Below are 54,040 nucleotides of genomic sequence, written 5' to 3'. Positions count from 1 at the left end.
ATGGGCTGATGCCCGACGAACCCTATATCGCCGCCCAGCGACTGGCATGGCAACGCCGCCTGTGCGACTGGCAGGACGTGGAGGCCCTGGCTGCGCAGGTGCGCGGCGCGGTCGCGACCGGGCAGGGCGCGGTCGAGCCCTTTGCCTTCCTCAGCGAAGACGCCAGCGCCGCCGAGCAGCTGGCCTGCGCCCGCACGCGCGCCGCAGCGGTGGCCGCATCGGTGCGGCCGATGCCCGCTGTGAAGGTACGGACACAGGGAGCCCTGCGGATCGGCTTCCTCTCCAACGGCTTCGGCGCACATCCGACCGGGTTGTTGACCGTTGCCCTGTTCGAGCAGCTGGGCCGCCACCCGGAACTGCAGTTGCATCTGTTCGCACTGAACCGGGACGATGGCAGCCGCATCCGCCAGCGGCTGCAGGCGGCAACCCGGCTGCACGATCTGGCGGGGCGCCGCCATGCCGACATCGCTGCCGCCATCCGTGCACAGGGCATCGACCTGCTGTTCGACCTGCGTGGCTGGGGCGGTGGCGGCGCGCCGGAAGTGCTGGCGCTGCGCCCTGCCCCGCTGCAACTCAACTGGCTGGCCTATCCCGGCACATCCGGCGCACCGTGGCTGGATGCGGTGATCGCCGATGCGTTCGTCCTGCCAGCGGCGTTGGCGCCCCACCACAGCGAGCGCGTGGTGTACCTGCCGCGCGCGTTCCAGCCCTCGGACAACACCCGCGCGCTCGGGCCGGCACCGGATCGCGCCGCGTGCGGCCTGCCCGGACACGGCGTGGTGTTCTGCTGCTTCAACAACAGCTACAAGCTCAACCCGCGCAGCATGGGGCGGGCGTTCGCCGTCCTGGCGGCGGTGCCTGGCAGCGTTCTATGGCTGTTGTCCGGCCCCGGCCAGGCCGATGCGCGCCTGCGGGCAGCGGCGCAGGCAGCGGGTCTGGACCCGGCGCGGCTGGTGTTCATGCCCAAGCTGCCGCATCCGCAGTATCTGGCCCGCTATCAACTGGCCGATCTGTTCCTGGATACACACCCGTACAACGCGCACACCACGGCCTCCGACGCACTGTGGGCGGGCTGCCCGGTACTCACCTGCCCGGGCGAGACCTTCGCCGCGCGCGTGGCCGGCAGCCTCAACCATCACCTGGGCCTGGCACGGATGAACGTTGCCGACGATGCGGCGTTCATCGCCACCGCCCGTGCGCTCGGCAACGATCCGGCAGCGCTGGCCGCACTGCGCGCCGAACTGGCACAGGCCCGCGCGCGTAGCGGCGTGTTCGACATGGCCGGTTTCGCCCACGACCTTTCGGCACTGCTGCAACAGCTGGCGCACGAGCAGGGCTGGCAGGGCGTCGACGGCGCCTGAGCAACCGCTGCGCTAGGCTGGGCCCTCCTTTCCGCGCGGCATGACGATGGGCAAGCTCAAACGCAAGGACTACGACGAACTGCTGCTGCCGTTGCAGCTGGAACTGACCGCGATGGCCCGCTGGGTACAGCACAGCGGGCAGCGGCTGCTGGTGCTGTTCGAAGGCCGCGACACCGCCGGCAAGGGCGGCGCGATCCAGGCCATCAGCCAGCACCTCAATCCGCGCCAATGCCGGGTGGTGGCGCTGCCCAAGCCGACCGACCGCGAGGCGACACAGTGGTACTTCCAGCGCTACGTCGGGCACCTTCCGGCGGCGGGTGAGATCGTGCTGATGGATCGAAGCTGGTACAACCGCGCAGGTGTCGAGCGGGTCATGGGCTACTGCAGCGAGAGCGAGTACCAGCAGTTCCTGCGCCAGGCCCCGGTGTTCGAGCAGCTGCTGGTGGATGACGGCATCCTGTTGTTCAAGTACTGGCTGTGCGTGGACCAGGAGCAGCAGGAGAAGCGCTTCGCCGAGCGCCATATCGATCCCCTCAAGGGCTGGAAGCTGTCACCGGTCGACCTGAAATCGCGCAGCAAGTACAGCGCCTATACCGAAGCACGGGAGGCCATGCTGCGTGCCACCCATCGCGAAGGCGCGCCGTGGACCCTGGTGGACTTCAACGACCAGCGGCTGGGCAGGCTGACCCTGGTACGCAACCTGCTGGACCGGTTGCCCGACACCCGCGTGGACGCGCCTCTGCCGGAGCTGCCGAAGCTGAAGGGCAAGCTGCATCGCGAGCACTACGATGTGCTGAAGCCGATCGAGGACTTCCCGGTCGAGGAGTAGGGGTTGTCTGCAGGGCCTGCGGCCCTGCACCCGCTACGAGCAACGGCAGAAGCAGAAGCAGGTTTCCTGAGGGATGGCGGGGTGGGCCCGGTTGCGGGGGACGCCGTAAACCCATCCATGGGGGCTTGGCCGCGGCATCCATGCCGCGGACACCCCCGCAACCGGACCCACCCCGCCTTCGACAGTTTCCTGCGAGCTTCAGTAGATCCACGCATGGCGTCGATCTATCAGATTGCAGATATCTGTCAGAGGTGGGGCGGTGTCGGAGTGCGGGGTGTCAGCCGCATGGATGCGGCTGCCAAGCCTACAGGGACGTACTTGCGGCGTCCCCGCACTCCGACACCGCCCCGCCACCCCACGGTATGTCTGCTGTTGCTGTTGCTGTTGCGCGTAGCGGGTGCAGGGCCGCAGGCCCTGCCGGCACACCCACTACTTCGCAGCCGCGATCTGCTTCTCGATGTCGGCCGCCGTAACCGGGCCTAGGAAGCTGTGCGCCACCCGGCCCTGCGGATCGATCAGATGCGTCAGCGGCAGCCCCCGCGGCGTAGCGAAGTCCGCCGGCGGATCGAACGGATCGACGATCACGATCGGATAGGTCACCGGATGCTTGGTCAGGAACGACTGCATCTCCGGCACCTCGATGTCCTCATAGGCCAGGCCGACCACTTCGATGTTGCTGCGCATGGCGTGCAGCGCGGACAACTCCGGCATCTCCTTGCGGCATGGTGCGCACCACGTGGCCCAGAAATTCACCACCACCCACTTGCCCCGATGGGCCGCCAGGTCGTAATCGCTGCCATCGACGGCCTTCATCTTCAACGTGGGGAACTCGGCCGTGACACGCTCGGCCGGCGTGTCCTCGGCCGCAGGCGGTGCCGCCGGTGCGGGAGCCTGGGCCGGTGGCTGGCTGCTGGCCGGGGTCGCGTCCTGCGCAGGCTTGCAGGCCGCCAGGGCAAGCGCCACGGCCAATGGAACTGCCAGCAGCAGCGGAGTCGTGCGGGTCATGGGGTGTCTCCGGAATCGGGATAGATATCGCTGACGCGACGCTTGAGGCGCTCACGCAGAGGCAGGCGCAGTTCATCCAGCGCCGCCAGCGCGGCCTGGCCCAGGCTGTCTTCGCGGTAGGGCAGATGCTGCTCCGCCACCGGGATGCGCAGTTGGGTGCATTCGTACAGATCGGCCAGACTGACCTGGTCCAGGTCGCGCGCGAGCAGCCATTCACCCCGCTCGTCGCGGCGCAGCAGGCCGATGGCCTCCAGTTTGCAGGCCAGGTCCTGCAGCAGCGAGTCGGTCAGCATCGGCTCCAGCCGCAGGATCTCGTCATCGGCCAGCCCCCTGCCCCGGGCACGCGCCTGGTGGAAGCGGCCGAGCAGGCGCAGCAGCCCATAGAATTCATAGCCCTGCGGCAGGCGCAGCTCGACCGGCTGGTAGCGGAACGCCGCCATCGACGATGCCAGCGATGCGCCAAGCAGCACCGCCACCCAGCACAGATAGATCCACAGCAGCAGGATCGGCACGAACGCGACCGTGCCATAGAGCTTCTGGTAGGACTGGAAACTGCCCAGGTAGGCACCGATGCCCCACTTCACCAGCTCCAGGATCACCGCCGCCAGGATCGCGCCGGGGACGGCGTGCCGCCATTTCACCGTATGGTGCGGCACGACCCGGAACATCAGGCTGATGCAGACGAATTCGATCAGCACCGGTGCCAGCCGCAGCGACAGGTCGGCCAGCCAGCGCCCCTCCTGGGTCCCGAACAGCGGCATTGCCAGTACCCGTGCCGACACTGCCAGCGAGGCGGCGGCAAGCATCGCGCCCAGGGTCAGCACGGTCCAGTAGACCAGGAAGCGGGTCAGCTTGGGCCGGGTCGATCCGACCCGCCAGATCTTGTTGAACGTCTCTTCCACGCTGTTGAGGGTGATCAGCAGCGAGACGACCAGGGCGATGAAGCCGGCCGCGGTGAGCTGGCCAGCGCTGGCCGAGAACTGCCGCAGGTAGCCTTCGGCGGCGCGTGCGGCATTGGGCACGAAGTTGGAGAAGACATAGTCGCTGAGCTGATCGCTCCAGCGGTCGAAGACCGGGAAGGCCGAAAGCACGCCGAACACCACGATCGCCAGCGGAACCAGGGCGAATACCGTGGTGTAGGCCAGTGCGGCGGCCGCCTGGAACAGGCGGTCATCGAGAAAGCGGTGCCACAGGAAGCGGCCGAAGCTGGCGGCACGCGCACGATCGCGCGCGCGTTCCATCCATAGGTTGAGCGTATCCAGAGGTTCCATCGGCGCAAGGGTACCCGATGCGGAATGCACGCAGGATAGCCATACTGGCGTCCACACGATGAGGAGACCTGGGCACGATGGGCGAGATCCTGGTGCTTTACTACAGCCGCGGTGGCTCGGTGGCACGGCTGGCGCGCCAGATCGCGCGGGGAATCGGCGAGGTGCCGGGAATGGTGGCGCGGCTGCGCACGGTGCCGCCGGTGGCGGCCGTGACCCAGACCGCACAGCCGCCGGTGCCCGACGATGGCGCCCCCTACGTGAGCGTGCAGGATCTGGCCGACTGCCAGGGGCTGCTGCTGGGCAGTCCGACGCGGTTCGGCAACATGGCCGCGCCGGTCAAGCACTTCCTCGATGGACTCGGTGCTGAATGGGTCAATGGCACGCTTGCGGGCAAGCCCGCCGGCGTGTTCACCTCGACCGCATCAATGCACGGCGGGCAGGAATCGACCCTGCTGACCATGCAGGTGCCGTTGCTGCATCACGGCTGCCTGATCGTCGGCATTCCGTTCACCGAACCGGGTTTGAGCCACACCACCAGCGGCGGCACGCCCTACGGCGCCAGCCATGTGGCGGGAGCGGCCGATGACCCGCAGCCGACCGATGATGAGGCGGTGCTGGCGCGGGCGCTGGGCCGTCGCGTCGCCGATATCGCGCAGCGGCTGGCCCGATGAACGCCGCGCCGCGTACGGTTCTGCTGCTGGCCCTGATGGGTCTGGCCGCGCTGTTTGCAGGCTGGTTCATCAACGACAAGCACTGGCTGGCCACCCAGCTGGTGTTCACCGCCCCACCGCTTGCACTGGCCATCGCCCTGCGCCTGGGCTGGCGCAAGGCAGGGTTCTGGGCCTCCGTGCTGGCGCTGGGCTGGTTCAGCCATGGCGTGATGAGCGCCTGGAGCCACCCGGAAACGCGCTGGCTGGCCTTGCTCGAGATTGCCCTGGCACTGACCGTGATCTTCGCCGCCAGCCTGCCGGGCCTGCGTGCGCGCTTCGGCAGGCGACGCTGACGCTGCGCCTCCCGGGCCGTATCATCTGCGTTCCCGGCCCCGCGCCGCTGCACCTGTCCTGGTTTCGCGCATGCACATGATGGAAGAGCTCCTGGTCGTCACCACCGGTGGCACGATCGACAAGATCTACTTCGACGACAAGTCGGACTACCAGATCGGCGATCCGCAGATCGGCATGATCCTGCGCGAGCTGGGGGTGACGTTCCGCTTCAACGTGATTCCGATCCTGCGCAAGGACTCGCTGCACATCAACGATGAGGACCGCGAGCTGATCCGGGCCACCATCGCGGCGCAGCCGACCCGGCATGTGCTGGTGACCCATGGCACCGATTCGATGGTGCAGACCGGCAAGGTGCTGGCGACGATCGCGGACAAGACCATCGTGATGACCGGCGCGCTCAGTCCGGCACGTTTCCGCGGTTCGGACGCGGAGTTCAACATCGGCTGCGCGATCGGCGCGGTACAGTCGCTGCCGGCCGGCGTCTACATCGCGATGAACGGGCGGATTTTCGACCCGCAGCACGTGCGCAAGAACGTTGCCGCAAACCGCTTCGAATCGGTTTGAGGAACGGAGTGCCGACCAAGGTCGGCACGCACCACGACGCGGCGGCACGCACCACCGCGCGGCCCCATGCGAAAACGCCCCGGCCGAAGCCAGGGCGTGCCCTAGGAGAGGGTCTTGGGCTCAGTACTGGGCGTTGAGGGTCACGCCCGAGAAGGTGCTGTAGGCCTTCACCCGTACGTACCAGGTACCGGCAGCGGGGCTGTTGACCGTGCAGGTTTCGCTGTTGCCGCTCAGGTACGGACGGCACGTGTAGGCGGTATCGGTCGGCGCGCTGCCCTGCCGCAGGTACAGGTCGGCATCACCGCTGCCGCCGCTGATCGTCACCCGCAGCTGGCTGCTGCCGGACGGGACATTGACGGTGTAGTTCAGCGAAGCGCCCGATGCGGCACCCAGTCCGCTCACCGGTACGTTGTTCTGCAGCACGGTGCCGCCCGGGTTCGGGTTGCCACCGCCATTGATCGCTGCCGCCACTGCAGCATCGGCGTCGATGATGCCGGCGCCACAGCCACCCGAACAGGCACCCGGCAGCGGCCGAGCGGTGCTCTTGATGATGCTTTCCACCTGGGCCGGGCTCAGCGGGCTCGGTGCGACCGACTGCATCAGCGCGACCACGCCGGCCACGTGCGGTGCTGCCATCGAGGTGCCGTTGTACGAGGCATAGCTGGCGCTGCCCGGCGTGGTGGTGCCGGTGTTGAGAGTGGACAGGATCCCTTGGCCCGGCGCGGAGATGTCGATGCCCGTGCCGTAGTTGGAGAAGCTGGCACGTGCGCCCGCCGACGTGGTGGCCGCCACCGCGATCACGTTCGGGCAGTTGGCCGGTACCGATGAAGACACGTTGGTGTTGCTGTTGCCTGCGGCCACCACCACCGTGGTGCCACGGCCGACGGCGCCGTTGATCGCGTTCTGGTAGGTGGTCGAGCAGCTGCCGCCACCACCCAGCGAGAGGTTGATGACCTCGGCCGGATTGGCATTGGCCGGCACGCCGCTGACACTGCCGCCGGAGGCCCACACGATGGCGTCGGCGATGTCGGAGGTGTAGCCACCGCACTTGCCGAGCACGCGCACCGGCACGACCTTGGCATTGAAGGCAGTACCCGCCACGCCGGTGCTGTTGTTGGTCACCGCTGCCACGGTGCCGGCAACGTGGGTGCCGTGCCAGCTGGAGTTGGAGGCCGGGTAGCCTGCGCCACATTCGTTGGCGGCGTACCAGTCACCCTCGTCGTTGGGATTGCTGTCGCGGCCACCGCCGTCGCGTGCCATTGCCGCGTCGCTGATGAAGTCATAGCCGGGCAGGATGTTGGCGTTCAGATCGGGGTGGTTGGTGATGCCGGTGTCGATCACCGCGACGACCACGCCGGTGCCGGTGGCCTTGTCCCAGGCCGGGCGCACGTTGATCGAGGCGTTGGACGTACCGAACCCCCACTGTTCGCTGAAGCGGGTGTCGTTCGGCGTCAGCGTCGCGCGCATGATCTGGTCGACTTCCACGTACTCGACGTTGGGGTCGGCGGCGAGCTTGCGCATCAGCAGTTCGGATTCGGCCTGGTCCAGCGGACGATCGGTCCTGACCAGGGTCGGGCCGACGGCCAGCTTGCGGACCTGCTGCAGGCCCAGCGCGCGGCCCTGGCTGCTGGCAAGGCCCGCAGCCGCTGTCTTCAGCGACGATGCCAGGGCGGTGGTGTTGGCCACCGGCGCACTGCCGTCGCGATACTTGACGATGAAACGCTGGTGCGTCGGCGCGGACTGCAGCCCGCTGAGCTGGACATCACCGGCCAGCGCAGGCGTGGCCAGCAGCAGCGATGAAAGAACGGAAGCACCAAGGACCACCCACACTCGACGCACACGCGGTTGCGTTACCTGGGACATCGTATTTCCCTTTCTAGTGGTGTGAATGCCGGAATCGGCAGAAACACCGGCCCGAACCATGGGCTGGCTTGCGTTGGCGAGGTCCGGAGTCCGGCGAGCCAGCGGATCCCCCTTACGATCCGCCGTGCCGATGACGCTAATGGCCTAAACCGGACACCACAATATTTTCAGTGTCTTTTCAGGAACATGAAATGTTCGATCTGAGACTTTCCGGGTCGAGGGTTTGTGAAGATGAAGGAACTTTCGCGCCACGCGCACGAACCTGACTGGGCAGATGTCCTGTCCACCGATGACTTTGCCGACATCGGCGGCCGGCCTCCCCCGTAAACGACGAAGGCCCGTCGCGGGGACGGGCCTTCGGGGAACAGCGCAGCCGGGCATGGGCCCGGCGCTACCGACTGGCGGGAGGATCAGCCCAGCCTGACCAGCCAGTTGTGGCGGTCCGGCAGGCGGCCGTACTGGATATCAGTCAGTTCCTTGCGCAGCGACATGGTCACTTCGCCGGCCGGCGCGTTGAGGTCGCCCACCGAGAAACCTTCGCCCTTGAGCTGGCCGATCGGGGTCACCACCGCAGCGGTGCCGCAGGCGAACACCTCGCTGATCGCACCGGATGCAACGCCGTCCTTCCACTCGTCGATGCTGACCTTGCGCTCCTCGACCTTCATGCCGCGGTCGCGGGCCAGCTGCAGGATGCTCTCGCGGGTGATGCCTTCCAGGATGCTGCCCGACAGCTGCGGCGTGACCAGGGTGCCGTCCTTGTAGACCAGGAAGACGTTCATGCCGCCCAGTTCCTCCAGGTACTTGCCCTCGACCGGGTCGAGGAACAGCACCTGCGAGCAGCCCTGCGCCTGGGCCTTCTGCTGCGGCAGCAGCGAGGCGGCGTAATTGCCACCGCACTTGGCCGCGCCGGTGCCGCCCTTGGCCGCACGCGCATATTCGGTGGACAGCCAGATCGACACCGGTGCCACGCCCTTGGCGAAGTACGGACCGGCCGGGCTGGCGATGACGTAATAGCCGGCCTTGTGCGCGCCACGCACGCCGAGGAAGGCCTCGTCGCCAATCATGAACGGGCGGAAGTACAGGCTGGACTCATCCGCCGACGGCACCCAGGCGCTGTCCACGGCGATCAGCTGTTTCAGCGACTCGACGAAGATCTCCACCGGCAGTTCCGGCAGCGCCAGGCGCTGTGCAGAGCGCTGCAGGCGACGGCCGTTGGCATCCGGACGGAAGGTCCAGATCGAGCCGTCGGCGTGGCGGTAGGCCTTGATGCCCTCGAAGATCTCCTGGCCGTAATGCAGCACGGCCGCTGCCGGGTCCAGCTGCAACGGGCCATAGGCACGCACGTTGGCGTTGTGCCAGCCGGTGTCCTTGTCCCACCGCACTTCCACCATGTGGTCGGTGAAGTGCAGGCCGAAACCCGGCTTCTCCAGGATCGTGGCGCGCTCTTCAGCGCTGCGCGGGTGGTCCGAACGGGTGACGGCGAAGCTGGGGATGGACTGGGACACCGGAGGATTCCTGTTCTGGTTGCGGGTAGTGCCGGGCCCGCGTCACTGCGGGCCCTGGGTCAAAGCATGCCGGTCTCGAGACGGGCCGCCTCGGACATCATGTGCTGGTTCCATGGCGGATCGAACACCAGCTCGACGTCGGCCTCGGCCACCGTCGGGATCATTTCCAGCTTGCTGCGCACGTCGTCGACCAGGATGTCACCCATCCCGCATGCGGGCGCGGTCAGGGTCATCTTCACGTCGATCTCGCGCTGGCCCTCGTCCAGATGCTTGATCTCGACCTCGTAGACGAGGCCCAGTTCGACGATGTTCACCGGAATTTCCGGATCGAAGCAGGTGCGAAGCTGCTGCCATACCAGTTGCTCCACCTGTTCGTCGGTGGCGTCGGCCGGCAGTTCCAGCGGCGCGGGTGCTTCCTTGCCGATGGCGTCGCCATCCTTGCCGGCGATGCGGAACAGGTTGCCTTCGACGAATACCGAATAGCTGCCGCCCAGCGCCTGGGTGATGTACCCATAGCTGCCGGCGGGCAGGGTCACGGTGTCGCCCTGCGGGACCATCACGGCCTCGCAATCGCGTTCGAAGTGGACAGGTTCGCTGCTACGGGAATACATGGGGACCGATATGGGGCCGTGGCCATGGCCACGCAAGACGGCATTCTAGCCCAGCCGTCCTGCGCCCGCCGGTGCACCGCGGCAAACCACAGTATCCTGTGGGTGACTTTCAGGAAGCTTCGATGTCCTCCAATGCCGCGCGTGCCAGGACCGTGACCTGGCTCTGGCCCTTCATGCTGCTGCTGGGCCTGGTTGTTGCTCCCCTCGCCTGGATGCTGCTGGCCCTGATGACCGGCCGCCAGGTCGGCTGGATGGCAGTGCTGACCGCCATGGAACTGGTGTTCATGCTGCGTCTGGGCACACTCGGTCCCGGCCGTCTTCGCGTGGCCCTGGTGGTGGCCGGCACGCTGCTGGTGGCGGCGGTGGCGAACTGGGCGATCGCCAGCGCCTGGATGGGCGGCTCGATGGGGCTCAACCCCTGGGACGCCTCGCTGCGCATGGGCCCGCATCTGGCCTGGACGCTGATCAACCTGGCCAATGGCGCGATGGAATGGCTGTGGCTGGCGATCGGCGTGGCCGTCGGCGCCTGGCTGGCGCGCTGATCGCACCTGATTCGGGTAGCGCCGGGCCATGCCCGGCGAGCGCAGCGGCCCTCGCAGCAGGCGCCGGGCCATGCCCGGCGCTGCCGCTACGGCTCAATGCCCGCCGTCGAGCGCCTTCAGCTCGCTGACCAGCGACGCTGCCGCCTCAGCGCCGTCGCCGTACAGCATGCGCGTGTTGTCGGCGTAGAACAGCGCATTCTCGATCCCGGCAAAGCCGGTCCCGCGACCGCGCTTGATCACCACCACGTTGCGTGCGTTGATCACGTCCAGCACCGGCATGCCGTAGATCGGACTGGCCGGATCGGTACGTGCGACCGGATTGACCACGTCGTTGGCGCCGATCACCAGCACCACATCGGTACTGGCGAACTCGGGATTGATGTCGTCCATGTCGGCGATCAGGTCGTACGGCACACCGGCCTCGGCCAGCAGCACGTTCATGTGCCCGGGCATGCGCCCGGCGACCGGATGGATGGCGAACTTCACCTTGACCCCGCGCTGCCCCAACCGCTGTGCCAGTTCCCAGATCTTGTGCTGGGCCTGGGCCACGGCCATGCCGTAACCGGGCACGATCACCACGCGCTCGGCGAAAGCCATCATTGCCGCCACATCGGCCGCCTCGATCGGCTTCTGCGCGCCGGTGATCGCCTGTGCCTCTCCGCCTGCACCACCCCCGAAATTGGAGAACAGCACGTTGCGGATCGGCCGGTTCATCGCCTTGGCCATCAGGCGGGTCAGCAGGATGCCCGCCGCGCCGACCATCATGCCGGCGATGATCAAGGCCTCGTTGCCCAGCACGTAGCCCTCGAAGGACACCGCCAGACCGGTGAATGCGTTGTACAGCGAGATCACCACCGGCATGTCGGCGCCACCGATCGGCAGCGTCATCAGCACGCCCAGCGCCAGTGCCAGCACGAAGAAGGCGATGATCGCCCAGGTGCTGAGCGTGCTGGCCGCGACGATGGCCAGCACCACCACCGCCAGCGCCACCAGCAGGTTCAACGCCTGCTGCCCTGGCCAGGTGACCCGCTTGTCGAGGCGGCCATCCAGCTTGGCCCAGGCGATCACGGAGCCGGACAGCGACACCGCGCCGATCGCGGCGCCGACCACCGCCAGCAGCAGCACGGTGGTGGAAGGCTGGCGCGCGGCAAGGTCGGCCAGCGCCTGTTCGCTCCAATGGGTGGTATCGCGATGGGCCAGGAAGGCGTAGCGCAGCAGTTCGACCGCACCGATCGCCGCCGCCGAACCACCGCCCATGCCGTTGTACAGCGCCACCATCTGCGGCATGTCGGTGACCGCGACCTTGCCGGCCGACCACCAGGCCAGGCCGGCACCCAGCAGCAGCGCGACCAGGATAAGCGGCACGTTGTGCAGCTCGGGCAGGAAGAAGGTGGCCGCGGTGGCCAGCAGCATGCCCAGCCCGGCCCAGCGGATGCCGCTGCGCGCGGTCAGCGGCGAGGCCATCCGCTGCAGGCCGAGCAGGAAGAGCGTGGCGGCCACCAGGTAGCTGGCCTTGACCAGCCAATCGAGCAGTTCGACGGTGCTGATGTTCAAGCCTGCGGCTCCTTCGGTTCGTCCTTGCCTGCCCGCGGCGCGCTCGGCCTGAACATCTCCAGCATGCGCGCGGTGACCACGTAGCCGCCGGCGGCGTTACCGGCACCGAGCACCACGGCGATGAAGCCCAAGGCCTTTTCCAGCGGCGTCTGTGCGTGGCCGAGCACCACCATCGCCCCGATCAGCACGATGCCGTGGATGAAATTGGAACCCGACATCAGCGGGGTGTGCAGGATCACCGGCACCCGCGAAATGATCACGTGGCCGGCGATGGCGGCCAGCATGAAGATGTACAGCGCCACGAACCCGTCACTCATCGGCAACGCTCCCGCTCTGTCTTCGTCGGCCCATCATAACCATGGGCTGAACCCGGCGCGCATCCTCGTCAACCGGGGCCGCGCTCACGCGTTGTCGATGGTGACCCCGAGCAAGGAACCGTACCCTGTGCTGGTGAGCAGCCCCGTCCCCCCGACCGCCGACACCGATGCCCTGCCGGCGTCGCTGGAAGCGTTCCTGGCGAGCATCGGCCCGCGCGCGTTCCGCTTCGCCGAGGCCGGCCTGCGCCAGCGCGAGGATGCCCTGGACGCCGTGCAGGATGCCCTGCTGCGCATGCTGGACTATGCCGACAAGCCCGCCAGCGAATGGGCGCCCCTGTTCTGGAGCATCCTGCGCCGGCGGGTGATCGACCTGCAGCGCCGACGCCGCTTCCGCCTGCCCTTCTGGCGCGACAACCAGGATGCCGACGGTGCCGACATCGACTGGGCCGACCCCGGCCCTACCCCGGCGCAGGCGCACGAGCAGCACCAGCAGTACCAGCAGCTGGTGCAGGCGCTGCGTACGCTGCCCGCCCGCCAGCGCGAAGCGTTCACCCTGCGCGTGCTGCAGGATCTGGACGGCGCCACCACCGCCCGCGCCATGGGCTGCAGCGAAGGCGCGGTAAAGACCCATCTCGCACGCGCCCGGCAGGCGCTGCAGGATTATCTGGAGAACCCCCCGTGAACCGCTCCCTGCCCTCCGATGACGCCTTGCGGCGCCTGCATGCGCATTCTCTGCGGGCGCTGTCGCCGGCAACGCTGTCGCGCCTGCGCCAGGCCCGCCAGGGCGCCCATGCAGCCCATCGTGGGCGCTGGCGCTGGTGGCTGGCCAGCGCCTGCTCGCTGGTGGTGGCGCTGGGGATCGGCGTGCAGTTCACCGGTCCGGACGTGCCGACGCGGCCAGCGCCGGTACCGACCGTTGCCGCAGTGGAAGACAACAGCGCGCTGTACGACGAGAATCCCGATCTGTACCTGTGGCTGGGCGACACCGACCTGGCGATGGAGTGAATCATGCTGCGACATCTCTCCCTGCCCCTGCTGATCGCCCTGGCGCTGCTGCCTGCAGCACCGGTGCTGGCGCAGACCCATGCGCCCGCGCCGCCCGCTCCCGGTGCTCCACTGCCTGCCTGGGATCAGCTCAGCCCCGCCCAGCGCGAGGCGGTGCTGGCCCCGCTGCGCGACCGCTGGAACGGCGCCGATGCCGGTCAGCGCCAGCGCATGCTGGCCCATGGCCAGCGCTGGCAGTCCATGAGCCCGGAAGAGCGCGACAAGGCCCGCCGTGGCCTGCGCCGGTTCGAGCACATGAGCCCGGAACAGCGTGAACAGGCACGCGCACTGTTCGGGCAGATGCGCCAGCTGCCCCCTGCCCAGCGCGACGCCCTGCGCGATCGCTGGTCCCGGATGACGCCGGAGGAGCGTCGCGACTGGGTGCGGGACAACCCGCCACCGGCAAAGCCGCGGTAGGCCTTCGGGATGCAGGGTCAGATCCCTTTGCCAGAGGCAAAGGGATCTGACCCCATGTCATTCACGCCTGCCAGCGCGTCTTTGCCAGCAGTTCGTCTTCCCAGTCGAAGCTCAGCTGACCTTCGCGTACGAACAGGGCAACGAAGTTGAGCAGGTTGCGCGCATACATCTCGCTGGCCTGGGTCGCACCCCGGCTGGCCAGGCCCAGCGGTCCATCGATGGTCACGCCCTGGTGTTCGATGCACTGCCCCGGCTGGGTCAGCGCGCAGTTGCCGCCGCTCTCGGCCGCCAGATCGACGATCACACTGCCCGCCGCCATGCCTTCCACCATCGCCGCAGTGACGATGGTCGGTGCCGGACGGCCCGGCACGGCTGCGGTACAGATCACTACATCGACGCTGCGCAGATGGTCGGCCAGCCGCCGCTGCTGCTCGGCCCGTTCTTCCTCGGTCAGCGCCCGCGCGTAGCCGCCCTCGCCGGCCGCGCTGATGCCCAGGTCGAGGAAGCGTGCGCCCAGCGACTGGATCTGCTCGCGCGTTTCCGGCCGCACATCGAATCCTTCCACTTGGGCGCCGAGGCGGCGCGCAGTAGCGATCGCCTGCAATCCTGCAACGCCGGCGCCGATCACCAGCACCTTGGCCGGACGCACGGTACCGGCCGCGGTGGTCAGCATCGGGAAGAAGCGCGGTGCACGCTCGGCTGCGATGAGCGCAGCCTTGTAGCCCGCCATGCCGGCCTGCGAACTGAGCACATCCATCGCCTGCGCACGGGTGGTGCGCGGCAACAGCTGCAGCGGGAACAGCAGCAGGCGGTCCTCGCTGGCCAGCGCCGCCAGTGTCGGATCGCTGGCCGGCGTCAGCAGGCCGACCACGGCTGCGCCCGGCTTGAGCCGGGCCAGCACCTGCGCCGGCGGCGCCTGCACGCACAGAAGGATGTCGATCTCGCCCCAGCGACCGTCATCGAATGCACGTGCGCCCGCGTCCTGATAGGCGGCATCGGGAAAACCGGCGGCCTCGCCCGCACCGGTTTCGTACCAGACGGTGACGCCCAGTGCGGCGAGCTTGCGCGCGGTCTCCGGCGTCAACGCTACGCGCCGTTCGCCCGGCGCGGTCTCCTTGATCCCCAGCAACGCCACGGCCATGCAGGTCCCCGCTGATCGGTGAGTTTTCCCGATCCTAGCAGGCGGCTCCCGCTCAGTGCAGGGTGGCGTTGCCCGGGTCGAGGCGGTCGATCACGCCCTGCATGGCGCTGTCAAAGGCGCCATCGTCGACATGCGCACGCAGGCGGCCCAGCCGCACCATCACCGCCAGTTCCTCCGGCGAAGCCACGCAGAAGCGCACGCCACGCCGGTTGACGAACAGCAGCCGGGAAGAAATCGGGCTCACCCAGGACAGCTTGCCGGCCTGCACCTTGCCGTCCTTGTCGACGAAGTCGAGCCAACTGCCGATCTCCATCCGGCGGAAGCGATCGGCATCGGCATTGTCGAAATCGTCGGTATCCACCTGGCTGCCCAGTTCGACCGTCGGCGAGTCCGCAACCGGCGGCATGGGCAGGACAACCTGCGGCAGCTCCGGCAGCGCACGTTCCAGCTCCGGCCGTGACTCGGCGATGCCCTGCAGGGTGTCATGCAGTGCATCGATGGCCGAGGTTGCCGCATCGCCGTGTACGCCGACACTGGCGAACACCTTGGCCAGCACCGGCTGCCAGGCTTGCAGCCAGGGCTTGCCGATGATCTGCCGGCGCGCTTCGGCCACTTCCTCCAGCAGGCCATCGCCCAGGGCCAGGGCTTCGGCGACCGATGCACCGTCTTCGCCCTCGCGCAGCAGCGCCAGGGTCAGGTGGTGCTGCCACGGCTGGCGCAGGAACTCGGCGATGGCCGGTGGCAGGGTGGCATCGCCGATGCGGCGATCCAGCTCGGTGGCCGCGCGCGTGCGGGCCATTTCCAGCTTTTCCTGGCCGCGCTGCGTTTCCGCTGCGCGCCGCTCGGCAATCTCGACGCGGCGACGGTGCTGTACCAGGAAGTCGCGGAACTCCTCTTCCAGGGTGAGGAAGATGGCCAGGTTCTCGTTGAACTCGGCGACCAGGCGCTCGATGATCTCCTCCACCTTGGCCATCAGCATGCGCTCGGCCTGGCTCTCGCCGGTGTTGCCTTCGCAGGCCTCGGCCAACGAATTGAGCAGCTTGCGCGCCGGATGGGTCTTCTGCACAAACATGCGGCGGTCGAGCATGGCGACCTTGACGAAGGGCACCACCAGGCGGCCGATCAGTTCGCGCGAGCGACCCTCCAGTTCGCGTTCATCCAGCATGACGTCGAACAGCATGCCGACCAGGTCGATCGCGTCCTCGTCCTGCGGATCCAGGCGGGTCTGGCCCGGGTCGACGCCCAGCCGGGTGGCGCTGGACAACACCTCGCTCTTCAGGCGCTGCGCGAGCGACTCACCATCCTCACCGATCGCCGCACGCAGCGTGGCGCTGGGGGTCGCCTGCAGCAGCGACAGCACCGACATCATCTCGCGCTGGCTCAACGGGCGCTGCTGGCCCACGGCCACCTGCGCGGCCGATGTTGCGTCCTCACGCACGTGGCGCGTCTGCTGCAGCAGTTCCTGCAGCGCTTCCAGCAACATCCCCTGCTGGCCATAGGCCTCGCTGCCGGCGGCGCCGGGACCGTCCCCACCGGCCTGCTGAAGGTGGCCTCGGCGCTCGGACCAGCGCGCGGCGAAGCGCTGCGCCCACGCCGGTGCGGCCTGCTCGTCATCGCTGAAATCGCTGTCGAACCCCGGCACCGGGCGCTGTTCGACCAGATCGTCCAGCCCCTGCGGTGAACGCGGGCCCGGGGCCGCCGGGGTGCGGCGCACCGCGCCCATCTGCGACATCACGCCGGCCGCCGCGAGCTGCTCGTCCAGCTTGTCGTAGATGCGGCCGACCGGCGCGCGCAGGTCGCGCTCGCACAGCTTGATCAGCACCAGGTGGACTTCCGGCGCCAGTTCGCAGCCGGCGAAGGCCTCGTGGATGGCCACGCCCAGATGTTCCGGGCTGATCGGGTTCAGGTCGGCATCCAGCGGCACATCGCCGGCCAGCCAGCCCAGGCGGCGGTCCAGCCGCGCCAGAACCGGCTTGAAATCACGCAGCAGCACCGTGGCGAAGTTGCGCACCGCCAGTCGCGATTCGAGCACGTGCTCGGCCAGCAGGCTCAGGCCATCCTCGGCCGGGCCGGACAGGGTCGCATCCGCCGACAGTGGCTCTCCGGCAACCAGAGCCGCCCAGGCGCGTTGCAGATGGCCGGCAAAGGCCGCCGCTATCTCCTCGCGCCGCCGGCGCAGCTCGCGCATCGCATCAAGGAACAGCAGCTGCGAGGCGCCGGCATTGCCGGCACGGTCGAACAGGGCGTCGTCGAAGCGCGCCAGTGCCGCCCCGAAGGCCTGGCACAGCGCGGGCAGGACGGCGTCACGGGCAAGCTGGAACTGGGCCGGGTCACGACCCGACGTTCCCAACGGTGTGGGCGCGCTCATCATTCGGGAAGGCTCCCCACCTTCTCTGGTGCGACAGACAACATGGACATCGCGACGACCGGCACACCCCATGTACCGATACGTCGATGGTAGGCCGGCCCGCCCCTCACGGACAGTGAAACAGTCCTCACTTCAAACCTCGTGACCCACGGCCCGGCAAGAGGGATATCGTAAGCCGTGCAAGGCCCGCGAGGCGAGAGGAAGCCGGCGTCCGATTGCCGCCAGTGGCATGATGTTCATCACAGTTTGATAGTGAGGGGACAGACGCCGCAGCCACGGCGTCATCGACCACCGCGACTATAATCAAATGCCCGTGATGACCGGTTCAGACGCCATGCCCGACCCCGCCGCCCTGCTTGCCCTCGATGCCCGCCGCTCGGTGCCCTCGCGGCAGCTGGGCGAGCCCGGGCCGGACCCGCAGACCCTGCTGCGTATGCTCACCTCGGCGGTGCGGGTGCCCGACCACGGCAAGCGGGTGCCGTTCCGGTTCCTGAAGATTGCCGGCGATGCGCGTCACACTCTGGGCGCGTTCCTGGCCGAGCGCAGCCGCCAGCGCGATCCCACTGCCGGCGAGGCCGTGTTCGAGAAGGATCGCCAGCGTTTCAGCCATGCGCCGCTGGTGATCGTGGTGGTGGCCAGCCCCCGCCCCGACCCGAAGGTGCCCGAGCAGGAGCAGCTGATGACCGCTGGATGCGTCTGCTTTGCCCTGCTGCAGGCCGCACAGGCGCTGGGCTTCGGCGCCCAGTGGCTGACGGCGTGGATGGCGTTCGACCCGGCCGTACACGCCCATCTGGGGCTGGCCGACGGCGAACGCATCGCCGGTTTCATCCATATCGGCACCGCCCGCGCCGACGTGCCCGAGCGCGAGCGTCCGGATCCAGCCGCCCTGCTGCGCGACTGGACGCCACCGGCATGACCTTGCCGGCACCGGCGCCGGCGCTGTACCTGGTCGACGCCAGCATCTACGTGTTCCGTGCCTGGCACTCGCTGCCCGACCAGTTCCAGGATGCGCAGGGCTGGCCGACCAATGCCGTGCACGGCTTCGCGCGCTTCCTGCTGGACCTGCTCGAACGCGAGCGTCCGCAGCACATCGCCATCGCCTTTGACGAGGCGCTGGACAGCGGCTTCCGCCATCGCCTGTATCCGGCGTACAAAGCCAACCGCGATCCGGCTCCGGAGGCGCTGAAGCGCCAGTTCGTGCATTGCAAGGCACTGTGCGCGGCGCTCGGTCTGGCCGTGCTTGCCCATCACGACTACGAGGCCGACGACCTGATCGGCAGCGCCCTGCATGTGCACCGCGGCAGCCACCGCGGTGTCATCATTTCCGCCGACAAGGACCTGTCGCAGCTGCTGCTGGACCACGACGAGCAGTGGGACTATGCGCGCAACCAGCGCTGGAGCGTGGCCGGGGTGAAAGCGCGGCATGGCGTGCATGCGCACCAGATCGCCGACTACCTGGCACTGTGCGGCGATGCAGTGGACAACATCCCCGGCATCAGCGGCGTCGGCAGCAAGTCCGCGGCGGTCCTGCTGGCCCACTTCGGCAGCCTGGATGTGCTGTACGAGCGCCTGGACGAAGTGCCCTTCCTGCGCCTGCGCGGCGCAGCGCAGATGGCAGTGCGCCTGCGCGAGCAGCGCGAGCATGCCCTGCTCTGGCGACAGCTGACCACCATCGCGCTGGACGCGCCGCTGGAAGGCTGCCAGCCTGGCCTGCTGCGGCAGACGGCCGACCCGGAGCTGCTCGGCGGCCTGTGCCAGACCCTGCGCTTCGGCCCGATGACCCGCCGCCGGCTGTTCAACGCCGCCGGCATGGCCGACCCGCTTCCCACTCCCTCCTTTTCCAATTCCGGCGAGCCCGCATGAGCCAGCGCAATACCGAAGCCCCGCGTGTCGTCTATGAAGGCAAGTACCAGCGCATGCTGGTACGCGGCACCTGGGAATACAGCGAACGCACCCACGCCGGTGGCCTGGCGGCGATCATCATCGCCGTCACCCCCGAGGACAAGGTGCTGTTCGTCGAGCAGTTCCGCGTGCCCCTGCAGGCATCGACCATCGAGATGCCGGCCGGGCTGGTCGGTGACATCCATGCCGGCGAGTCGATCGAAGTCTCGGCGGTACGCGAACTGGAAGAAGAGACCGGCTGGACCGCCGAGCACGCCGAAGTGCTGATGATCGGCCCGACCTCCTCAGGCGCCAGCAGCGAGAAGATCGCCTTCGTGCGCGCCACCGGCCTGCGCCGGATCGGCGAAGGCGGCGGCGATGACAGCGAGGACATCACGGTGCACGAGGTCCCGCTCAAGCAGGCTGCCGCGTGGCTGGTGCAGAAGATGGGCGAAGGCTACGAGCTCGATGCCAAGCTCTGGGCCGGGCTGTGGATGATCGAACATCACCTGGACGGGCGTCCGCGTGGCTGACGCCGACCTGCACACCTTGCCGGCATTGCTGGGCGCTGACGACCCGGCGATCTACACCATCCACCGGCCGCAGGGCGCTTCGCCGTACCTGCTGCTGGCCGATCACGCCGGGCAGCAGGTACCGCGCGCACTGGCCGGCCTCGGCCTGCCGCAGCGCGAACTTGACCGCCATATCGGCTGGGACATCGGCATTGCCGGCACCACGCGTGCATTGGCCGAACGGCTGGATGCCTGGGCCATCGAGCAGACCTATTCGCGCCTGCTGATCGACTGCAACCGTCCGCTGGCATCGCCGACCCTGATTCCGGAAGCAAGCGATCACACCGTGGTACCGGGCAACGCCGGCCTGTCGGCCGCACAACGTCAGCAGCGCATCGACGCGATCCACGCGCCCTATCACGCCCGCATCGAAGCGGAACTGGATGCGCGCCGCGAAGCCGACCGCCCGACCCTGCTGGTGATGATGCACAGCTTCACTCCCTCCATGAACGGCACGCTGCGGCCATGGCATGCCGGCGTGCTCTACCACCAGGACACGCGCTTTGCCCACGCCCTGCTGCAGGCACTGCGCGACGAAGGCGATCTGGTGGTCGGTGACAACGAACCGTATTCGGTAAGCAGTACCAGCGACTACGCGGTACCGGTGCACGGCGAAGGGCGCGGCCTGGTGCACGTGGAACTGGAGATCCGTCAGGACCTGATCGCCGACGCGGCCGGGCAGCAGGCGTGGGCCGAGCGGCTGGCGCGGATCTTCAGCGCGTTGCAGCCACGGCTGCTGGCATCGGTGTAACGCCATCCGGGCCCGGTAGCGCCGGGCCATGCCCGGCGGCACTGGAGGATTCACCGTCGCGTTGCGCCTCGCCGGGGATGGCCCGGCGCTACCGGGTCATCCTGCAGGTCGATCATGCGTCGTTGGCCAGGCAGGCGGGGACCGCCGGGGCGACCGGCGCCGGGCGCAGGGCCAGCGCGATGACCACGCCGAGCAGTGCAAACACTGCGGCGCCGCACTCCGCACGCACCAGGCCGGCCAGCGCATCCGGAGAGCCGGCAGCTGCCACGTCGGCGTTGGCCACCATCACCAGTACCGCCAGGCCCAGCGCACCGCCGATCTGCTGTGCGGTGGCCGCCATGCCCGACGCCACGCCCTGCTGCGCCGCCGGCACGCCCTGACCCGCCACGATCCACATCGCGGTCCAGGTCATGCCCTGGCCGATGCTCAACACCACCACGCCCGGCAGCAATGGCCAGAAATTCGAGGCATGCGGCAGTGCCGCCGCCACCCAGGCGATGCCGACGGCACCGGCCAGGTTGCCGATCACAAGCACTCTGCGCGCGCTCCAGCGCTGCAGCGTCCACTCGGCAAGCTGGATGCCCACGGTGCACACCGCCGTGGCCGGCAGGAATGCCAGGCCGGCCTGCAGCGGACTCCAGCCGTAGCCGTCCTGGAAGTACAGCGCCATGAAGTAGTACTGCACACCGTAGCTGCTCATGAAAGCGAAGGTCAGGCCGAGGGCGGCACGAAGGCCCGGCAGGCGCAGCAGCGCGAACTGCATCAGTGGATCGCGGCTGCGCAGCTCGATCTGCACGAACGCGAACAGGATCAGTATCGACAGCACCAGGCAGCCCAGCGTGACGGGCGCCGTCCACCCCCATTCGGGGCCCTGTACCAGCGTGGTCACCAGCAGGCTGCCACCCAGGGTCACGGTGATGCAGCCGGCCAGATCGAACGAACGGCCCTGCGGGCGCGAAGCATCGGGCGGCAGCCACGCACCGGCGGCAAGCGCGCACGCGGTGGCCAGCGGCACGATCACCGCCAGCACGGCCGGCCAGCCGAAGGCCTGGGTGAGTACGCCACCGAGCAGCGTACCCAAGGCAAGACCCACTGCACTGGCCATGCTCCAGATCGCCAGCGCGCGGTTGCGGGCCGGGCCTTCTTCATACAGCGTGTTGATCAGGGCCAGCGTTGCCGGGAACAGCAGCGCGGCACCGATGCCCTGCGCTGCGCGCGCGATGATCAACAGGCCCGCATTCGGCGCCAGCGCGCCGAGCAGCGATGCCACCGCGAACAACAGCATGCCCAGGCGGTAGAAGCGGCGGCGGCCGATCAGGTCGGCGGCACGCCCGCCCAGCAGCAGGCTGCCGCCGAAGGCCACGGTGTAGGCACTGACCACCCATTGCAGCTGCTGCGCGTTGATCTGCAGCGCGCGGCCCATGTCATGCAGCGCGACAAAGATGATGGTGGCATCCAGGGCGATGATCAGCTGGGCGGTGGCCAGCAGGGTCAGTGCCCAGCGCGGGTATTTGAGGGGAGGCATCGGTGGTCTGGACTGAAGGGGGAGCGCAGTCTCATTGATGCAGCGAAATCAATAAACCCATCACCCGCCATATCTGTCATGATTTTCTGCATGAGTGGATCATCGATGGACCTCAACGCGGTGCGCATGCTGGTGCAGGTGGCCGAAGCACGCAGCTTCACCGTCGCTGCCGGCCAGCTCGGCCTGAGCCAATCCGGGCTGTCGCGCGCGATCAGCCGGCTCGAGGTGGACCTGGGCGTGAAGCTGCTGCAGCGGAACACGCGTAACGTGGCATTGACCCCGGATGGGCGCCAGTTTGTGGAGCAGGTCGCGCCACTGCTGTGCGGACTGGAGGACGCGGAACGGCAGCTTGCCGATCGCCCCTGCACGCCGTCGGGCACGCTGAAGATCAGTGCGCCGTCGATGTTCGGCCGCAAGGTGCTGGTGCCCCTGCTGGCGCCGCTGCTGGAGCGTCATTCACAACTGCAGGTCGAAGCCGTGCTCAGCGATCGCCTGGTCGACCTGGTCGAAGAGGGGTTCGACGCCGCGCTGCGTACCGGCACCATCGCCGACCAGCGCATCGTCGCCCGGCCCCTGCGACCGCTGCGCTGGGTGACCGTCGCCAGCCCGGACTACCTCGCCCGGCGCGGTGCACCGGCCGATGTGGCCGCACTGGCGGGGCATGCCTGCCTGGCCGTGCGCAACCTGCGCAGTGGCCGCCTGGTGGACTGGCAGTTCCTTCAGGACGGCCAGCTGCGCGAGTTCACGCCACCGACGCGGATGGTGTTCGACAGCGGCGACCCATTGGTGGAAGCCGCCATCGCCGGCATCGGCATCGTGCAGGTAATGGATTTCGCCGTGGCCGACGCCTTGGCCGACGGCCGTCTGCTGCGCGTGCTGCAACCGTATGAAGGCCGCAGCCGCGAACTCTCTTTGATCTACCCACCTTCGCGCCAGCACTCGCCGAAGCTGCAGGTGCTGGCCGACGCGCTGCTTGCAGGGGACTGGTAGCACCGGGCCATGCCCGGCGAGTCAAACCGCGGCAACAGATCGCGATGCCGCCGGGCGTGGCCCGGCGCTACCGGCGGGTTACGCGAAGCTGTCCGTGGCGCGCACCAGCGCGTCGACATTCTCCGCTTCGAACGCGGAGTGGCCCGATGCCGGGGTGATTTCCAGCTTCGCCTTCGGCCACACCTTGGTCAGGTCCCAGGCATTGGCGAGCGGGCACACTACGTCGTAGCGGCCATGCACGATCACGCCCGGGATGTCGGCGATGCGGTGCGCGTCGCGCAGCAGCTGGTCTTCCACCTCGAAGAAGCCACCATTGACGAAGTAGTGGTTCTCGATACGGGCAAAGGCCAGCGCGAAATGCGGGTCTTCGTGGCTGTTGATGAAGTCGTCATCCACATGCAGGAAGCTGGTCGCACCCTCCCACACGGCCCAGGCCTTGGCTGCTTCCAGGCGGGTCGCCTCGTCTTCACTGGTCAGGCGACGGTGGAACGCCGAGATCAGGTCATGGCGTTCAACCACCGGAATGGGCTTCAGATAGTGCTCCCATGCATCGGGGAACAGGCGGTTGGCGCCTTCCTGGTAGAACCACTCCAGCTCCCAGCGGCGGAGCATGAAGATGCCGCGCAGAACCAGTTCGGTGACGCGCTGCGGATGGGTTTCGGCGTAGGCCAGCGCCAGGGTTGACCCCCAGCTACCACCGAACACCTGCCAGCGGTCGACGTTCAGATGCTCGCGCAGCCGCTCGGTATCGGCCACCAGGTCCCAGGTGGTGTTGTCCACCAGATCCGCATGCGGCGTGGAACGGCCGGCACCGCGCTGGTCGAACAGGATGATGCGGTACTTCGCCGGGTCATGGAACTGGCGCATCTTGTCGCTGCAACCGCCGCCCGGACCGCCGTGCAGCATCACCACCGGCTTGCCATCCGGATTGCCGCACTGCTCGAAGTACAGCGTGTGGCGGTCGTCGACCTTCAGGGTGCCGACGTCATAGGGGGTGATGGCGGGGTACAGCGTACGCATGCTTGCAGCTCCAGGGTGATGCCCTGCCGGGGCAGGAGAACCCCCATTCTAGGCCGGTCGCCGGCCGAGGGTGACCCGATCACGCTGCTCAAGGTCCTGCTGGGTCTGCACGTCGGCGAAACCGGCCGCATCGAACAGCGTGCGGATCGCCGCGCCCTGGTCCCAGCCGTGCTCGATCAGCAGCCAGCCCGCCGGCTGCAGGTGTTCGGGCGCGCCTGCAACGATGCGGCGGATATCGTCCAGTCCGTCGATGCCGGACGCCAGCGCGCTGGCCGGCTCGAACCTCAGGTCGCCCTGCTGCAGATGCGGATCTTCGCTGGCGATGTAGGGCGGATTGCTGGCAATCAGTGCAAAGCGCGCGCCCTGCAGCGGTGCGTACCAGTCCTGTCCACCTTCAGCGAAACGCACGTTGCGCAGTTCATGGTGGGCGGCATTGCGCGCAGCCATGGCCAGTGCACCGGGGCTGGCATCGGTGGCCAGCACCTGTGCCAGCGGCCGCTCGCTGGCCAGGGCCAGGGCGATCGCACCACTGCCGGTCCCGAGGTCGGCCACGGACAGCGGGCGGTCCGATGGCAGGCGTTCCAGCGCCAGCTCCACCAGCAGTTCGGTTTCCGGACGCGGGATGAGGGTCGCCGCATCGACCCGCAGATCAAGCGTCCAGAACCCGCGCCGGCCGGTCAGGTAGGCCACCGGCTCACCGGCGGCGCGACGCGCCAGCAGCGCCTCGAAGGCAGCCTGCGCCGTTGCCGGCAGCGGATCGGTCGCATGGGCGAACAGCCAGCTGCGTGGACGCTCCAGCACATGCAGCAGCAGCAGCTCGGCTTCGTGGCGGGCGTCGATGCCGCCCAGGCGGGCGCTGGCGTCGGCCACCACCTGGCGCAGGGAGGGTTGGGTTGGCTACGCCATTCCGCCTTGGTAGAGCCGTGCCCCGGCCCGCCTGCTTCTGGACCCGCCGTGCATGGGCTCGGCTCTACAGATCCGCGGTCGAGCGCGGGCTCGGCTCTACAAAAGCTGGAATCCGTTCAGGTTTCGCCCGAGGGCATAAGGAGGGGCTATCAGCCCTCTTCACGCGTCCCTGGCGATTTTCCTTGTCACACAGGCAGTTGCAGGATGAGGGACGCAAGGTTCAGTGCGGGCTCATGGCAATTTGATAGGCTCCATCTATCAAATAGATGCAATCAATGGATTGTTCTTATCGCAACTGAGCCGGTAACCTAGCTCCTGTCGATTCACCCACTCCCTTCACCCAGAGGAAAAATGATGTCCCTCATCAATACCCAGATCCAGCCGTTTGAAGCCAACGCCTACCACAACGGCGAGTTCATCAAGGTTTCCGATGCCAGCCTGAAGGGCCAGTGGTCCGTCCTGATCTTCATGCCGGCTGCATTCACCTTCAACTGCCCGACCGAGATCGAAGACGCCGCCGACCACTACGCCGAGTTCAAGAAGGCTGGCGCTGAGGTCTACATCGTCACCACCGACACGCACTTCTCGCACAAGGTGTGGCACGAAACCTCGCCGGCCGTCGGCAAGGCCCAGTTCCCGCTGGTCGGCGACCCGACCCACCAGCTGACCAACGCCTTCGGCGTGCACATTCCGGAAGAGGGCCTGGCCCTGCGCGGCACCTTCATCATCAATCCGGAAGGCGTGATCAAGACCCTGGAGATCCACTCCAACGAGATCGCCCGCGACGTCTCCGAGACCCTGCGCAAGCTGAAGGCCGCCCAGTTCACCGCCGCCAACCCGAACCAGGTGTGCCCGGCGAAGTGGAAGGAAGGCGAGAAGACCCTGACCCCGTCGCTGGACCTGGTCGGCAAGATCTAACGCAGCACCGGCACGCCGTGGCCCCACGCCACGGCAGGCCCATCTCCATGCCGGCGGCATCGCCGGCGTGGGGGTGAACCCAAGACAGCCATCGCCGGCCCGTCGCGGCCAGCCAGCCCCTTCCACGGTCGCTGTCTTGGGTTCACCCCTACCCCCTGCTGGTCCGCTACCTTCTACAGCGGTGCCACGCCCCCTGTTTGCCTGAATCCAGGAGAAGACCCGATGTTGGACGCCAACCTGCAGTCGCAGCTGAAGACCTATCTGGAGCGCGTGACCCGCCCCATCCAGATCACCGCGCATGCCGACGACGGCGACAAGTCGCGGGAAATGCTGGAACTGCTGCAGACCCTGGAAAGCCTGTCCGACAGCATCTCGCTGCAGGTGCTGCGTGATGGCCAGGGCCGCGTGCCTTCGTTCGACCTGGGCACGCCCGGCCAGGACATCCACCTGACCTTCGCCGGCCTGCCGATGGGTCATGAATTCACCTCGCTGGTGCTGGCGCTGCTGCAGGTGGGCGGTCATCCGTCCAAGGCCACCGCCGAACTGATCGAGCAGGTGCAGAGCCTGGAAGGCGAGTACCGGTTCGAGACCTATTTCTCCCTGTCCTGCCAGAACTGCCCGGACGTGGTGCAGGCGCTGAACCTGGCCGCGGTGCTCAACCCGCGCATCCAGCACGTGGCCATCGACGGCGCGCTGTTCCAGGAGGAAGTGGAGAAGCGCGAGATCATGTCGGTGCCGACCGTGTATCTCAACGGTGAAGTCTTCGACCAGGGCCGGATGACGCTCGAACAGATCGTGGCCAAGCTGGATACCAACGCCAGCAAGCGCGACGCAGAGAAGATCGCCGCCAAGCAGGCCTTCGACGTGCTGGTGGTGGGCGGCGGCCCGGCTGGCGCGGCCGCAGCGATCTACGCCGCGCGCAAGGGCATCCGCACCGGCATCGCCGCCGAGCGCTTCGGCGGCCAGGTACTGGACACCATGGCCATCGAGAACTTCATCTCGGTCAAGGAGACCGAAGGCCCGAAGCTCGCCACCGCGCTGGAGCAGCATGTGCGCGAGTACGACGTGGACATCATGGATCTGCAGCGCGCCACCGCGCTGGTGCCGGCCGGCGACGATGGGCTGGTACAGGTGCAGCTGGAAAACGGCGCGGTGCTGAAGTCGCGTTCGGTGATCCTGTCCACCGGTGCGCGCTGGCGGCAGATGAATGTGCCGGGCGAAGAGCAGTACCGCAACAAGGGTGTGGCCTACTGCCCGCACTGCGATGGCCCGCTGTTCAAGGGCAAGCGCGTGGCGGTGATCGGTGGTGGCAACTCCGGCGTTGAAGCTGCCATCGATCTGGCCGGCATCGTGTCGCATGTAACCCTGCTGGAATTCGATTCCAGCCTGCGCGCCGATGAAGTGCTGCAGAAGAAGCTTCGCAGCCTCGGCAATGTCACCGTGCTGACCAGCGCCCAGACCACCGAAGTGCTGGGCGATGGCAGCCGGGTCACCGGGCTGGTCTACAAGGACCGCATCGGTGGCGACGCCCACCGCGTAGAGCTGGAAGGCATCTTCGTGCAGATCGGCCTGCTGCCCAACACCGAGTGGCTGAAGGACACCGTGGCGCTGTCGCCGCGCGGCGAGATCGTCATCGACGACCGTGGCCAGACCAGTGTGCCCGGCGTGTTCGCCGCAGGTGATTGCACGACGGTACCCTACAAGCAGATCATCATCGCCATGGGCGCCGGCTCGACCGCCGCACTGAGCGCGTTCGATCACCTGATCCGCTCGTCGGTGAGCAAGAGCAGCGGGGCCGTTGCCGAAGCTGCCTGATCCACTGCTCCCGGGTTGCCGGGAGCATTGTCAGCTGCGGGGTGACCACGCCGCCAGCCGGTCCGTTATCCCTGGGATGTGAGGATGAATCTACGCGATCTGAAGTACCTGGTAGCCCTGGCCGACCACAAGCATTTCGGTCGGGCTGCCGCGTCGTGCTTCGTCAGCCAGCCCACGTTGTCCACCCAGATCCGCAAGCTGGAAGAAGAGCTGGGCCTGCCGCTGGTCGAGCGGGCCCCCCGCAAGGTGATGCTGACGCCGGCCGGCCAGGAAGCCGCTGCACGGGCGCGGGTGATCGTGTCCGAGGTGGAGCAGCTGAAGGAAGCGGCACGGCGCAGCCGCGATCCGGAAGCCGGCACGGTGCGCCTGGGAATCTTCCCGACCCTGGGCCCGTACCTGCTGCCGCATGTGATCCCGCGCATCCGCGAACGTTTCCCGGAACTGGAACTGCTGCTGGTCGAAGAGAAGAGCGATGTGCTGCTGGAGCGCCTGCGCGAAGGCAAGCTCGATGCCGCGCTGCTGGCACTGCCGGTGATCGACGATCAGCTGCACGCCGAGTTCCTGTTCGAGGAGCCGTTCCTGTTGGCCGTTTCCGGTCGCCATCCGCTCGCCCAGCGCGCCCATCTGGATGTGCAGGAACTGGCCACGCAGAAGCTGCTGCTGCTGGAAGACGGCCATTGCCTGCGCGACCAGGCGCTGGAAGTGTGCCGGCTGTTCGGCGCCAACGAGAAATCCGAGTTCCGCGCCACCAGCCTGGAAACATTGCGGCAGATGGTCGCCGCCGATGTCGGCATCACATTGCTGCCGAGCCTGTCGGTGCAGCCCCCCGTCCCCCGCTCGAACAACATCCGCCTGCTCGACTTCATCGGTGAGGGCCGGCCCAGCCGCCGTATTGCAATGGTCTGGCGCCGCAGCTCGGCGATGAACGACTTCCTGATGGAGCTGGCCAGCCAGTTCAAGCGCCTGCCGCATGCGCTGTTCACGCTGGAAGCCGCCAATGGCACGGCCGCCGATCCGGCCAGCCTTTCCGGCCCCGCGCTGAACGGCTGACGGCCCCGCGTCCCCGCCCCCGAGCGGCGGGAGTCGATTCCGGTCGCATTTGTCCCCACAATACAGACAGGCGGCGCCAGCAGGCGCCGCCTTTTGCATGGTTTTCAACCAAGGAGTTTTACATGAACACCGCCAGCGGCCTGCCGCCGTCGATCACTGTCTCAACCTTCGACATGGACCGCCTGGAGGCCATGCTCGAAGCCCCTGCGCTGAGCCAGACGCCTGCCGCGCTCGCGCTTGCCGAAGAACTCAACCGGGCCACCGTGCTGGCGCCGGACCAGATTCCCGAAGGCATCGTCATGATGCATTCCCGCGTGGAGTGCGAAGATGGGGTCTCAGGCGAGAAGCACGTCCTGACCCTGGTCTTCCCCCGCGAAGCCAACGTCGATGAAGGCAAGGTTTCCGTGCTGGCCCCGGTCGGCAGTGCCCTGCTCGGCCTGTCGGTCGGCCAGAGCATCGACTGGACTGCACCCGGTGGTCGCAAGCTGCGCCTGCGCGTGACCGCAGTGCACAACGACCGTCCCTGATCTCCGCTGCGCACTGCGCGCGATCCGATTCCCCGTACCAGGAGCCGTAATGAGTACCTCGTCCAAACTGTCCCAGCTGCGCGAACTGTCCGTGGTCGTTGCCGATACCGGTGACTACGAGGCGATCAAGCGCCTGCAGCCGGTGGACTGCACCACCAACCCGACCCTGGTGAAGAAGGCACTGGACCTGCCGGTCTATGCCGATCTGATCGAGCGCGAACTGGCCTGGGGCCGTCAGCAGAGCGGCGACCGCGAGGCCGTGGTGCATGCGGTGGCCGATCGGCTGACCATCGGCGTCGGCGCGCTGCTCAGCACGCTGGTGCCGGGCCGCGTGTCCACCGAGGTGGATGCTGACCAGGCGTACGACACCGCCGCCACCGTGGCCAAGGCCCGCCAGTTCATCCAGATGTACGCCGATGCCGGCGTACCGCGCGAGAAGATCCTGATCAAGATCGCCGCGACCTGGGAAGGCGTGGAAGCGGCGCGGATCCTGCAGGCCGAGGGCATCGACTGCAACCTGACGCTGATCTTCAACCCGACCCAGGCGCTGGCCTGCAGCGAAGCGGGCGCGTTCCTGATCTCGCCGTTCGTCGGCCGCATCCTTGACTGGTACGTGGCCAACGGCCAGACCCCGGCCAACATCGATGAGGACCCGGGCGTGAAGTTCGTGCGCAGCGTATATGCGGAGTTCAAGCGCCGTGGTTCGCCGACCGTGGTGATGGGCGCCTCGTTCCGTTCCACCGCACAGATCGAGGCGCTGGCCGGCTGCGACCGCCTGACCATTTCGCCGGATCTGCTGGAGAAGCTCGACGCCGATCACGGCGAGCTGCCGCGCAAGCTGGTGCCCGGTGAGGGTAACGGCGTGGCGGTGACCCCGATCGATGCGGCGACGTTTGCGGCGGATCTGGCTGCCGATCCGATGGCGACCGAGAAGCTGGCGACCGGTATCGAGGCGTTCGCCAAGGATCTGGAAGCGCTGCGCGAGCGGATCCGCGCGGCGCTGTAAGGGTTCCAGCCAACGGCTGAGCCCCTCGTGGCGGGGGCTCGGTCGCGAAAGGCGGGTCGTGCGTTTGGCAGGGTGGGTAGGCCGTGCAGGGGACGCTGCAAGTACGTCCATGTAAGCTCGGTCGCCGCATCCATGCGGCTCACGCCCCTGCACGGCCTACCCACCCTGCCTTCGACAGTTTCCTGTGGCTGCCCGCCACGGAAGGAAGAAGGAAGAGCAACAGCGGGTCGCGCGCTTCGCTTGCTCGGAGCGGAGCATGGCTCCGCTCTACAAAAGACACCGCAGGATCAAACAAAAAGGACGCGGCGAAGGCCGCGTCCTTCTTGTTTTCCTTCAGTTCGTCAGTAACCCACGCTCTTGCCCACCGTCACCGGGAAACTGTCGGAGGTGGGGTGGTGTGGGTTGGCAGGACCGTTGGCGCCATGGATGGCGCCATCGAGCCCCCATGGATGGGTTCAGGGCGTATCCTGCCGACCCACACCGCCCCGCCCTACTCACAGCAACCCAGAGCCGCTTTGGCTTTGGCTTTGGCTTTGGCTTTGGCTTTGGCTTTGGCTTTGGCTCTGGCTTTGGCTTCGGCAGTTGATTGAGCTTCTGCCCGCCGCAGGCGGACCACCGCGCGTCAGCGCGGCGCCTCCACATCCAGCCCGATCGGGCAGCTCACCCCGGTGCCGCCGATGCCGCAGTAACCGTTCGGGTTCTTCGCCAGGTACTGCTGGTGATAGTCCTCGGCATAGTAGTACTCCGGCGCCGGGAACACGATCTCGGTGGTGATCGGGCCATAGCCGGCCGCGTCCAGCTGCGCCTGGTAGGCCTCGCGGCTGGCCAGCGCAGCGGCGTACTGCGTTTCGTCGGTGGCATGGATCGCCGAACGGTACTGGGTGCCGGTGTCGTTGCCCTGGCGCATGCCCTGGGTCGGGTCGTGGCTTTCCCAGAACAGCTGCAGCAGCCGTTCCAGGCTCACCACCTTCGGATCGAACACCACCTGCACCACTTCGGTGTGGCCGGTGAGGCCGGAGCAGACTTCTTCATAGGTGGGATTCGGCGTGACGCCGCCGGCATAGCCGACCGACGTGCTGTACACGCCCGGCTCCGACCAGAATTTGCGCTCGGCTCCCCAGAAGCAGCCAAGCGCGAAACGGATCTGCTGCAGGCCGGCAAAGCGGTCCTTCAGCGGGTGACTGTTCACGAAGTGCTGGTTGCTGTGCAGCGGCAGTGGCTGATCACGCCCTGGCAGCGCCTCTTCCGGGCGCGGCAGGCGCTGCTTGAAGGCGCCGATGCCCAGGATGCCCTGTCCGATTCCCAACATGATGCGCTCCTACGCCGGAAGGCCGGCAATGTCGTCTGCATCGGAAATGGGGGCGTCGGCGGCGTGGCCCAAGTCCAGGCCGGCGACGATGCCTTCAGCCTCGGCCCGCGCGGCGTCGGGGATGCCGACCCTCAATACACCAAACAGCGGCAGTTCGCCCATGCCCCCCAGCAGCTGCTCGCCAAACACGAAGGCAGGAATGCCGGCATCTTCCAATGCGTGCTTCACCAGGTGGGCGTCGAACAGATTGTCGGCCTTGTACACGATGTGCATGGGGCGGCTCCACGGGAGAGGCCTCCAGCATACGTCCGGGCGCTGAATGCCGCCGCTGCGCTCGCCGGGCATGGCCCGGCGCTACCCCTGGCCCCCCCCTGCGCCCGGTAGCGCGGGCGCAACCCCGGCAGCCCTTCCCCTTACGCGCTAGACTGTTGGTCTTTCTGCCCTTTTTCGCCCAGCCTCATGTCCGAGCACACCCCCGCCAGCCCCGAGACCCCCGCCGACAGCCACGAAAAGCGCGATTTCATCCGCCAGATCGTGCGCGAGGACCTGGCCAGCGGAAAGCACCAGGCGATCAAGACCCGGTTTCCGCCGGAGCCGAACGGCTACCTGCACATCGGCCATGCCAAGTCGATCTGCCTGAACTTCGGCATTGCCGGCGAGTTCAGCGGCGTATGCAACCTGCGCTTCGACGACACCAATCCGGCCAAGGAAGACCCGGAGTACGTGGCCGCCATCCAGGATGATGTCCGTTGGCTGGGGTTCGAGTGGAACGAACTGCGCCACGCCTCCGATTACTTCCAGGCCTACTATCTCGCCGCCGAGAAGCTGATCGAGCAGGGCAAGGCCTATGTGTGTGACCTGTCGGCCGAGGAAGTGCGTGCCTACCGTGGCACCCTGACCGAGCCGGGCCGTCCCTCGCCGTGGCGCGACCGCAGTGTCGAGGAGAACCTCGACCTGTTCCGCCGCATGCGTGCCGGTGAATTCCCGGACGGTGCGCGCACCCTGCGCGCGAAGATCGACATGGCCAGCGGCAACATCAACCTGCGCGATCCGGCGCTGTACCGCATCAAGCATGTCGAGCACCAGAACACGGGCAACGCGTGGCCGATCTACCCGATGTACGACTTCGCGCATGCACTGGGCGATTCGATCGAGGGCATCACCCACTCGCTGTGCACCCTGGAATTCGAGGACCATCGCCCGCTCTACGACTGGTGCGTGGACAACGTCGATTTCGCCCATGACGACGCACTGACCCAGCCGCTGGTCGATGCCGGCCTGCCGCGCGAAGCCGCCAAGCCGCGCCAGATCGAATTCTCGCGCCTGAACATCAACTACACGGTGATGAGCAAGCGCAAGCTGATGGCGCTGGTCACCGAGCAGCTGGTGGACGGCTGGGAGGACCCGCGCATGCCGACCCTGCAGGGACTGCGTCGCCGCGGCTACACCCCGGCGGCAATGCGCCTGTTCGCCGAACGCGTGGGCATCAGCAAGCAGAACTCGCTGATCGACTTCAGCGTGCTGGAAGGCGCGCTGCGCGAAGACCTCGACGGCGCCGCACCGCGCCGCATGGCCGTGGTCGACCCGCTCAAGCTGGTGCTGACCAACCTGCCCGAAGGCCATGAAGAACAGCTCACCTTCAGCAACCATCCGAAGGACGAGAGCTTCGGCAGCCGTCAGGTGCCGTTCGCGCGCGAGGTCTGGATCGACCGCGAGGACTTCGCCGAAGTACCGCCGAAGGGCTGGAAGCGCTTGGTGCCGGGCGGCGAAGTGCGCCTGCGTGGTGCCGGCATCATCCGCTGCGATGAGGTGATCAAGGATGCCGACGGCACCATCACCGAGCTGCGCGGCTGGCTGGATCCGGAGTCGCGCCCCGGCATGGAAGGGGCCAACCGCAAGGTCAAGGGCACCATTCACTGGGTCAGCGCCGTGCACGGCGTTCCGGCCGAGATCCGCCTGTACGACCGGCTGTTCTCGGTGCCGAACCCGGACGACGAGTCGGAAGGCAGGACCTACCGCGACTACCTCAATCCGGAATCGCGCCGCACCGTCACCGGCTATGTCGAGCCGGCCGCGGCCAGCGCCGCGCCGGAGCAGTCGTTCCAGTTCGAGCGCACCGGCTACTTCGTTGCCGACCGCCGCGACCACACCGAAGCCAAGCCGGTGTTCAACCGCAGCGTGACGCTGCGCGATACCTGGTCGGCCTGAAGACCTGCGCGGGCGCCGACACGGCGCCCGCACGCCCGCGACGATGATCACCGCCCTGTCCGCCCTGCTCTGGTTCATCTCGCAGCATCCGCTGCTGACCTTCTTTGCAGCAATGGGGCTGGCCGCGCTGGTCTCGTGGTGGCGGCGTTCACCGGTCTACGCCATCGTGGTGTTTCCGCTGGCGATGCTCAACATCTTCCTCGGCAGCTTCCTCAACGCCACTTTCCTCAATGCGGTGGGCGAGCGCGGTGAAGCGGTGATCGTGAAGGCCGAGGAAACCAATTCAACGCTCAACGAACAGTACATCTGGCGCTACGAAGCGGTGTTGCGCACCGCCGAAGGTCGCGACGTGGAGGTGGTGTTCCACACCAACACCGCTTCGCTGTGGCCGCTGGAGAACGCGATCCGCATCCCGGCTCAGGACCAGCCGTTCGTGGTGAAGTACACGCCGGGCTTTCCGCGCAACTTCGTCATCCTCACCACCGAATCACCGCACGGCATCGCCCAGGCCCGTGCCAGCGCGCGCGAGCGGGTGGAGGTGGCCGCACGCAAGCTGCACTTCAGCCCGGACAACGCCGATTTCCGCGCGGACTATCGCCGCGAACTGGATACCTGGCTGCGTGATCATGGCAACGATCCGCAGCAGCAATCCGACGCACGGCGATATCGCGCAGAACGCGAAGCACTCGATCACTAGCACCCGGCCCGGCCTGGATGCTCCACCCGATCCATCCACAGGCCTGACATGACCACGACGTCCACCGCCCTCCTCCCGCTGCTGCAGCAGGTCCTGCAGGACGCTGGCATCGCCAGCCGCGTCGACGGCGGCGCGCTGGTGCTGGACAGCGGCCTGCGCCTGACCCCGCATGCGATGGCAGCACACGCGCGCGACAACGGTGGCTGGCAGACCTCCACGGTCATCGGGGCGCAGCACCCCACCCTGTTCGCCGATGGCCTGTTCGAGTACCAGCACGCCAACGGCGCCGATGAGCAGGCCTCGCTGCTGTCCGGCTTCCAGGCCTGGGTGCGGGTGGACCTGGCCACCCTGCAGACCGCAGTGGGCGCCGACGACGCGCAGGGCCTGCCGATGATGGGCCTGACCTATCCAGCAGGTGATGACGGCAAGGAACACGGGCGCACCGTCGTGCTGGGGCCGCTGGCCCACTACCGCGCGCAGGAGGTGGAGGTCGCCACATGCAGTGAGGACGACCACGGTTCCTGCCCCTGCTGCCTGTTCACCAGGAGCATGGACGCCTTCGACGAGCTGCTGAAAGCGCGCCAGTTCCTTGCCATCCGCCTGTTCGCCTCGCGCGATGCCGATGGCCTGTGCGAGGCCGATTGTCGGGTCAATGGCCACGACTTCGCCCCTGCCCTGCCATTGCTGCGCGCGTATGCCGCCAGTTGGCCGCAGGCCGGGCTGGAGTTCCGCAAGCAGTACGTGGTGATCCGCACCGGCTCACCCGGCTGACGCGCCCACACCCGGTACAGGCCGGTGCGGCTACACTGCGCGCCGGTTTCCCAAGCAACCGCACTTTTCCCATCCCACACGAGGCACCCCCGCGATGCTGTATGCGCAAGTCCACCTGACCCTTCCCGCCTGGATCCACGACCAGATCGACCTGGATCGTCGATATCCGGGCGATGAGGCCAAGGTCGCGCTGGCCATCGAGCTGTCGCGCCAGAACGTCGAGCACGCCAGCGGCGGTCCGTTCGGCGCCGTGGTGTTCGGTCCGGACGACAAGGTGATCGCCGCCGGCGTGAACCGGGTGATGCCGCATGCCACCTCGTTGGCACATGCCGAGAACATGGCCTACATGCTGGCCCAGCAGCGCCTGCAGACGCCGCGCCTGAATGCCGTGCTGTCGCCGGTCACCCTGGCCACCAGCTCGCAGCCGTGCTGCCAGTGTTACGGCGCTACGGTGTGGGCCGGCATCGACCGCCTGCTGATCGGCGCCAGTGCCGCCGATGTAGAGGAACTGACCCCGTTCGACGAAGGCCCGCTGCCGGCCGACTGGGTGGGCGAGCTCAACAAGCGTGGCATCGAGGTGGTGCAGGGCCTGAACCGCGACGCCGCACGCAGCGTGCTGCGCGCCTATGGGGAAAGCGATGGCGCCCGTTACTGAAACCGGCATCGGCCTGCTGTGCCTGTGCCGCCAGGGCTTCGAGCCGGAGCTGGCCGGCGAACTGCAGTTCCGCGCCGGTGAGGCAGGGTTCGCCGGCTACGCACGTACCCAGCGCAATGACGGCTATGTGTTGTTCATGTGCGACGAAGCGGCCGCGTTGGCACCGCGGTTGCCGTGGCGCGGCCTGATCTTCGCGCGGCAGAAGCTGGTGGTGCTGGCTGAACTGCCGCAGCTGGATCCGGCCGATCGCATCACGCCGATGCTGGAGGTGCTGGCCGATGCGCCACGCTTTGGTGATCTGTGGGTCGAACATCCGGATTCGGATGCCGGCAAGCCACTGTCCGGGCTCGCCCGTGCGTTCGGCAACGCGTTGCGCCCGGCGCTGCGCAAGGCCGGCAAGCTCAGCGACAAGCCCAATGCACGGCTGCCACGCCTGCACGTGGTGTTCGTGGACGGCACCCACGCCTTCATCTGCGTGGCCGACCCCGCCGACAGCGCACCGTGGGCACTGGGCATTCCGCGCCTGAAACTGCTGCCGGAGGCCCCCTCGCGTTCGGCGCTGAAGCTGGACGAAGCCCTGCTGACGCTGCTGGCGCCGGAAGAACGCGAGGCACTGGTGAAACCCGGCATGCGCGCGGCCGATCTGGGGGCGGCACCGGGCGGCTGGACCTGGGTGTTGACCCGCCAGCACATGCAGGTGCTGAGCATCGACAACGGCCCCCTGCGCCAGCACGTACTGGATACCGGCCTGGTCGAGCACCTGCGCGCGGATGGCTTCCATTGGCACCCGGAGCAGCCGCTGGACTGGATGGTGTGCGACATGGTCGAGCAACCGCGCCGCGTTGCCGAACGCATGGCCACCTGGTTCCGCGAAGGCTGGTGCAGGCATGCCATCTTCAATCTGAAACTGCCGATGAAGAAGCGCTGGGACGAGACCCGGCTGTGCCTGGACCTGTTCCAGGAGCAGGCTGGCACGTCTCTGGAAGTGCGTGCCAAGCAGCTCTATCACGACCGCGAAGAGATCACCGTGCTGGCGTCGCCGATGCGGTGATGCGCGGCAGGGTCATCGCCCGCACAGGATGCCCCGGGTACGCTTCCGTCAACGCCCGCCAGGAGTCCGTCATGTACCGTCCGCGTTTGCCCGTGCTGCTGGCTGCCCTGCTGGCCACGTCCCCCGTGCTGGCGCAGCAGCTGCCGCCCACACCCGCGCAGAGCCAACCGCTGGGTCCGACCGGCGGAGCCATCCGCCAGCAGCCCTTGAATGCCGGACGGGTCACCGGCAGTGTCGATATTCCGATGCCCGCAGGGGAGGCCCAGGTCACGGTGCGCTCGGTTGAACCCAGCAGCGTGACCGGCCAGTACCGCATCCACTTTGCCGCGCTGGATACCGACGGTGATGGCTTCATCAGCCGTGCGGAGGCCCAGGCCAATCCTGCACTGGCCGATGAGTTCACCGCGCTGGACAGCAAGCGCCGCGGCAAGCTGGATCGTGCCGACCTGGCCGGCTGGCTGATTGATTGATCCGGTTCACGGATCCCGCCGGGCATGGCCCGGCGCTACCGGCCTGATGATCCGCCGAACGGCGTCCCGTTGCCGCGCCGGATCGTGCCGACCTGTCCGGCGCACTGATTGATTGATCCGCTGCGGGTAGCGGCGGGGCCATCCCCGCGGAGTTGATGATCCCCGCTGCGCGCGCGCCCGGCACCGCCCGGCGCGAACGGCGGGTAAACCCCCCCCCGGGGTTTGGGGCCGACCGTCCCGGCTCATTTTTTTTTGCATCCGCGGGGGGTAGCGCGGGCCCAGCCCCGGCGGATTCCATGAACCGCGCTGCGCGCTCGCCGGGCACGGCCCGGCGCTACCGGCGGATCAACCGCCAAACGGGGTGGTCACACGCCGGCGGCGCGCTTCCAGAACGCCTGAACCAGCGGCGGCCACTTGCCGACGCAGCCCAGCGCGCGGCCACGGGCGAGGGTCAGGTGCATCTCGTCGTTGGAGAACAGGCGGTTGATCGCATCGAAACTGTAGGCGGCCACCTGGTTGTCGCTGCGCCGCTCGCGGGCCCAGCGCTGCAGGCGCTGCGGCGACAGGCGCGGCTGGCCACGGCGCTCGGCTGACGGCGCCAGCCATTGCCGCAGGGCAGCGACATCCCGCAGCCCCAGGTTCACGCCCTGCCCGGCCAGGGGGTGCACCACATGCGCGGCGTCGCCGAGTGCGAGCACGCGGCCGGCCACATAGTGGCGGGCCAGCTGGCGGCGCAGCGGGAACGCGGCGCGCGGCGACACCAGGCGCAGTTCGCCCAGCCGTGCGGCGAAGGCGCGGGTCAGTTCGCGATTGAATGCCTCCTCCTCCAGCGCCAGCACGCGCACCGCCTCTTCGTCAGGCAAGGTCCACACGATCGAGCTGCGGCGCTCGGCCACCGGCAGCAGCGCCAGCGGACCGGTCGGCAGGAAACGCTGCCAGGCCGTGGCCTGGTTGGGCAGCTCGCTGTCGACGTAGGCCACCACGCCACGCTGGTGATAGTCGTGGCGCACCACGTCGATGCCCGCCAGCTCGCGCAGCGTCGACTCGGCACCATCGGCGGCCACGGCGAGGGCCGCTTCCAGCCTGCGTCCGTCATCCAGGCGCAGTCGCACCCCTTCCTCGTCCTGCTCAAGCGCCTCCACCCGTGCCGGGCAATGCAGCTGCACCCCGGCCGCCGGCAGTGCCGCCCACAGGCGATCCTGCAACAGCCCGTTCTCGACGATGAAGCCCAGCTCGCGACGCCCCAGGCGGTCGGCATCGAACAGCAGGTCCTCGCCTCCCGCGGCATCCCATACCTGCATGCGGCGATACGGCCAGGCCCGCGCCTGTACGATCGCAGGCCACACGCCGAGACGGTCCAGCAGCTGCACGTTGTCAGCCGCGAAGGCGAACACGCGCAGGTCCGGCTGCGATGCCTGCCAGGGCGCGGGCTCACGGCCCTCCACCAGGGCGACGGCCAGCCCCGCATCGGCCAGCGCCAGTGCACACGCGGCACCGACCACGCCGCCTCCCACGATGACCACGTCCAGGCGCGCGCGGCGGTTCATGCGGCTTCTCCGCGGCACAGTCGCGGCACGACGCCACGGAAACCCATCGCCCCGCCGACCAGCATCGACTGCACCGAACCGCGCTGCGCGGCCACCAGGCCGAGACTGCGCAACGGGCGCATCAACGGCGCAGGATTGCTGGTCAGGCGCGCCAGTCCTCCGGAGAACGCCACCGTCTGCTGGCGATCCTCTTCCCGACGGGCCACATACGCACGCAGCAGCGCATCACTGCCGGCATCGCCTGCATCGTCTTCCAGCAGTTCGGCCAGGGTCAGCGCATCGCGCAGGCCCAGGTTGAAGCCTTGCGCGCCCAACGGATGGATGGTCTGTGCGGCATTGCCGAGCAGCACCGCGCGCTCGCCTGCCAGGGCACGCGCCAGCACCTGGATCAGCGGGTAGGCACTGCGCGGACCCGACTCCAGCAGACGCCCGGCACGCCAGCCGATGGCATGCTGCAGGCGCTGCAGCCACGCTGCGTCGTCCAGCGCCATCACCGCGTCGGCGTCTTCGCGCGCCACCCCATGCACCGTGCCGAAATGGCGGTCGCCACGCGGCAGCAGGGCCGTCGGACCGGTATCGGTGAAGCGCTCCCAGGCCGTGCCGTCGGGCGCACGCTGGCTGCGCACGCGGGCCACGAACAGGGTCTGCTGGAAATCGTGGCGGTCGACCTCGATGCCCAGCGCCTCCCGCACCGCACTGGCCGTGCCATCGGCACCGACCACCAGCCGTGCCAGCAGCGTGCGCTCGCCGGCGTCGTCGGCCACATGCACCTGGCGACAGCCCTCCACCACCCCGCCCAGGCCGAGGAAACGCATCGGCCGGTAACGCCGCAGCCGCGGCAGTTCCTGCAGGCGTGCCTCAAGCGCATGACCGAAGTCACGTGCGACCACCACCTGGCCGAACCACGGCCGGTTGTAATCGGCCGCATCGAGCTGCACCCGGCCAAAGTCACCGGCGCGGCTGACATGGATGCGACGGATCGGCCCCGGCGCCATCGCCAGCTTCTGCATCACCCCCAGCGCGGTCAGCGCGTTGACGGTGGCGGCGGCGAAACTGAGGTTGCGCTGGTCGAACACCGCCGGCAGTCCACCGGCAGGGCTGGCCTCGATCAGGCCCACGTCGCGGCCCAGGCGGTCCAGGGCGATGGCGAGGCTGGCACCCACCAGTCCGCCGCCGACGATCAGCACGTCATGTCGTTCACTCATGGCGTTCATGATACGCGCTCGCCCCGGCTGTACACCGAACGCGACGCTGCCTGCGCCAACCCGCGCGGCGGGCTAGAATGAAAGCTGAATCCGCTCCGGGCCCGCCGCCATGTCCGACACCGCCAATCGTGCCTTCGTCCTGTCCGTGCTCGTGCTGTTGCTGGCGGCGACCCGGGTCAACCACTTCGCGGCGATCCCCGATGCCTCCTGGGCGGTGTTCTTCATCGGCGGTTTCTACCTGGCGCGCTGGACGCGCTGGGCCTTTCCGCTGCTGATGCTGTTTGCGGTGCTGGTCGACTGGATCGTGATCCGCAGCGCGGGGCTGGATTTCTGGCAGCACTACTGTGTGTCGCCCGGCTACTGGCTGCTGCTGCCGGCGTACTTCTCGCTGTGGGCCGGCGGCATGCTGCTGGGCCACAACTACCGCGGCGCGCGCTGGCCGGTGCTGGCCAAGGGTGCGCTCCTGCTGGTGGCCTCGGTGGCGCTGTGCCACCTGCTTGCGCAGGGGGGCTTCTACTGGACCACCCGCAACGTTGCCGAGCCGACGCTGGCGGGCTGGGCGCAGAACTACGCACAGTGGTTCGGCCCCTACCTGCGGACCACGGCGATCTACGTGGCGCTGGCCGCCGCCCTGCAACTGGCCGTGGAGCAGGTGCTCAAGCTCCAGCAGGCCCGTCGCGACATCCGGCACTGAGCTGCGCCATGGGCCATCGCCTCTCGCGCATCTACACCCGCACCGGTGACGACGGCAGCACCGGACTGGGCGATGGCCAGCGCGTAGCCAAGGACGATGCCCGCGTCGCCTCCTACGGCACCGTCGACGAAGCCAACGCGGCGCTGGGCCTGCTGCTGGCCACACCGCTTCCGGACGACGTGCGCGCGCTGGTGGTCCATCTGCAGCACCAGCTGTTCGACCTGGGCGCCGAGCTGTGCATCCCCGGCCATGCCGCGATCCATGCCGCCGATGTCTCGGCACTGGAACAGCAGCTGGACCACTACAACGCCACGCTGCCGATGCTGAAGGAGTTCATCCTGCCCGCCGGTGGCGAAGCCGCCGCACGCTGCCACCTGGCACGAACGATTGTCCGCCGCGCCGAGCGCGAGACGGTGACGCTGTCCCGCCATGAGAACGTGCGCAGCGAAGCGCTCCAGTATCTCAACCGGCTGTCGGACCTGCTGTTCGTGCTGGCCCGGGTGCTGGCCCGCGCCGATGGGCAGGGCGAGGCGCTCTGGCAGCCCCAGCACCGGCAGGGCTGAGTCCGTACGATGCTGGTCTTCACCCATCCGTCCTGCCTGCTGCACGATCCCGGTCCGGGCCATCCCGAATGCCCGCAACGGCTGCAGGGCGTGCTCGACGCCCTGCGCGGCGCATTCCCCGGCCAGCTGGACTGGCGCGAGGCCCCACCCGCCAAGTTCGGCGAGTTGAGCCGGGTCCACGACAGCGCTCTGCTCGACTTCGTGCTGCAACCGCAGACCGTGCCCCTGCGCCAGCTGGACATGGACACCTGGACCTCGCCCGGCTCGGCCAGTGCGGCGGTGCATGCTGCCGGTGCCGGTGTGGCCGCAGTGGATGCGGTGATGCTGGGCGCGGACCCGCTGGCGTTCTGCGCGGTGCGCCCGCCGGGTCACCATGCCACCAGCAGCACGGCCATGGGCTTCTGCCTGCTCAACAACATCGCCATCGCCGCAGCCTACGCGCGCGACCGCCACGGGCTGGAGCGGATCGCGGTGGTCGACTTCGACGTCCACCATGGCAACGGCACCCAGGACATCTTCCAGCACGACGCACGGGTGTCGTATTACAGCACCCACCAGGCCGGCCTGTTCCCCAACTCCGGCCTGCGCCGTGACCGTGGCGCGGGCAATCTGATGAACATCCTGCTGCCGCCGGGCAGTGGCGGATTCCGCTTCCGCAATGTCTGGGCCGACGAGATGCTGCCGGCCATCGACGACTTCCGCCCGCAGCTGATGCTGATCTCGGCAGGCTTCGACGCCCATCTGCGCGACCCCCAGGCGGATCTGATGCTGGAGACCGAGGATTTCGCCTGGATCACCCGCGAACTGCATGCGCTGGCGCGTCGCCATGCGGCCGGCCGGGTGGTGTCGATGCTGGAGGGCGGCTACGACCTGCAGGCCCTGGCCGAATGCAGCGTGGCCCACGTGCAGGCCCTGATGTCGCCGGCGGCGTCCACCCCGGCTGGATGAACCCGAACCGGTGCGACCGGGCCGCCTTCATTGCCCCTATGCAAGGGATGGGGCAAGCTACCGTCCGTTTTCGCCCGAATCCGAACCGCGTGCGCCGAGCCCTCCGCCTGCTTCCCCTGCCTCTGAGCATCGCCGTCTGCCTGCCGGCGATGGCCGATGATAAGCCGCTCAACTGGGGCCTGTGCCCGGCAACCGACGTCATTCCCGCGTTCACCGACGCCCCGACCCCGGTTCCGGGCCAGGACAAGGCCGCCGCCAGCGCCGCGCGCGAGCAGCAGCCGACCGATATCGAGGGCGATCAGCTGCTGGGTACCACCACGGTGCCGCAGTACGAGGGCAACGTCGCCCTGCGTCGCGGCGACCAGTTCGTCGGCACCGACAAGCTCAGCTTCGACACCGAGTCCGGCAACTACATCGCCGATGGCAATGTCCGCTACCAGGACGCGTCGATCCGGATGGTCGCCAAGCGCGCCGAGGGCAACCAGGAAAGCGACACCCACAAGATCACCGACATCCAGTACCAGCTGGTGTCCCGCCGTGGCAACGGCGACGCCGAATCGGTCGACCTGCAGGGCGCGGTCGGGCAGATGCACCGCTCCACCTACACCACCTGCGACCCGTCGCAGCCGGTGTGGAAGCTGTCGGCGCCGCAGATCGAAGTGGACAACGACGAGGGCTTCGGCACGGCGCGCAATGCCGTGCTGCGCATCGGCAAGGTGCCGGTGCTGTGGGCACCGTACTTCAAGTTCCCGATCGACGACCGGCGCAAGACCGGCCTGCTGTTCCCGCAGCTGGGCATGTCCGGGCGCAACGGGTTCGACTACACCCAGCCGATCTACCTGAACCTGGCACCGAACTACGACGACACGCTGATGCCGCGCTACATGAGCCGGCGCGGCCTGATGCTCGACAACGAGTTCCGCTACCTCTACAACGGCGGCCGCGGCGAACTGCTGACCGCCTACATCCCCAACGACAAGCTGCGCTACCGCGATCGCGGCCGTGTCATGTTCAGCGGCTACCACAACGTGGACAGCCACTGGCAGGCACGTGCCAACCTGGCCTGGGTCAGCGACGAGCGCTACGTCGAGGACTTCGCCAACCGCCTGGTGGGCGTGACCGCCTCGAACCTGCAGAGCACCGTTGGCCTGTACGGCACCGGCCAGAACTGGACGGCCGGAATCATGGCCGACCGCTGGCAGCTGACCGACTACACGCTCAACGAGAGCGCGCTGGCCTACAACCGCCAGCCGCGCCTGTACTTCAACTGGGACAAGCCGGTCCTGTCGTGGCTGGAAACCGGCGTGTACGCCGAAGCCGTGCGCTTTACCCATGAAGACATCAACTTCAAGTACGGCCCCGAGGCCGGACCGGACCTTGAGTACACCCGTACCGGCCAGACCCAGCGGATGTACGGCGGCGCACGCCTGGACCTGAAACCCTATGTGTCGCTGCCGTTCAGCGGTGCGGCCTGGTACGTGACCCCGACCCTGGCCTACCGCTACACCGCCTACGACCTGGACCGGCAGCTGGCCGACAGCATCCGCCGCAACGTGCTGGTTTCGCAGGGCGTTGATCCGGCCACCGCTACCCCCGAGCAGCTGCGCGGCAACACCTCGCCCAGCCGCAGCCTGCCGATCGGCAGCATCGATGCCGGCCTGTTCTTCGACCGCGAGACCACCATCGGCGGCCGCTCGTTCCTGCACACCCTGGAACCGCGCCTGTTCTACCTGCGCACGCCCTACCGCAACCAGGACGAGCTGCCGATCTTCGATACCCGCGACTTCACCTTCAGCTGGGGCCAGCTGTTCCGCGACTCGCGCTATACCGGCGCCGACCGCCAGAACGACGCCAACCAGCTGACCATGGCGCTGGGCACCCGCTTCATCGACCAGACCACCGGCCGCGAGCGGTTCTCGGCGGCCATCGGCCAGATCCAGTACTTCGACGAATCGCGGGTGACCGCCGTGCCGGGTGGCCCGCCGGTGGAAAAGGGCAAGTCGGCCTGGATCGCCGATGCCAACTACATGGTCAACGACCGCTGGACCCTCAGCGCGACCTACCAGTGGGACCCCAAATACAAGCGTGAGGACCTGGCCAGCTTCCGCGCCCGTTACCTGATGCCCAACGATGGCGTGGTCAACCTGACCTACCGCCACCGCATCAACCCGGACGGCACCGACCTGCTGAAGCAGGCCGACCTGTCGTTCCTGTACCCGCTGAACCCCCGCTGGAGCCTGGTCGGCCGCTACTACTACTCGCTGGAAGACAAGAAGCCGCTGGAAATCATCGGTGGCGTCCAGTGGGACAGCTGCTGTCTGGCCGTGCGCGCGGTGGCCCGCCGCTACGTGCGCAACCGCGAGGGCGAGCTGAACAATTCCATCCAGCTGGAGTTCGTGCTGAAGGGCCTCAGCTCCCTGGGCCAGGACACGGACCGCACCCTGCGCCGTGCTATCCTCGGCTACAACCGCGACGACCTCTATCTCGTGCCCCCCAGCAATACCGGGACGACCCGGGACGACTACGATCCGAATCTGATCCCATGACCAAGCGCTTCCCCGTTCTTCTCGCCTCGCTGCTGGCGGTGTCCAGCGTGTCCGCCCCCCTGCAGGTACTTGCCCAGGAGGCGCAGCCGCTGGACCGCATCGCCGCTGTCGTCGATGAGGACGTGATCCTGCAGAGCGAACTCCAGCGCGCCATCGCCAACATCAAGGCGCAGTACGCCGGCCGCGAGGCCCAGCTGCCGCCGGATGACGTACTCAGCCGGCAGGTGCTCGAGCGCCTGGTGCTGGTCAAGCTGCAGGTGGCCCGTGCGCAGGGCAGCGGCATCCGCGTCAGCGACCAGGAGCTGAACCAGGCGATGAATGCCATCGCCCAGCAGAATGGTTCCAATCTGGACGCGCTGCGCCAGCGCCTGGCAAGTGACGGCATCGATTTCAACGACTTCCGCGCCTCGGTGCGTGACGAGATCACCGTGCAGCGCCTGCGCCAGAGCTTCGCGCAGAGCCGCATCAGCGTCAGCGAGGGCGAAGTCGATGCCGCGTTGAAGCAGCAGGCCACCGCCGGCAACCAGTACCACTTGGCGCACATCCTGATCGCCCTGCCCGACGGCGCCAATGCCGAGCAGATCGCCACCGGCCAGAAGAAGGCCGACGGCGTGAAGGCCCTGCTGGACAAGGGTGAGCTGGACTTCAATGCCGCCGCCGTACGTTACTCGGACAGCCCCAATGCACTGGAAGGCGGCGACCTGGGCTGGCGCAGCATGGACGAGATCCCGGCCGCGTTCGCGCAGCTGATGGAAAAGATGAATGCCGGTGACGTGGTTGGCCCGATCCGTGGTCCGAGCGGCTTCCAGCTGCTGAAGCTGGTGGAAGTGCGCGATTCCAGCGCCGCCGCCGGCACCCATACCGTCACCGAGTTCCACGGCCGCCACATCCTGGTGCGCGTGGACGACAACCAGACCGATGCGGCCGCCAAGGCCAAGATCGACACCCTGCGTGCCCGCATTGCCGGCGGCGCCGACTTCCAGACGGTGGCCAGGGAGTCGTCCGAGGACAACAACAGCAAGGGCCAGGGCGGCGATCTGGGCTGGTTCCCGGCCGATGCGTTCGGTCCGGCCTTCGGCCAGCAGGTCCAGAGCGTGCAGGACGGCGGTGTCAGCCAGCCGTTCCGCACCGACGCCGGTTGGCACATCGTGCAGCGCGTGGCGACCCGCCAGACCGACGTGACCAACGACAACCAGCGTGCGCAGGTCCGCGAAACCATCGGCCGCCGCAAGCTGGAAGACGAATACAACCGTTTCCTGCAGGAGCTGCGTGGCGAAGCCTACGTCAGCTTCCGCAGCGGTGACCGCGCGGAAAACACCGCGACGCCGCCGCAGTCCTGACCGATGCGCCCCGAGCTCGCTCTGGTACCGGGCGAGCCCGCCGGGATCGGCCCGGAGCTGTGCATCCGCCTGATCCAGCAGCCGCGCGATGATTGCCGGCTGCTGGCTTTCGCCGACCCGGATACCCTGCGCGCAGCCGCCGCCGCGCTGGACCTGCCCCTGCAACTGCTGCCCGAGGAAGCGGAAGCCCGCTTCCCGGGCGACCTGCGTCTGCGCGTCGTGGCCAATGCCGTCCCGAGCCGCTTCGGCCACGCCGATCCGGCCAATGCCGGCGCGGTCATCGGCGCCCTGCTCGGCGCCGGCCAGGCCTGCCTGTCGGGCGAACTGCACGGCGTGGTCACCGGCCCGGTGCACAAGGCGGTCATCAACGAGGGCGGCATCGCCTACAGCGGCACCACCGAACTGCTGGCCGACCAGGCCGGGGTGAAGGTGGTGATGATGCTGGCCAATCACATCGTGCGCGTGGCCCTGGCCACCACCCACCTGCCGCTGCGTGAGGTCGCCGATGCGATCACCGCACCCGGCCTGGAGCACACCCTGCGCACCGTGCACGCCGCGCTGCGCCGCGAGTTCGGGCTGGCATCGCCGCGCATCGCCGTGCTCGGCCTGAACCCGCACGCCGGTGAAGACGGTCACCTCGGCCGCGAGGAACTGGATCTGGTCATCCCGCTGCTGCAGCGCCTGCGCGCTGAAGGCATGGATCTGGTCGGGCCGCTGCCGGCCGACACCGCGTTCCTGCCAGGCAAGCTGGCAGGTTTCGATACGGTCCTGGCCATGTACCACGACCAGGGCCTGCCGGTGCTGAAGTACTCCGGCTTCGAGCAGGCCGTGAACCTGACCCTGGGCCTGCCCTACCCGCGCGTCGCTGTCGATCACGGTACCGCGCTGGACCTGGCCGGCCGCGGCATTGCCGATCCATCCAGCCTGCAGGCGGCAACGACGCTGTGTGCGCAGCTTGCGCGGCAACGTACACTGAGCGCATGAATTCCCCGCATTCCCCCTCCGGCCCGGTGTTCACCGCCCCGGCCAAGAAGCAGCTTGGCCAGCATTTCCTGGCCGATCGCCACTACATCGACAAGATCGTGATGGCGGTCAATCCCAAGGACGGTGACCGCCTGGTCGAAATCGGCCCCGGCCAGGGAGCGATCACGCTGCCGCTGCTGCGCGTGCATCCGGCACTGACGGTGATCGAGTTCGACCGCGACCTGATCGCGCCGCTGACCGCCGCCGCCGAGCCGCTGGGCGAGCTGACCATCGTCCACCGCGACGTGCTGCGCGTGGACTTCACCGAACTGGCGGCCGGACAGCCGATCCGTCTGGTCGGCAACCTGCCGTACAACATCTCCTCGCCTATCCTGTTCCATGCGCTCGAGCATGCCGCCGTGGTCCGCGACATGCACTTCATGCTGCAGAAGGAAGTGGTCGACCGCATGGCAGCCGGCCCCGGCAGCAAGGTCTACGGCCGCCTCAGCGTGATGCTGCAGGCCTACTGCACCGTCACCTCGCTGTTCGTGGTGCCGCCGGGTGCGTTCCGGCCACCGCCGAAGGTCGATTCGGCCGTGGTGCGGCTGGTGCCGCATGATCCGGCCACGGTCGGCATCCGTGACCACGCCCGCTTCGCCGAAGTGGTCAAGGCCGCCTTCGGCCAGCGCCGCAAGACCCTGCGCAACGCACTGAACAACGTGGTGTCGGCCGACCAGTTCGCCGCTGCCGGCGTGCGCCCCGATGCCCGTGCCGAACAGCTGGACGTGGCCGAATTCATCGCCTTGGCCAATGCCTCCTGATTACACTGCCGGTATGGAAGACGCTGACGTTTACGCCATTTCCGTCGAGGTCGCACCGCGATTCCTCGATGACCAGTCCGTGCCGGAAGACGGCCGCTATGCGTTCGCCTATACGATCCGCATCCACAACCAAGGCCGGGTGGCCGCGCGGCTGGTCGCGCGCCACTGGCGCATCACCGATGCCAACGGCCGCGTCGAGCACGTCGATGGCGAAGGTGTGATCGGTGAGCAGCCGCGGCTGCGTCCCGGTGAAGACTTCCACTACACGTCCGGTGTCATGCTGGCGACCGATCACGGGACCATGCAGGGCCACTACGACATGGTCGCCGATGACGGCACCGAATTCGCCGCGCCGGTCGCACCGTTCGTGCTGGCCATCCCACGTACCCTGCACTGACACGGAGGCCGGACGATGAGTGTGTGGGCGATCGGCGACCTGCAGGGCTGCTATGACGTGACCCAGCGACTGCTGGAGAAGCTCCGCTTCGACCCCGCGCAGGACACCCTGTGGTTCTGCGGCGACCTGGTCAACCGCGGTGGTCAATCCCTGGAAACGCTGCGGCTGGTGCATTCGCTGCGCGAGCACAGCGTGGTCGTGCTGGGCAATCACGATCTTTCGCTGCTGGCGGTCGGTGCACGCACCGAGGAAGAGCAGCGCAAGGTCAATCCGGACCTGCTGCGCATCGTGCAGGCCGAGGACCGTGACGAACTGCTGGACTGGCTGCGCCTGCAGAAGCTGGTGCATGTGGACCGCGAGATGGGCTGGATGATGGTGCACGCCGGCCTTGCGCCGAAATGGACCACGCAGATGGCCGAAAAGCATGCGGCCGAAGTCGAAGTGCAACTGCACGGCGCGGGCTACCGCAAGCTGTTCCGCAACATGTATGGCGACAAGCCAAGCTGGGCACCGAACCTGTCCGGCTACGACCGTTCGCGGGCGATCATCAACGTGCTCACCCGCATGCGCTACTGCACTCCGCGCGGGCGCATCGGCATCGAGGACAAGGGCACGCCCGGCACGCAGGAACAGGGACTGTATCCGTGGTTTGAAGTGCCCGGCCGGGTCGAGCGCGACCTGAAGGTCGTATGCGGCCACTGGTCGGCGCTGGGCCTGACCATCACCCAGGGCGTGCACGCCATCGACACCGGCGCGGTATGGGGCGGCAAGCTGACCGCGATCCAGCTCGATACCGATGAGCTGCGCGTGGTGCAGGTGCCCGGCCGCGATGTACCTGCTCCGGTTCCGAATGCCCGGCCGCCGGCGCGACCGGCCCACGAGCGGTCTACCGCTGCGGCACAGGGCAAGGAACAGGGCGGCGGAAACACCGCTGCCAACCCGGGCAACCGCGGCCCACGTCGCCGCCGTCGGCGCGGTGGTGGTGGTGGTGGCGGTACGGGTGGCGGCAACAGCACCGGCACGCCGCCGCAGGGCTGAGCCCTCAGGGAGCCGAGCATGGCTCGGCTCTACAGGTGCACGGCGATCAGCGGCGCACGTAATGCACGAAGCGGAACGCGTAGGCGTGGCGTTCGTCGGCCGGATGCGGCTCACTGCTTGTTTCCCGCCACAGCTGCGGGTCCACCTCCGGGAAATGGGTGTCGGCCGGCACTTCGGCATCGACCCAGGTCAGGTACAGGTCACTGGCCTGGTCCAGCAGCTGGCGGAAGATCTCGCCGCCTCCGATGACACACAGCTCACCGGCACCCTCGCCTTCAGCGATCGCCTTCGCTTCGTCCAGCGAGCCCACCGCGCGCATGCCCTCGAACGGCACCTGGCCGCTGCGGGTCAGCACCAGGTTGGTCCGCCCCGGCAGAACGCGGCCGATCGACTCGGCCGTCCTGCGCCCCATCAGGATCGGCTTGCCCAGGGTGAGCGCCTTGAAGTGCTTGAAGTCATCCGGCAGGTGCCAGGGCATGGCATTGCCCTGGCCAATGCCACGGTTGCGATCCAGCGCCACGACCATCGAAAGCTTCATCGCGCTCACACCGCCACCGGCGCCTTGATCGCCGGATGTGGATCGTATCCGTCGATGCGGATGTCGTCGAACTGGAAGCCGAACAGATCGGTCACCTCCGGGTTCAACCACAGCTTCGGCAGCGCTCGCGGCGAGCGCGAGAGCTGCTCGCGGGCCTGCTCGAAATGGTTCGAATACAGGTGCGCGTCGCCCAGCGTGTGCACGAAATCGCCGACGCCCAGGCCGGTCGCCTGCGCAACCATATGGGTCAGCAGCGCATAGCTGGCGATGTTGAACGGCACGCCGAGGAAGATGTCGCCGCTGCGCTGGTACAACTGGCAACTGAGCCTGCCATCGGCCACGTAGAACTGGAACAGGTTGTGGCAGGGCATCAGCGCCATCTGCGAGAGCTCGCCCACGTTCCAGGCGCTGACCACCAGCCGCCGCGAATCGGGATTGCGCCTGATCTCGTCCACCAGCCACTGCATCTGGTCGATCTCGCGACCATCGGCGGTGGCCCAGCTGCGCCACTGCTTGCCGTACACCGGGCCAAGATCACCGTTGCCGTCGGCCCATTCGTCCCAGATCCTTACCTGGTTGTCCTTCAGGTAGCCGATGTTGGTATCGCCTTTCAGGAACCACAGCAGCTCGTGGATGATCGAGCGCAGGTGCAGTTTCTTGGTGGTGACCAGCGGGAAACCTTCGTTGAGGTCGAAGCGCATCTGCCAGCCGAACACGCTGCGGGTGCCGGTACCGGTGCGGTCGCTCTTCTCCGTCCCGTGCTCCAGCACGTGCGAGAGCAGGTCCAGGTAGGCCTTCATGCCTTGCCCTCCACCGCCAGCGGCTGCGGCTGCAGTACCGGTGCGCGGCGCGACATCGCCAGCAGCACCAGGCCCAGCGCGATCAGCGGCAGGCTGAGGATCTGGCCGCGGGTGAGCCAGTCGAACGCTACGTAGATGCCGTTGTCGGGCATGCGCACGAATTCCACCGCGAAGCGGAAGACACCGTACATCAGCGCGAACAGCCCCCCCACCAGATAGCGATGGCGTGGCTTGGCCGACACCGCCCACAGCACCACGAACATCACCAGCCCCTCGAGGAAGGCTTCATACAGCTGCGAGGGGTGGCGTGCGTACTGGTTCAGCGCGCCGGTCGCGAACTGCGCCTGCAGGGTCGCGTGGTCAAGCTGGTTCAGCGGCGCCGGCAGGCCGGACGGAAACACCACGCCCCAGCTGCCGTCGGTGTACTTGCCCCACAGCTCTGCGCCGATGAAGTTGCCGATGCGGCCAAAACCCAGGCCCAGCGGCACCAGCGGCGCCATGAAGTCCATGGTGTCGAAGAAGTGCAGCCTGTGCTTGCGCGACCACCACCAGCAGGCGCCGAGCACGCCCAGCAGGCCACCGTGGAAGCTCATGCCGCCGTCCCATACCTTGAACAGCAGCAGCGGGTTGTGCAGGAAATCGCCCAGCGCGTAGAACAGCATGTAACCGATGCGCCCGCCCAGCACGACGCCCAGCATGGCGTAGAACAACAGGTCGGAGAATCCGTTGGCATCGACGCCGGGCAGGCGCCCGGCGGCGATCCGGCGACGACCGAGCAGCCAGGCGGCGGTGAAACCCAGCAGGTACATGATGCCGTACCAATGCACCTTGACCGGCCCCAGCGAGAGGGCGATGGGGTCGATGTCGTGGAAATAGATCATGGAAGACGCCTGGCAGGAGTACGGGTATTTTAGCGCCCCGACCCGGCCCGGGACCGGGGCTCAGCCCAGGATCTGCGGCGCATTCGGGAGCGCGTCATCCTCCGACCGCGTCGAGGCCGGAAAGTGCCCTTCCACCAGGCTGGAGACTTCGTCGATCGCATCGCGCAGCGCATCCACCGGACTGGCGCCGCGCAGGCCTTCGCGCAGGTGGGTGCACACCCGCTGCCACTGCGCCGCGCTGACCCGGTCGCTCAGGCCCCGGTCGGCGACGATCTCGATGGCGTGGTCGGCCAGCAGCAGGTAGATCAGTACGCCGTTGTTGTGCCGGGTATCCCAGGTGCGCAGGTGGGCGAACGCCTGCTCCGCCGCCTGGCGCGGCGTGATTCCGCGCCAGACCGCGTGCAGCGGCAGGTCGGCTTCGACAGCGAACATCACCTGGCCGCCGTGGCGCTGCTCACCGGCAGCGATGGCCGCGGTGATCGCCTGCAGCGTGGCGGGGGGAAACGCCCGTCGTACCGAGGGCGAGAACAGATGACGGCAAAGACGACGGATCATCACCAACCTCCCGAAGCACCACCGCCGCCGGAACGGCCGCCGCCGCCGCCCCAGCCGCCACCACCGCCGAAACCGCCGCCGCCCCCGAAACCACCACCGCCGCCCCAGCTGCCGCCGCCCCAGCCACTGCCGCCGGCAAAGCGGCCCGGGTGGCCGGAGAGCATGGCAACGATCAGGCCCACGACGCCCGCCAGGCCACTGGCCAGCAGGGTGGAGGTGAACAGGAAGGCAGCAACCGCCGCACCCGCACCTCCGAGCAGCCCGCGCACCGGCCGCGGCACCCGCGAGAACACGCCCCGCAGCACCGTGCCTGCGAACACGCCGATGAACAGCGCCAGGATCCAGGTATCGCCACCGCCGTCGGCCTCGCGCCCGCGCTGGCCACTGACCGGCGCCGGCAGCGACTCGCCGTCGATCAGCTTGACCAGCACCGCCGTGGCATCGGTGATGCCGCCGGCGTAGTCGCCACTGCGGAAACGCGGCACCAGGTATTCCTGGATGACGCGGTTGGCGATCGCATCGGGAATCGCACCCTCCAGGCCGTAGCCCGGCTCGATGCGCACGCGCCGGTCATCCTTGGCCACCACCAGCAGCACACCGTCATCCACACCCTTGCGGCCGATCTGCCACTGGTCGAAGACCCGCGTCGTGTACTGCGCGATGTCCTCCGGCTGCGTCGTGGGCACCACCAGCACCTGCAGCTGGCTGCCCTTGCGCTGTTGCAGGTCCAGCGCCTGCTGCACCAGCGCCTGCTTCTGCGTGGCATCCAGCGTGCCGGTGGTGTCGACCACCGGCGAATCCAGCGCCGGAATCGGCGCCAGCTGCTGCGCCAGCGACGCCAGCGGCAGCCACAGCAGCAGGGCCAGCAGCGCAGTGGCCAGGCGCATCGGTCAGTGGCTCGGCTGCGGCGCCGGCTGCTGCGGCGCGTTGCCGAAATCCACCGCCGGTGCGTTGGAGATCTGCGCTTCGTTGTCTACGGTGAAGTTCGGCTTGGTCTTGTAGCCGAACAGCTTGGCGGTGATCACCTGCGGGAACGAGCGGATGTAGGTGTTGTAGTCCTGCACCTGCTGGATGTAGCGGCCACGGGCGACGGTGATGCGGTTCTCGGTGCCTTCCAGCTGGGCCTGCAGGTCACGGAAGTTCTGGTCGGACTTGAGCACCGGGTAGTTCTCGGTGACGACCAGCAGGCGCGACAGCGCGCTACCCAGTTCGCCCTGGGCCTGCTGGAACTGCCTGAGCGAGGCTTCGTCATCGGCGTTGACGTTGATCTGGCCGACACGCGAGCGGGCGTTGGTGACTTCGGTCAGCACGCGCTCTTCCTGGCTGGCGAAGCCCTTCACGGTCTGCACCAGGTTGGGCACCAGGTCGGCGCGGCGCTTGTACTGGTTGAGCACTTCGGACCAGCTGGCCTTGACCGCTTCATCCTTCTGCTGGATCGCGTTGTAGCCGCAGCCGGACAGCAGGGAGGCCAGCAGCATCAGGGGCAGGACACGGGTGAACAGGCGCATGGCGGAGGTTCCGGGTGGGCTTGGCGCCGAGCATGCCATGGTTCGGGTGAAAGACCGGCCATCGCGCGCCGCCCCCTCCGCGGTGGCCATGCTCATGGATCGCCTGAGTAGGGCGGGGGGGGGGGGGGGGGGGGGGGGGGGGGGGCTTACCTACCACGCGGGGAAAAACCCCCCCCAC

56 protein-coding genes (1 of these 56 cut by a window edge) are annotated in these 54,040 nt (G+C 68.0%); 34 read left to right on the top strand and 22 right to left on the bottom strand.

Annotated features, from left to right (window positions below; genetic code table 11):
* Both ACVOJ1_RS17165 and ppk2 read left to right on the top strand, forming a co-directional pair.
* Nucleotides 1–1,361, top strand: partial view of an O-linked N-acetylglucosamine transferase, SPINDLY family protein gene (locus ACVOJ1_RS17165; RefSeq protein ID WP_193396240.1) — the 3' portion only. The gene continues 346 nt to the left of window position 1, outside the view; only the last 1,361 of its 1,707 coding nucleotides appear in the window; the start codon falls outside the window, past its left edge; it ends in the stop codon at nucleotides 1,359–1,361.
* Nucleotides 1,362–1,407: 46 nt separating this feature from the next.
* Nucleotides 1,408–2,190 carry a polyphosphate kinase 2 gene (gene ppk2, locus ACVOJ1_RS17160; RefSeq protein WP_053520281.1) on the top strand — a complete coding sequence of 261 codons (783 nt, stop codon included), beginning with the start codon at nucleotides 1,408–1,410 and terminating at the stop codon, nucleotides 2,188–2,190.
* A 429-nt stretch (nucleotides 2,191–2,619) separates the two neighbouring features.
* On the opposite strand, the gene ACVOJ1_RS17155 is transcribed toward ppk2, so the two are convergent.
* Together ACVOJ1_RS17155 and ACVOJ1_RS17150 are read right to left on the bottom strand one after the other, a co-directional pair.
* Nucleotides 2,620–3,195, bottom strand: a complete 576-nt coding sequence (locus ACVOJ1_RS17155) for a TlpA family protein disulfide reductase (protein WP_253119338.1) — start codon at nucleotides 3,193–3,195, stop codon at nucleotides 2,620–2,622.
* Nucleotides 3,192–4,466 carry a YihY family inner membrane protein gene (locus tag ACVOJ1_RS17150; RefSeq protein WP_053519156.1) on the bottom strand — a complete coding sequence of 425 codons (1,275 nt, stop codon included), beginning with the start codon at nucleotides 4,464–4,466 and terminating at the stop codon, nucleotides 3,192–3,194. The genes ACVOJ1_RS17155 and ACVOJ1_RS17150 overlap by 4 nt, the downstream gene beginning before the upstream one ends.
* Before the next feature lie 77 nt (nucleotides 4,467–4,543).
* On the opposite strand from ACVOJ1_RS17150, the gene wrbA reads away from it, so the two are divergent.
* The 3 genes from wrbA (at nucleotide 4,544) to ACVOJ1_RS17135 (ending at nucleotide 6,034) form a co-directional block, all read left to right on the top strand.
* Complete coding sequence (gene wrbA / locus ACVOJ1_RS17145) at nucleotides 4,544–5,137, top strand: NAD(P)H:quinone oxidoreductase (RefSeq protein WP_053519154.1); 594 nt, start codon at nucleotides 4,544–4,546, stop codon at nucleotides 5,135–5,137.
* Complete coding sequence (locus tag ACVOJ1_RS17140; protein WP_065175995.1) at nucleotides 5,134–5,469, top strand: DUF2069 domain-containing protein; 336 nt, start codon at nucleotides 5,134–5,136, stop codon at nucleotides 5,467–5,469. The genes wrbA and ACVOJ1_RS17140 overlap by 4 nt, the downstream gene beginning before the upstream one ends.
* Before the next feature lie 79 nt (nucleotides 5,470–5,548).
* The gene (locus ACVOJ1_RS17135; protein WP_053519164.1) at nucleotides 5,549–6,034 is read left to right on the top strand and encodes an asparaginase domain-containing protein; all 486 of its coding nucleotides are present in this window, start codon (nucleotides 5,549–5,551) and stop codon (nucleotides 6,032–6,034) included.
* A 120-nt stretch (nucleotides 6,035–6,154) separates the two neighbouring features.
* On the opposite strand, the gene ACVOJ1_RS17130 is transcribed toward ACVOJ1_RS17135, so the two are convergent.
* The 3 genes from ACVOJ1_RS17130 to sufT form a co-directional block, all read right to left on the bottom strand.
* Complete coding sequence (locus ACVOJ1_RS17130) at nucleotides 6,155–7,897, bottom strand: S8 family peptidase (protein WP_053519150.1); 1,743 nt, start codon at nucleotides 7,895–7,897, stop codon at nucleotides 6,155–6,157.
* Between the two features lie 410 nt (nucleotides 7,898–8,307).
* Nucleotides 8,308–9,402, bottom strand: coding sequence for a branched-chain amino acid aminotransferase (locus tag ACVOJ1_RS17125; RefSeq protein WP_053519148.1), 1,095 nt, complete (start codon nucleotides 9,400–9,402; stop codon nucleotides 8,308–8,310).
* A gap of 59 nt (nucleotides 9,403–9,461) precedes the next feature.
* A complete protein-coding gene (sufT, locus tag ACVOJ1_RS17120; protein ID WP_004144911.1) occupies nucleotides 9,462–10,013 on the bottom strand; it encodes a putative Fe-S cluster assembly protein SufT in 552 nt (183 codons plus the stop codon).
* Nucleotides 10,014–10,135: 122 nt separating this feature from the next.
* Between sufT and ACVOJ1_RS17115 the strand changes: the two genes are divergently transcribed.
* Complete coding sequence (locus tag ACVOJ1_RS17115; RefSeq protein ID WP_346480693.1) at nucleotides 10,136–10,555, top strand: hypothetical protein; 420 nt, start codon at nucleotides 10,136–10,138, stop codon at nucleotides 10,553–10,555.
* 93 nt (nucleotides 10,556–10,648) lie between these two features.
* Here ACVOJ1_RS17115 and ACVOJ1_RS17110 read toward each other — a convergent pair whose 3' ends face one another.
* Together ACVOJ1_RS17110 and ACVOJ1_RS17105 are read right to left on the bottom strand one after the other, a co-directional pair.
* Entirely contained in the window at nucleotides 10,649–12,109 is a 1,461-nt protein-coding gene (locus ACVOJ1_RS17110; RefSeq protein ID WP_065182857.1) for an NAD(P)(+) transhydrogenase (Re/Si-specific) subunit beta, read from the bottom strand.
* Nucleotides 12,106–12,426 carry an NAD(P) transhydrogenase subunit alpha part 2 gene (locus tag ACVOJ1_RS17105; protein WP_053519142.1) on the bottom strand — a complete coding sequence of 107 codons (321 nt, stop codon included), beginning with the start codon at nucleotides 12,424–12,426 and terminating at the stop codon, nucleotides 12,106–12,108. The genes ACVOJ1_RS17110 and ACVOJ1_RS17105 overlap by 4 nt, the downstream gene beginning before the upstream one ends.
* Nucleotides 12,427–12,523: 97 nt before the next feature.
* Between ACVOJ1_RS17105 and ACVOJ1_RS17100 the strand changes: the two genes are divergently transcribed.
* From ACVOJ1_RS17100 to ACVOJ1_RS17090, 3 genes are read left to right on the top strand one after another with little or no spacing between them, the layout of a single operon-like run.
* Nucleotides 12,524–13,108: an RNA polymerase sigma factor gene (locus ACVOJ1_RS17100; RefSeq protein ID WP_081279792.1), complete on the top strand. Its 585-nt coding sequence runs from the start codon at nucleotides 12,524–12,526 to the stop codon at nucleotides 13,106–13,108.
* The gene (locus ACVOJ1_RS17095) at nucleotides 13,105–13,431 is read left to right on the top strand and encodes a hypothetical protein (RefSeq protein ID WP_193396237.1); all 327 of its coding nucleotides are present in this window, start codon (nucleotides 13,105–13,107) and stop codon (nucleotides 13,429–13,431) included. The genes ACVOJ1_RS17100 and ACVOJ1_RS17095 overlap by 4 nt, the downstream gene beginning before the upstream one ends.
* 3 nt (nucleotides 13,432–13,434) lie before the next feature.
* Complete coding sequence (locus ACVOJ1_RS17090; protein ID WP_053519136.1) at nucleotides 13,435–13,887, top strand: DUF3106 domain-containing protein; 453 nt, start codon at nucleotides 13,435–13,437, stop codon at nucleotides 13,885–13,887.
* A gap of 61 nt (nucleotides 13,888–13,948) precedes the next feature.
* Here the strand turns inward: ACVOJ1_RS17090 and ACVOJ1_RS17085 are convergent, their stop codons facing one another.
* Both ACVOJ1_RS17085 and ACVOJ1_RS17080 read right to left on the bottom strand, forming a co-directional pair.
* Complete coding sequence (locus tag ACVOJ1_RS17085) at nucleotides 13,949–15,028, bottom strand: NAD(P) transhydrogenase subunit alpha (protein ID WP_340044557.1); 1,080 nt, start codon at nucleotides 15,026–15,028, stop codon at nucleotides 13,949–13,951.
* Nucleotides 15,029–15,080: 52 nt separating this feature from the next.
* Nucleotides 15,081–17,399, bottom strand: coding sequence for a DUF1631 domain-containing protein (locus ACVOJ1_RS17080; RefSeq protein WP_053519132.1), 2,319 nt, complete (start codon nucleotides 17,397–17,399; stop codon nucleotides 15,081–15,083).
* 331 nt (nucleotides 17,400–17,730) lie between these two features.
* Between ACVOJ1_RS17080 and ACVOJ1_RS17075 the strand changes: the two genes are divergently transcribed.
* The 4 genes from ACVOJ1_RS17075 to ACVOJ1_RS17060 are packed head-to-tail and all read left to right on the top strand — an operon-like array spanning nucleotide 17,731 to nucleotide 20,600.
* Complete coding sequence (locus ACVOJ1_RS17075; RefSeq protein WP_053519162.1) at nucleotides 17,731–18,312, top strand: nitroreductase family protein; 582 nt, start codon at nucleotides 17,731–17,733, stop codon at nucleotides 18,310–18,312.
* A complete protein-coding gene (locus ACVOJ1_RS17070) occupies nucleotides 18,309–19,259 on the top strand; it encodes a 5'-3' exonuclease (RefSeq protein ID WP_065175990.1) in 951 nt (316 codons plus the stop codon). Before ACVOJ1_RS17075 ends, ACVOJ1_RS17070 begins: the two co-directional genes overlap by 4 nt.
* Entirely contained in the window at nucleotides 19,256–19,810 is a 555-nt protein-coding gene (locus ACVOJ1_RS17065; protein ID WP_053519128.1) for an NUDIX hydrolase, read from the top strand. Before ACVOJ1_RS17070 ends, ACVOJ1_RS17065 begins: the two co-directional genes overlap by 4 nt.
* Entirely contained in the window at nucleotides 19,803–20,600 is a 798-nt protein-coding gene (locus ACVOJ1_RS17060; protein WP_346480692.1) for an N-formylglutamate amidohydrolase, read from the top strand. The genes ACVOJ1_RS17065 and ACVOJ1_RS17060 overlap by 8 nt, the downstream gene beginning before the upstream one ends.
* 112 nt (nucleotides 20,601–20,712) lie before the next feature.
* Here ACVOJ1_RS17060 and ACVOJ1_RS17055 read toward each other — a convergent pair whose 3' ends face one another.
* Nucleotides 20,713–22,125 (bottom strand): MFS transporter, encoded by a 1,413-nt coding sequence (locus ACVOJ1_RS17055; protein ID WP_346480691.1) that lies wholly within the window; start codon nucleotides 22,123–22,125, stop codon nucleotides 20,713–20,715.
* Nucleotides 22,126–22,230: 105 nt separating this feature from the next.
* On the opposite strand from ACVOJ1_RS17055, the gene ACVOJ1_RS17050 reads away from it, so the two are divergent.
* A complete protein-coding gene (locus ACVOJ1_RS17050) occupies nucleotides 22,231–23,115 on the top strand; it encodes a LysR family transcriptional regulator (RefSeq protein WP_346480696.1) in 885 nt (294 codons plus the stop codon).
* 78 nt (nucleotides 23,116–23,193) lie between these two features.
* Here the strand turns inward: ACVOJ1_RS17050 and pip are convergent, their stop codons facing one another.
* The gene (pip, locus tag ACVOJ1_RS17045) at nucleotides 23,194–24,135 is read right to left on the bottom strand and encodes a prolyl aminopeptidase (protein ID WP_346480690.1); all 942 of its coding nucleotides are present in this window, start codon (nucleotides 24,133–24,135) and stop codon (nucleotides 23,194–23,196) included.
* 48 nt (nucleotides 24,136–24,183) lie between these two features.
* Complete coding sequence (gene prmC / locus ACVOJ1_RS17040) at nucleotides 24,184–25,008, bottom strand: peptide chain release factor N(5)-glutamine methyltransferase (RefSeq protein ID WP_481558717.1); 825 nt, start codon at nucleotides 25,006–25,008, stop codon at nucleotides 24,184–24,186.
* A gap of 387 nt (nucleotides 25,009–25,395) precedes the next feature.
* Here prmC and ahpC point away from each other — a divergent pair, with 387 nt between their 5' ends.
* From ahpC to ACVOJ1_RS17015, 5 genes are all read left to right on the top strand, one after another.
* Complete coding sequence (gene ahpC, locus ACVOJ1_RS17035) at nucleotides 25,396–25,959, top strand: alkyl hydroperoxide reductase subunit C (protein WP_005408159.1); 564 nt, start codon at nucleotides 25,396–25,398, stop codon at nucleotides 25,957–25,959.
* A 222-nt stretch (nucleotides 25,960–26,181) separates the two neighbouring features.
* Nucleotides 26,182–27,774 carry an alkyl hydroperoxide reductase subunit F gene (gene ahpF, locus ACVOJ1_RS17030; RefSeq protein WP_053519116.1) on the top strand — a complete coding sequence of 531 codons (1,593 nt, stop codon included), beginning with the start codon at nucleotides 26,182–26,184 and terminating at the stop codon, nucleotides 27,772–27,774.
* A gap of 84 nt (nucleotides 27,775–27,858) precedes the next feature.
* The gene (locus ACVOJ1_RS17025; protein WP_065175982.1) at nucleotides 27,859–28,824 is read left to right on the top strand and encodes a LysR substrate-binding domain-containing protein; all 966 of its coding nucleotides are present in this window, start codon (nucleotides 27,859–27,861) and stop codon (nucleotides 28,822–28,824) included.
* A 122-nt stretch (nucleotides 28,825–28,946) separates the two neighbouring features.
* The gene (gene rnk, locus ACVOJ1_RS17020; RefSeq protein WP_053519113.1) at nucleotides 28,947–29,351 is read left to right on the top strand and encodes a nucleoside diphosphate kinase regulator; all 405 of its coding nucleotides are present in this window, start codon (nucleotides 28,947–28,949) and stop codon (nucleotides 29,349–29,351) included.
* 49 nt (nucleotides 29,352–29,400) lie between these two features.
* Nucleotides 29,401–30,357, top strand: a complete 957-nt coding sequence (locus tag ACVOJ1_RS17015) for a transaldolase (RefSeq protein ID WP_065182848.1) — start codon at nucleotides 29,401–29,403, stop codon at nucleotides 30,355–30,357.
* Between the two features lie 622 nt (nucleotides 30,358–30,979).
* On the opposite strand, the gene msrA is transcribed toward ACVOJ1_RS17015, so the two are convergent.
* Entirely contained in the window at nucleotides 30,980–31,645 is a 666-nt protein-coding gene (gene msrA / locus ACVOJ1_RS17010) for a peptide-methionine (S)-S-oxide reductase MsrA (protein WP_053519160.1), read from the bottom strand.
* 30 nt (nucleotides 31,646–31,675) lie between these two features.
* Entirely contained in the window at nucleotides 31,676–31,939 is a 264-nt protein-coding gene (locus tag ACVOJ1_RS17005; RefSeq protein ID WP_053519109.1) for a putative signal transducing protein, read from the bottom strand.
* A gap of 186 nt (nucleotides 31,940–32,125) precedes the next feature.
* Here ACVOJ1_RS17005 and ACVOJ1_RS17000 point away from each other — a divergent pair, with 186 nt between their 5' ends.
* From ACVOJ1_RS17000 to ACVOJ1_RS16975, 6 genes are all read left to right on the top strand, one after another.
* Nucleotides 32,126–33,874 (top strand): glutamine--tRNA ligase/YqeY domain fusion protein, encoded by a 1,749-nt coding sequence (locus tag ACVOJ1_RS17000; protein ID WP_065176238.1) that lies wholly within the window; start codon nucleotides 32,126–32,128, stop codon nucleotides 33,872–33,874.
* 43 nt (nucleotides 33,875–33,917) lie between these two features.
* Nucleotides 33,918–34,571, top strand: a complete 654-nt coding sequence (locus tag ACVOJ1_RS16995) for a hypothetical protein (protein WP_346480689.1) — start codon at nucleotides 33,918–33,920, stop codon at nucleotides 34,569–34,571.
* A gap of 48 nt (nucleotides 34,572–34,619) precedes the next feature.
* Nucleotides 34,620–35,342: a DUF6348 family protein gene (locus ACVOJ1_RS16990; RefSeq protein ID WP_346480688.1), complete on the top strand. Its 723-nt coding sequence runs from the start codon at nucleotides 34,620–34,622 to the stop codon at nucleotides 35,340–35,342.
* Nucleotides 35,343–35,436: 94 nt separating this feature from the next.
* A complete protein-coding gene (locus tag ACVOJ1_RS16985) occupies nucleotides 35,437–35,997 on the top strand; it encodes a nucleoside deaminase (RefSeq protein WP_065176235.1) in 561 nt (186 codons plus the stop codon).
* A complete protein-coding gene (gene rlmM, locus ACVOJ1_RS16980; RefSeq protein ID WP_065176234.1) occupies nucleotides 35,981–37,048 on the top strand; it encodes a 23S rRNA (cytidine(2498)-2'-O)-methyltransferase RlmM in 1,068 nt (355 codons plus the stop codon). Before ACVOJ1_RS16985 ends, rlmM begins: the two co-directional genes overlap by 17 nt.
* A 71-nt stretch (nucleotides 37,049–37,119) precedes the next feature.
* Nucleotides 37,120–37,518 carry an EF-hand domain-containing protein gene (locus ACVOJ1_RS16975; RefSeq protein ID WP_065182845.1) on the top strand — a complete coding sequence of 133 codons (399 nt, stop codon included), beginning with the start codon at nucleotides 37,120–37,122 and terminating at the stop codon, nucleotides 37,516–37,518.
* Between the two features lie 365 nt (nucleotides 37,519–37,883).
* On the opposite strand, the gene ACVOJ1_RS16970 is transcribed toward ACVOJ1_RS16975, so the two are convergent.
* Both ACVOJ1_RS16970 and ubiH read right to left on the bottom strand, forming a co-directional pair.
* The gene (locus ACVOJ1_RS16970) at nucleotides 37,884–39,065 is read right to left on the bottom strand and encodes a UbiH/UbiF family hydroxylase (protein ID WP_065176233.1); all 1,182 of its coding nucleotides are present in this window, start codon (nucleotides 39,063–39,065) and stop codon (nucleotides 37,884–37,886) included.
* On the bottom strand, nucleotides 39,062–40,270 hold the full coding sequence (ubiH, locus tag ACVOJ1_RS16965) for a 2-octaprenyl-6-methoxyphenyl hydroxylase (RefSeq protein WP_065176232.1): 1,209 nt from the start codon (nucleotides 40,268–40,270) through the stop codon (nucleotides 39,062–39,064). Before ubiH ends, ACVOJ1_RS16970 begins: the two co-directional genes overlap by 4 nt.
* A gap of 109 nt (nucleotides 40,271–40,379) precedes the next feature.
* Between ubiH and ACVOJ1_RS16960 the strand changes: the two genes are divergently transcribed.
* The 9 genes from ACVOJ1_RS16960 (at nucleotide 40,380) to ACVOJ1_RS16920 (ending at nucleotide 49,580) form a co-directional block, all read left to right on the top strand.
* On the top strand, nucleotides 40,380–40,964 hold the full coding sequence (locus ACVOJ1_RS16960) for a hypothetical protein (RefSeq protein ID WP_053519669.1): 585 nt from the start codon (nucleotides 40,380–40,382) through the stop codon (nucleotides 40,962–40,964).
* An 8-nt stretch (nucleotides 40,965–40,972) separates the two neighbouring features.
* The gene (locus ACVOJ1_RS16955; protein WP_193396231.1) at nucleotides 40,973–41,527 is read left to right on the top strand and encodes a cob(I)yrinic acid a,c-diamide adenosyltransferase; all 555 of its coding nucleotides are present in this window, start codon (nucleotides 40,973–40,975) and stop codon (nucleotides 41,525–41,527) included.
* Nucleotides 41,528–41,536: 9 nt separating this feature from the next.
* Nucleotides 41,537–42,475 carry a histone deacetylase family protein gene (locus ACVOJ1_RS16950; protein ID WP_346480687.1) on the top strand — a complete coding sequence of 313 codons (939 nt, stop codon included), beginning with the start codon at nucleotides 41,537–41,539 and terminating at the stop codon, nucleotides 42,473–42,475.
* Nucleotides 42,476–42,564: 89 nt separating this feature from the next.
* Complete coding sequence (lptD, locus tag ACVOJ1_RS16945; protein ID WP_346480686.1) at nucleotides 42,565–45,021, top strand: LPS-assembly protein LptD; 2,457 nt, start codon at nucleotides 42,565–42,567, stop codon at nucleotides 45,019–45,021.
* Nucleotides 45,018–46,361 carry a peptidylprolyl isomerase gene (locus tag ACVOJ1_RS16940; RefSeq protein ID WP_053519673.1) on the top strand — a complete coding sequence of 448 codons (1,344 nt, stop codon included), beginning with the start codon at nucleotides 45,018–45,020 and terminating at the stop codon, nucleotides 46,359–46,361. Before lptD ends, ACVOJ1_RS16940 begins: the two co-directional genes overlap by 4 nt.
* A 3-nt stretch (nucleotides 46,362–46,364) precedes the next feature.
* Entirely contained in the window at nucleotides 46,365–47,345 is a 981-nt protein-coding gene (gene pdxA, locus ACVOJ1_RS16935; RefSeq protein WP_253119352.1) for a 4-hydroxythreonine-4-phosphate dehydrogenase PdxA, read from the top strand.
* A complete protein-coding gene (gene rsmA / locus ACVOJ1_RS16930; RefSeq protein WP_065182841.1) occupies nucleotides 47,342–48,145 on the top strand; it encodes a 16S rRNA (adenine(1518)-N(6)/adenine(1519)-N(6))-dimethyltransferase RsmA in 804 nt (267 codons plus the stop codon). The genes pdxA and rsmA overlap by 4 nt, the downstream gene beginning before the upstream one ends.
* 13 nt (nucleotides 48,146–48,158) lie before the next feature.
* Nucleotides 48,159–48,542 (top strand): Co2+/Mg2+ efflux protein ApaG, encoded by a 384-nt coding sequence (apaG, locus tag ACVOJ1_RS16925; protein WP_053519676.1) that lies wholly within the window; start codon nucleotides 48,159–48,161, stop codon nucleotides 48,540–48,542.
* 15 nt (nucleotides 48,543–48,557) lie between these two features.
* Nucleotides 48,558–49,580 carry a symmetrical bis(5'-nucleosyl)-tetraphosphatase gene (locus ACVOJ1_RS16920; RefSeq protein ID WP_065176227.1) on the top strand — a complete coding sequence of 341 codons (1,023 nt, stop codon included), beginning with the start codon at nucleotides 48,558–48,560 and terminating at the stop codon, nucleotides 49,578–49,580.
* A gap of 46 nt (nucleotides 49,581–49,626) precedes the next feature.
* On the opposite strand, the gene ACVOJ1_RS16915 is transcribed toward ACVOJ1_RS16920, so the two are convergent.
* Genes ACVOJ1_RS16915 through ACVOJ1_RS16890 form a run of 6 tightly spaced genes read right to left on the bottom strand, consistent with a single transcriptional unit; the run spans nucleotide 49,627 to nucleotide 53,862 of the window.
* A complete protein-coding gene (locus ACVOJ1_RS16915; protein ID WP_277381419.1) occupies nucleotides 49,627–50,118 on the bottom strand; it encodes a dihydrofolate reductase in 492 nt (163 codons plus the stop codon).
* Between the two features lie 5 nt (nucleotides 50,119–50,123).
* On the bottom strand, nucleotides 50,124–50,918 hold the full coding sequence (locus ACVOJ1_RS16910) for a thymidylate synthase (RefSeq protein ID WP_253119360.1): 795 nt from the start codon (nucleotides 50,916–50,918) through the stop codon (nucleotides 50,124–50,126).
* Nucleotides 50,915–51,799, bottom strand: a complete 885-nt coding sequence (gene lgt, locus ACVOJ1_RS16905; protein ID WP_346480685.1) for a prolipoprotein diacylglyceryl transferase — start codon at nucleotides 51,797–51,799, stop codon at nucleotides 50,915–50,917. Before lgt ends, ACVOJ1_RS16910 begins: the two co-directional genes overlap by 4 nt.
* Nucleotides 51,800–51,859: 60 nt before the next feature.
* A complete protein-coding gene (locus ACVOJ1_RS16900; protein WP_065182836.1) occupies nucleotides 51,860–52,354 on the bottom strand; it encodes a TPM domain-containing protein in 495 nt (164 codons plus the stop codon).
* On the bottom strand, nucleotides 52,354–53,241 hold the full coding sequence (locus ACVOJ1_RS16895; RefSeq protein ID WP_346480684.1) for a TPM domain-containing protein: 888 nt from the start codon (nucleotides 53,239–53,241) through the stop codon (nucleotides 52,354–52,356). The genes ACVOJ1_RS16900 and ACVOJ1_RS16895 overlap by 1 nt, the downstream gene beginning before the upstream one ends.
* A 3-nt stretch (nucleotides 53,242–53,244) precedes the next feature.
* Nucleotides 53,245–53,862 carry a LemA family protein gene (locus ACVOJ1_RS16890; protein WP_346480683.1) on the bottom strand — a complete coding sequence of 206 codons (618 nt, stop codon included), beginning with the start codon at nucleotides 53,860–53,862 and terminating at the stop codon, nucleotides 53,245–53,247.
* Nucleotides 53,863–54,040: the final 178 nt, after the last annotated feature.

Source organism: Stenotrophomonas sp. STEN225 (assembly GCF_056756445.1).
Note: the sequence above shows the minus strand (reverse complement) of the source record. Positions and strands in the feature narration are given on the sequence as shown.

Excerpts from the sequence above, each read along its gene's own strand:
- ppk2 (WP_053520281.1), top strand. The coding sequence starts at position 1,408 with ATGGGCAAGCTCAAACGCAAGGACTACGACGAACTGCTGCTGCCGTTG.
- ACVOJ1_RS17155 (WP_253119338.1), bottom strand. The coding sequence starts at position 3,195 with ATGACCCGCACGACTCCGCTGCTGCTGGCAGTTCCATTGGCCGTGGCG.
- ACVOJ1_RS17150 (WP_053519156.1), bottom strand. The coding sequence starts at position 4,466 with ATGGAACCTCTGGATACGCTCAACCTATGGATGGAACGCGCGCGCGAT.
- wrbA (WP_053519154.1), top strand. The coding sequence starts at position 4,544 with ATGGGCGAGATCCTGGTGCTTTACTACAGCCGCGGTGGCTCGGTGGCA.
- ACVOJ1_RS17140 (WP_065175995.1), top strand. The coding sequence starts at position 5,134 with ATGAACGCCGCGCCGCGTACGGTTCTGCTGCTGGCCCTGATGGGTCTG.
- ACVOJ1_RS17135 (WP_053519164.1), top strand. The coding sequence starts at position 5,549 with ATGGAAGAGCTCCTGGTCGTCACCACCGGTGGCACGATCGACAAGATC.
- ACVOJ1_RS17130 (WP_053519150.1), bottom strand. The coding sequence starts at position 7,897 with ATGTCCCAGGTAACGCAACCGCGTGTGCGTCGAGTGTGGGTGGTCCTT.
- sufT (WP_004144911.1), bottom strand. The coding sequence starts at position 10,013 with ATGTATTCCCGTAGCAGCGAACCTGTCCACTTCGAACGCGATTGCGAG.
- ACVOJ1_RS17115 (WP_346480693.1), top strand. The coding sequence starts at position 10,136 with ATGTCCTCCAATGCCGCGCGTGCCAGGACCGTGACCTGGCTCTGGCCC.
- ACVOJ1_RS17105 (WP_053519142.1), bottom strand. The coding sequence starts at position 12,426 with ATGAGTGACGGGTTCGTGGCGCTGTACATCTTCATGCTGGCCGCCATC.
- ACVOJ1_RS17100 (WP_081279792.1), top strand. The coding sequence starts at position 12,524 with ATGGTGACCCCGAGCAAGGAACCGTACCCTGTGCTGGTGAGCAGCCCC.
- ACVOJ1_RS17090 (WP_053519136.1), top strand. The coding sequence starts at position 13,435 with ATGCTGCGACATCTCTCCCTGCCCCTGCTGATCGCCCTGGCGCTGCTG.
- ACVOJ1_RS17085 (WP_340044557.1), bottom strand. The coding sequence starts at position 15,028 with ATGGCCGTGGCGTTGCTGGGGATCAAGGAGACCGCGCCGGGCGAACGG.
- ACVOJ1_RS17080 (WP_053519132.1), bottom strand. The coding sequence starts at position 17,399 with ATGATGAGCGCGCCCACACCGTTGGGAACGTCGGGTCGTGACCCGGCC.
- ACVOJ1_RS17075 (WP_053519162.1), top strand. The coding sequence starts at position 17,731 with ATGCCCGACCCCGCCGCCCTGCTTGCCCTCGATGCCCGCCGCTCGGTG.
- ACVOJ1_RS17070 (WP_065175990.1), top strand. The coding sequence starts at position 18,309 with ATGACCTTGCCGGCACCGGCGCCGGCGCTGTACCTGGTCGACGCCAGC.
- ACVOJ1_RS17065 (WP_053519128.1), top strand. The coding sequence starts at position 19,256 with ATGAGCCAGCGCAATACCGAAGCCCCGCGTGTCGTCTATGAAGGCAAG.
- ACVOJ1_RS17055 (WP_346480691.1), bottom strand. The coding sequence starts at position 22,125 with ATGCCTCCCCTCAAATACCCGCGCTGGGCACTGACCCTGCTGGCCACC.
- ACVOJ1_RS17050 (WP_346480696.1), top strand. The coding sequence starts at position 22,231 with ATGGACCTCAACGCGGTGCGCATGCTGGTGCAGGTGGCCGAAGCACGC.
- pip (WP_346480690.1), bottom strand. The coding sequence starts at position 24,135 with ATGCGTACGCTGTACCCCGCCATCACCCCCTATGACGTCGGCACCCTG.
- ahpC (WP_005408159.1), top strand. The coding sequence starts at position 25,396 with ATGTCCCTCATCAATACCCAGATCCAGCCGTTTGAAGCCAACGCCTAC.
- ahpF (WP_053519116.1), top strand. The coding sequence starts at position 26,182 with ATGTTGGACGCCAACCTGCAGTCGCAGCTGAAGACCTATCTGGAGCGC.
- ACVOJ1_RS17025 (WP_065175982.1), top strand. The coding sequence starts at position 27,859 with ATGAATCTACGCGATCTGAAGTACCTGGTAGCCCTGGCCGACCACAAG.
- rnk (WP_053519113.1), top strand. The coding sequence starts at position 28,947 with ATGAACACCGCCAGCGGCCTGCCGCCGTCGATCACTGTCTCAACCTTC.
- ACVOJ1_RS17015 (WP_065182848.1), top strand. The coding sequence starts at position 29,401 with ATGAGTACCTCGTCCAAACTGTCCCAGCTGCGCGAACTGTCCGTGGTC.
- ACVOJ1_RS17005 (WP_053519109.1), bottom strand. The coding sequence starts at position 31,939 with ATGCACATCGTGTACAAGGCCGACAATCTGTTCGACGCCCACCTGGTG.
- ACVOJ1_RS17000 (WP_065176238.1), top strand. The coding sequence starts at position 32,126 with ATGTCCGAGCACACCCCCGCCAGCCCCGAGACCCCCGCCGACAGCCAC.
- ACVOJ1_RS16995 (WP_346480689.1), top strand. The coding sequence starts at position 33,918 with ATGATCACCGCCCTGTCCGCCCTGCTCTGGTTCATCTCGCAGCATCCG.
- ACVOJ1_RS16990 (WP_346480688.1), top strand. The coding sequence starts at position 34,620 with ATGACCACGACGTCCACCGCCCTCCTCCCGCTGCTGCAGCAGGTCCTG.
- ACVOJ1_RS16985 (WP_065176235.1), top strand. The coding sequence starts at position 35,437 with ATGCTGTATGCGCAAGTCCACCTGACCCTTCCCGCCTGGATCCACGAC.
- rlmM (WP_065176234.1), top strand. The coding sequence starts at position 35,981 with ATGGCGCCCGTTACTGAAACCGGCATCGGCCTGCTGTGCCTGTGCCGC.
- ACVOJ1_RS16975 (WP_065182845.1), top strand. The coding sequence starts at position 37,120 with ATGTACCGTCCGCGTTTGCCCGTGCTGCTGGCTGCCCTGCTGGCCACG.
- ACVOJ1_RS16970 (WP_065176233.1), bottom strand. The coding sequence starts at position 39,065 with ATGAACCGCCGCGCGCGCCTGGACGTGGTCATCGTGGGAGGCGGCGTG.
- ubiH (WP_065176232.1), bottom strand. The coding sequence starts at position 40,270 with ATGAGTGAACGACATGACGTGCTGATCGTCGGCGGCGGACTGGTGGGT.
- ACVOJ1_RS16960 (WP_053519669.1), top strand. The coding sequence starts at position 40,380 with ATGTCCGACACCGCCAATCGTGCCTTCGTCCTGTCCGTGCTCGTGCTG.
- ACVOJ1_RS16955 (WP_193396231.1), top strand. The coding sequence starts at position 40,973 with ATGGGCCATCGCCTCTCGCGCATCTACACCCGCACCGGTGACGACGGC.
- ACVOJ1_RS16950 (WP_346480687.1), top strand. The coding sequence starts at position 41,537 with ATGCTGGTCTTCACCCATCCGTCCTGCCTGCTGCACGATCCCGGTCCG.
- ACVOJ1_RS16940 (WP_053519673.1), top strand. The coding sequence starts at position 45,018 with ATGACCAAGCGCTTCCCCGTTCTTCTCGCCTCGCTGCTGGCGGTGTCC.
- pdxA (WP_253119352.1), top strand. The coding sequence starts at position 46,365 with ATGCGCCCCGAGCTCGCTCTGGTACCGGGCGAGCCCGCCGGGATCGGC.
- rsmA (WP_065182841.1), top strand. The coding sequence starts at position 47,342 with ATGAATTCCCCGCATTCCCCCTCCGGCCCGGTGTTCACCGCCCCGGCC.
- apaG (WP_053519676.1), top strand. The coding sequence starts at position 48,159 with ATGGAAGACGCTGACGTTTACGCCATTTCCGTCGAGGTCGCACCGCGA.
- ACVOJ1_RS16920 (WP_065176227.1), top strand. The coding sequence starts at position 48,558 with ATGAGTGTGTGGGCGATCGGCGACCTGCAGGGCTGCTATGACGTGACC.
- ACVOJ1_RS16915 (WP_277381419.1), bottom strand. The coding sequence starts at position 50,118 with ATGAAGCTTTCGATGGTCGTGGCGCTGGATCGCAACCGTGGCATTGGC.
- ACVOJ1_RS16910 (WP_253119360.1), bottom strand. The coding sequence starts at position 50,918 with ATGAAGGCCTACCTGGACCTGCTCTCGCACGTGCTGGAGCACGGGACG.
- lgt (WP_346480685.1), bottom strand. The coding sequence starts at position 51,799 with ATGATCTATTTCCACGACATCGACCCCATCGCCCTCTCGCTGGGGCCG.
- ACVOJ1_RS16900 (WP_065182836.1), bottom strand. The coding sequence starts at position 52,354 with ATGATCCGTCGTCTTTGCCGTCATCTGTTCTCGCCCTCGGTACGACGG.
- ACVOJ1_RS16895 (WP_346480684.1), bottom strand. The coding sequence starts at position 53,241 with ATGCGCCTGGCCACTGCGCTGCTGGCCCTGCTGCTGTGGCTGCCGCTG.
- ACVOJ1_RS16890 (WP_346480683.1), bottom strand. The coding sequence starts at position 53,862 with ATGCGCCTGTTCACCCGTGTCCTGCCCCTGATGCTGCTGGCCTCCCTG.